The organism is Colwellia polaris (genome assembly GCF_002104515.1).
Classification (GTDB): Bacteria; Pseudomonadota; Gammaproteobacteria; order Enterobacterales; family Alteromonadaceae; genus Cognaticolwellia; species Cognaticolwellia polaris.
Map to the genome: position 1 here is coordinate 1 of NZ_NBOE01000005.1, position 57,671 is coordinate 57,671.

47 protein-coding genes and 2 tRNA genes are annotated in these 57,671 nt (G+C 37.7%); 35 read left to right on the top strand and 14 right to left on the bottom strand.

Going from position 1 to position 57,671, the window contains the following annotated elements:
• Window positions 1–659 precede the first annotated feature (659 nt).
• The 4 genes from B6A32_RS09675 to B6A32_RS09690 all read left to right on the top strand — a co-directional run bounded on the left by B6A32_RS09675 (window position 660) and on the right by B6A32_RS09690 (window position 3,431).
• Complete coding sequence (locus B6A32_RS09675; RefSeq protein ID WP_085303420.1) at window positions 660–905, top strand: hypothetical protein; 246 nt, start codon at window positions 660–662, stop codon at window positions 903–905.
• Between the two features lie 3 nt (window positions 906–908).
• Window positions 909–1,250, top strand: coding sequence for a hypothetical protein (locus tag B6A32_RS09680; protein WP_143327898.1), 342 nt, complete (start codon window positions 909–911; stop codon window positions 1,248–1,250).
• 523 nt (window positions 1,251–1,773) lie between these two features.
• Window positions 1,774–2,187, top strand: a complete 414-nt coding sequence (locus B6A32_RS09685; RefSeq protein ID WP_085303424.1) for a LexA family protein — start codon at window positions 1,774–1,776, stop codon at window positions 2,185–2,187.
• Window positions 2,175–3,431: a Y-family DNA polymerase gene (locus B6A32_RS09690; RefSeq protein WP_085303426.1), complete on the top strand. Its 1,257-nt coding sequence runs from the start codon at window positions 2,175–2,177 to the stop codon at window positions 3,429–3,431. The genes B6A32_RS09685 and B6A32_RS09690 overlap by 13 nt, the downstream gene beginning before the upstream one ends.
• 175 nt (window positions 3,432–3,606) lie before the next feature.
• Here the strand turns inward: B6A32_RS09690 and B6A32_RS09695 are convergent.
• From B6A32_RS09695 to B6A32_RS09705, 3 genes are all read right to left on the bottom strand, one after another.
• A tRNA-Pro gene (locus B6A32_RS09695) sits at window positions 3,607–3,683 on the bottom strand.
• Window positions 3,684–3,783: 100 nt separating this feature from the next.
• Complete coding sequence (locus tag B6A32_RS09700) at window positions 3,784–5,493, bottom strand: DUF3413 domain-containing protein (protein ID WP_085303428.1); 1,710 nt, start codon at window positions 5,491–5,493, stop codon at window positions 3,784–3,786.
• 56 nt (window positions 5,494–5,549) lie between these two features.
• Complete coding sequence (locus tag B6A32_RS09705; RefSeq protein WP_085303430.1) at window positions 5,550–5,771, bottom strand: YejL family protein; 222 nt, start codon at window positions 5,769–5,771, stop codon at window positions 5,550–5,552.
• A 78-nt stretch (window positions 5,772–5,849) separates the two neighbouring features.
• On the opposite strand from B6A32_RS09705, the gene yejK reads away from it, so the two are divergent.
• The 6 genes from yejK (at window position 5,850) to B6A32_RS09735 (ending at window position 11,005) form a co-directional block, all read left to right on the top strand.
• Entirely contained in the window at window positions 5,850–6,968 is a 1,119-nt protein-coding gene (yejK, locus tag B6A32_RS09710; protein WP_085303433.1) for a nucleoid-associated protein YejK, read from the top strand.
• Window positions 6,969–7,052: 84 nt separating this feature from the next.
• Window positions 7,053–8,081: a dihydroorotase gene (gene pyrC / locus B6A32_RS09715; RefSeq protein WP_085303435.1), complete on the top strand. Its 1,029-nt coding sequence runs from the start codon at window positions 7,053–7,055 to the stop codon at window positions 8,079–8,081.
• Between the two features lie 16 nt (window positions 8,082–8,097).
• Window positions 8,098–8,979 (top strand): 6-carboxytetrahydropterin synthase, encoded by an 882-nt coding sequence (locus B6A32_RS09720; protein WP_085303437.1) that lies wholly within the window; start codon window positions 8,098–8,100, stop codon window positions 8,977–8,979.
• Window positions 8,972–9,808, top strand: coding sequence for a M23 family metallopeptidase (locus tag B6A32_RS09725; RefSeq protein WP_101685943.1), 837 nt, complete (start codon window positions 8,972–8,974; stop codon window positions 9,806–9,808). Before B6A32_RS09720 ends, B6A32_RS09725 begins: the two co-directional genes overlap by 8 nt.
• 44 nt (window positions 9,809–9,852) lie before the next feature.
• On the top strand, window positions 9,853–10,608 hold the full coding sequence (locus B6A32_RS09730) for a substrate-binding periplasmic protein (protein ID WP_085303439.1): 756 nt from the start codon (window positions 9,853–9,855) through the stop codon (window positions 10,606–10,608).
• An 82-nt stretch (window positions 10,609–10,690) separates the two neighbouring features.
• A complete protein-coding gene (locus B6A32_RS09735) occupies window positions 10,691–11,005 on the top strand; it encodes a cupin domain-containing protein (RefSeq protein ID WP_085303441.1) in 315 nt (104 codons plus the stop codon).
• Between the two features lie 73 nt (window positions 11,006–11,078).
• Here the strand turns inward: B6A32_RS09735 and B6A32_RS09740 are convergent, their stop codons facing one another.
• Window positions 11,079–11,978, bottom strand: coding sequence for a LysR family transcriptional regulator (locus B6A32_RS09740; protein ID WP_085303443.1), 900 nt, complete (start codon window positions 11,976–11,978; stop codon window positions 11,079–11,081).
• Between the two features lie 308 nt (window positions 11,979–12,286).
• Between B6A32_RS09740 and B6A32_RS09745 the strand changes: the two genes are divergently transcribed.
• The 18 genes from B6A32_RS09745 to B6A32_RS09830 all read left to right on the top strand — a co-directional run bounded on the left by B6A32_RS09745 (window position 12,287) and on the right by B6A32_RS09830 (window position 35,406).
• Window positions 12,287–14,740 carry a TonB-dependent receptor gene (locus B6A32_RS09745; RefSeq protein WP_085303445.1) on the top strand — a complete coding sequence of 818 codons (2,454 nt, stop codon included), beginning with the start codon at window positions 12,287–12,289 and terminating at the stop codon, window positions 14,738–14,740.
• A gap of 664 nt (window positions 14,741–15,404) precedes the next feature.
• Window positions 15,405–16,127 (top strand): histidine phosphatase family protein, encoded by a 723-nt coding sequence (locus B6A32_RS09750; RefSeq protein ID WP_085303447.1) that lies wholly within the window; start codon window positions 15,405–15,407, stop codon window positions 16,125–16,127.
• 63 nt (window positions 16,128–16,190) lie between these two features.
• On the top strand, window positions 16,191–16,958 hold the full coding sequence (locus B6A32_RS09755; RefSeq protein WP_085303449.1) for an SDR family oxidoreductase: 768 nt from the start codon (window positions 16,191–16,193) through the stop codon (window positions 16,956–16,958).
• Between the two features lie 78 nt (window positions 16,959–17,036).
• On the top strand, window positions 17,037–18,152 hold the full coding sequence (locus tag B6A32_RS09760; protein WP_085303451.1) for an NADH:flavin oxidoreductase: 1,116 nt from the start codon (window positions 17,037–17,039) through the stop codon (window positions 18,150–18,152).
• Between the two features lie 67 nt (window positions 18,153–18,219).
• Complete coding sequence (locus B6A32_RS09765) at window positions 18,220–19,431, top strand: acyl-CoA dehydrogenase family protein (RefSeq protein WP_085303453.1); 1,212 nt, start codon at window positions 18,220–18,222, stop codon at window positions 19,429–19,431.
• Between the two features lie 49 nt (window positions 19,432–19,480).
• Window positions 19,481–20,533, top strand: coding sequence for a phosphotransferase family protein (locus tag B6A32_RS09770; protein ID WP_408607669.1), 1,053 nt, complete (start codon window positions 19,481–19,483; stop codon window positions 20,531–20,533).
• 132 nt (window positions 20,534–20,665) lie between these two features.
• Window positions 20,666–21,427 (top strand): SDR family NAD(P)-dependent oxidoreductase, encoded by a 762-nt coding sequence (locus tag B6A32_RS09775; protein WP_085303457.1) that lies wholly within the window; start codon window positions 20,666–20,668, stop codon window positions 21,425–21,427.
• A 124-nt stretch (window positions 21,428–21,551) separates the two neighbouring features.
• Complete coding sequence (locus tag B6A32_RS09780) at window positions 21,552–23,357, top strand: acyl-CoA dehydrogenase (protein WP_085303459.1); 1,806 nt, start codon at window positions 21,552–21,554, stop codon at window positions 23,355–23,357.
• A gap of 138 nt (window positions 23,358–23,495) precedes the next feature.
• Window positions 23,496–23,957, top strand: a complete 462-nt coding sequence (locus B6A32_RS09785) for a MaoC family dehydratase (RefSeq protein WP_085303461.1) — start codon at window positions 23,496–23,498, stop codon at window positions 23,955–23,957.
• Between the two features lie 77 nt (window positions 23,958–24,034).
• The gene (locus B6A32_RS09790) at window positions 24,035–24,955 is read left to right on the top strand and encodes an SDR family NAD(P)-dependent oxidoreductase (protein WP_085303463.1); all 921 of its coding nucleotides are present in this window, start codon (window positions 24,035–24,037) and stop codon (window positions 24,953–24,955) included.
• 75 nt (window positions 24,956–25,030) lie between these two features.
• Window positions 25,031–26,212, top strand: coding sequence for an acetyl-CoA C-acyltransferase (locus tag B6A32_RS09795; protein WP_085303464.1), 1,182 nt, complete (start codon window positions 25,031–25,033; stop codon window positions 26,210–26,212).
• Window positions 26,213–26,284: 72 nt separating this feature from the next.
• Window positions 26,285–27,943: an AMP-binding protein gene (locus B6A32_RS09800; RefSeq protein ID WP_085303465.1), complete on the top strand. Its 1,659-nt coding sequence runs from the start codon at window positions 26,285–26,287 to the stop codon at window positions 27,941–27,943.
• A gap of 117 nt (window positions 27,944–28,060) precedes the next feature.
• Entirely contained in the window at window positions 28,061–29,059 is a 999-nt protein-coding gene (locus tag B6A32_RS09805; RefSeq protein ID WP_085303466.1) for an NADP-dependent oxidoreductase, read from the top strand.
• A gap of 216 nt (window positions 29,060–29,275) precedes the next feature.
• Window positions 29,276–31,402, top strand: a complete 2,127-nt coding sequence (locus tag B6A32_RS09810) for a molybdopterin oxidoreductase family protein (protein ID WP_085303467.1) — start codon at window positions 29,276–29,278, stop codon at window positions 31,400–31,402.
• 35 nt (window positions 31,403–31,437) lie between these two features.
• On the top strand, window positions 31,438–32,352 hold the full coding sequence (locus tag B6A32_RS09815) for a DUF1295 domain-containing protein (RefSeq protein WP_085303468.1): 915 nt from the start codon (window positions 31,438–31,440) through the stop codon (window positions 32,350–32,352).
• A 61-nt stretch (window positions 32,353–32,413) separates the two neighbouring features.
• Window positions 32,414–33,247, top strand: a complete 834-nt coding sequence (locus B6A32_RS09820; RefSeq protein ID WP_085303469.1) for an AAA family ATPase — start codon at window positions 32,414–32,416, stop codon at window positions 33,245–33,247.
• A gap of 5 nt (window positions 33,248–33,252) precedes the next feature.
• Window positions 33,253–34,425, top strand: a complete 1,173-nt coding sequence (locus B6A32_RS09825) for a vWA domain-containing protein (protein ID WP_085303470.1) — start codon at window positions 33,253–33,255, stop codon at window positions 34,423–34,425.
• A 69-nt stretch (window positions 34,426–34,494) separates the two neighbouring features.
• Window positions 34,495–35,406, top strand: a complete 912-nt coding sequence (locus B6A32_RS09830; protein WP_085303471.1) for a haloalkane dehalogenase — start codon at window positions 34,495–34,497, stop codon at window positions 35,404–35,406.
• Between the two features lie 174 nt (window positions 35,407–35,580).
• Here the strand turns inward: B6A32_RS09830 and B6A32_RS09835 are convergent, their stop codons facing one another.
• The gene (locus B6A32_RS09835; RefSeq protein ID WP_085303473.1) at window positions 35,581–36,273 is read right to left on the bottom strand and encodes a crotonase/enoyl-CoA hydratase family protein; all 693 of its coding nucleotides are present in this window, start codon (window positions 36,271–36,273) and stop codon (window positions 35,581–35,583) included.
• 554 nt (window positions 36,274–36,827) lie between these two features.
• Between B6A32_RS09835 and B6A32_RS09840 the strand changes: the two genes are divergently transcribed.
• On the top strand, window positions 36,828–38,417 hold the full coding sequence (locus tag B6A32_RS09840) for a hemerythrin domain-containing protein (protein ID WP_085303474.1): 1,590 nt from the start codon (window positions 36,828–36,830) through the stop codon (window positions 38,415–38,417).
• A 276-nt stretch (window positions 38,418–38,693) separates the two neighbouring features.
• On the opposite strand, the gene B6A32_RS09845 is transcribed toward B6A32_RS09840, so the two are convergent.
• The 3 genes from B6A32_RS09845 to B6A32_RS09855 form a co-directional block, all read right to left on the bottom strand.
• Complete coding sequence (locus tag B6A32_RS09845) at window positions 38,694–39,599, bottom strand: bile acid:sodium symporter family protein (RefSeq protein WP_085303475.1); 906 nt, start codon at window positions 39,597–39,599, stop codon at window positions 38,694–38,696.
• 346 nt (window positions 39,600–39,945) lie between these two features.
• A complete protein-coding gene (locus tag B6A32_RS09850; RefSeq protein WP_332888766.1) occupies window positions 39,946–40,878 on the bottom strand; it encodes an alpha/beta fold hydrolase in 933 nt (310 codons plus the stop codon).
• Window positions 40,879–40,883: 5 nt separating this feature from the next.
• Entirely contained in the window at window positions 40,884–41,546 is a 663-nt protein-coding gene (locus B6A32_RS09855; RefSeq protein ID WP_085303476.1) for a nitroreductase family protein, read from the bottom strand.
• Between the two features lie 415 nt (window positions 41,547–41,961).
• Here B6A32_RS09855 and B6A32_RS09860 point away from each other — a divergent pair, with 415 nt between their 5' ends.
• Complete coding sequence (locus B6A32_RS09860; protein ID WP_085303477.1) at window positions 41,962–43,758, top strand: acyl-CoA dehydrogenase C-terminal domain-containing protein; 1,797 nt, start codon at window positions 41,962–41,964, stop codon at window positions 43,756–43,758.
• 238 nt (window positions 43,759–43,996) lie between these two features.
• On the opposite strand, the gene B6A32_RS09865 is transcribed toward B6A32_RS09860, so the two are convergent.
• From B6A32_RS09865 to B6A32_RS09875, 3 genes are all read right to left on the bottom strand, one after another.
• On the bottom strand, window positions 43,997–44,680 hold the full coding sequence (locus tag B6A32_RS09865; protein WP_233131373.1) for an RES family NAD+ phosphorylase: 684 nt from the start codon (window positions 44,678–44,680) through the stop codon (window positions 43,997–43,999).
• Window position 44,681: 1 nt separating this feature from the next.
• A complete protein-coding gene (locus tag B6A32_RS09870; protein WP_085303479.1) occupies window positions 44,682–45,077 on the bottom strand; it encodes an antitoxin Xre-like helix-turn-helix domain-containing protein in 396 nt (131 codons plus the stop codon).
• 83 nt (window positions 45,078–45,160) lie between these two features.
• Entirely contained in the window at window positions 45,161–45,904 is a 744-nt protein-coding gene (locus tag B6A32_RS09875) for an ABC transporter permease (RefSeq protein ID WP_085303480.1), read from the bottom strand.
• Between the two features lie 118 nt (window positions 45,905–46,022).
• On the opposite strand from B6A32_RS09875, the gene B6A32_RS09880 reads away from it, so the two are divergent.
• The 3 genes from B6A32_RS09880 (at window position 46,023) to B6A32_RS09890 (ending at window position 49,262) form a co-directional block, all read left to right on the top strand.
• Window positions 46,023–46,718, top strand: a complete 696-nt coding sequence (locus B6A32_RS09880; RefSeq protein WP_233131374.1) for a HupE/UreJ family protein — start codon at window positions 46,023–46,025, stop codon at window positions 46,716–46,718.
• Between the two features lie 75 nt (window positions 46,719–46,793).
• The gene (locus B6A32_RS09885; RefSeq protein WP_085303481.1) at window positions 46,794–47,333 is read left to right on the top strand and encodes a hypothetical protein; all 540 of its coding nucleotides are present in this window, start codon (window positions 46,794–46,796) and stop codon (window positions 47,331–47,333) included.
• Window positions 47,334–47,549: 216 nt separating this feature from the next.
• On the top strand, window positions 47,550–49,262 hold the full coding sequence (locus tag B6A32_RS09890) for a SulP family inorganic anion transporter (RefSeq protein WP_198946901.1): 1,713 nt from the start codon (window positions 47,550–47,552) through the stop codon (window positions 49,260–49,262).
• Between the two features lie 139 nt (window positions 49,263–49,401).
• Here the strand turns inward: B6A32_RS09890 and B6A32_RS09895 are convergent, their stop codons facing one another.
• Entirely contained in the window at window positions 49,402–50,862 is a 1,461-nt protein-coding gene (locus B6A32_RS09895; RefSeq protein WP_085303482.1) for an MATE family efflux transporter, read from the bottom strand.
• A gap of 287 nt (window positions 50,863–51,149) precedes the next feature.
• Between B6A32_RS09895 and B6A32_RS09900 the strand changes: the two genes are divergently transcribed.
• A tRNA-Ser gene (locus tag B6A32_RS09900) sits at window positions 51,150–51,240 on the top strand.
• A 260-nt stretch (window positions 51,241–51,500) separates the two neighbouring features.
• Here B6A32_RS09900 and B6A32_RS09905 read toward each other — a convergent pair.
• A complete protein-coding gene (locus B6A32_RS09905) occupies window positions 51,501–52,484 on the bottom strand; it encodes a sel1 repeat family protein (protein WP_085303483.1) in 984 nt (327 codons plus the stop codon).
• Between the two features lie 980 nt (window positions 52,485–53,464).
• On the opposite strand from B6A32_RS09905, the gene B6A32_RS09910 reads away from it, so the two are divergent.
• Complete coding sequence (locus B6A32_RS09910; protein WP_085303485.1) at window positions 53,465–55,330, top strand: choice-of-anchor I family protein; 1,866 nt, start codon at window positions 53,465–53,467, stop codon at window positions 55,328–55,330.
• Between the two features lie 199 nt (window positions 55,331–55,529).
• On the opposite strand, the gene B6A32_RS09915 is transcribed toward B6A32_RS09910, so the two are convergent.
• Window positions 55,530–57,482 (bottom strand): DEAD/DEAH box helicase, encoded by a 1,953-nt coding sequence (locus B6A32_RS09915; RefSeq protein ID WP_085303487.1) that lies wholly within the window; start codon window positions 57,480–57,482, stop codon window positions 55,530–55,532.
• Window positions 57,483–57,671 lie beyond the last annotated feature (189 nt).

Consider the following 57,671-nt stretch of genomic DNA (forward strand, 5'->3'; position numbering starts at 1 on the left):
TCTCAGCTGAAAACTGGCTAATCATCACCACTGAATTTAAAACACAGTTTCATGGTGCAATAGGGCGCGAAGATGTACTCAGTGATTACTGCGAACATCAACAGCTCAAACGACGACAAAACTTAAGTCACTGCAAAAAACTCTTTGCCTAAGTTCACGATTTACCGATTTTAAACACCATAAAGTCAACAAGTCAGTACTTGAGGTTGATACTTGCCAGAAAATTGATGAATTAGTATAGCTTTGAGCTAAAGCGGTAGTTTCGTTTCTATTCTTTGTCAAAAACTGTCATTTGGTCATGACAAAGAGCAAGATATTATCATATCGCTGCTATGTGATTAGGGTTTATTTGGAATGAGTGTCATTATTAATTTTTCAGAAACTGTCATTTGGTCATGACAAAGAGCAAGATATTATAATAATCGATGTTATGTGATGATGCTTTATTTAGAATGAGTGTCATTATTAATTCTTTATTTAGAATGAGTGTCATTATTAATTGAAGCAGGTAAAGCTGATTACTCTAAAATATGGAAAAATATGAAACGCACTTGGAGTGATTATTGGGTTGGGGTTTCAGAAAGTGACCCCGCATCAGAGCTAGCTATAACTATTGCTTCCAATCCATTGCAATTGCCAGTGGGTATGGTGGACTAGCTATGGGATCTGTGCGACTAGGTCAAATGGCAGTACGTTTTAGCTTTTTTTCATGGACATTAAACCCTAGTGCTGATGGGGCTGGGTGGTTAGCTTTAGATATAGCTACAATGCGTATAGGATCATTATTTGATGGTACTTTACTACATGGAATAGACCATGTTGTAAATAGTTATAGCTTGTTACAACAAACAGCCAATACAACTCAAATCGCCAAACAAACGTGTCAAATTCCTATGAGGTGTTAATAAGTGAAGAAAATTAGTTCAAGAGAGTTTATGTATATTAGTGCTATGACAGTTTTACCTGTCGCGATGTTGTTTAAGGGAATGTATCTGTATTTCATGGGTGCACTAGCTCTATCTGTTTTACTAATTTACTTTGATCCGTTATTTAAACAATTTAGAAGGCAAGTAGCTGGTGCAAATCAATTCATTTTTTTTACTTTATTAAGCGGTGGAATAATAGGTTTAGCTATTTATTTCTTACCGAATGTAGCTAATGCTCTAATATCAATCTGGTTTATCGTAGATATCGTATATGGGCTTAAAATAGCAAAGAAAATTGAACTAATTAATGAAAACCTTAATTAGAGTAAATAAAAGACACCTACTCAAATTGGTTATTAAAGGATCCTCATGTGGTATTTTGTTGATGAAAAAAAGCCAAACAATAGAGCATGAATGAAGTCCTTGAGCGTTGGCAGCGCTTACACACAGAGATTTAACTAGACATATATGGACGCTTCCTTGATGTGAAGCCGAGTGAATACGAAAACATAACAAAACGGGCTTATGTTTTTGATTACTGAGCATTACTCTTTTCATACTTTTGTTCATGATGACAGGCGCTTTCGCTTACTTAAAGCAAACTGTACTGACATATATTCGAGCTATGGTTTGTTATCCATGCTCCAGATAGGTTGCGAACTAGAAATACCTTAAAAACATTGTTCACCCAAACGTGATAGATACACTTGTCCTCTCACAGGCTTTGTTCTAGTTGGCTCGTTTAGCTGTTGTTATGTTATTCATCACCACATGAATATAACAAAAAAGCTTCCTCAATTTTATATCTTCGCCTATACTGTTTAAATATACAGTATAGGCGCGTTTTATGAAAGTTATTCCTATTTTTATTGAAGCTGGTATCTCTGGTTTTGAATCTCCTGCGGCTGAATACAAAGAGCTTGGTCTATCACTTGATCAGCTCCTAGTATCAAATCCTGATGCAACATTTATTGGTTTAGCGCAAGGGCCTTCAATGCAGGAGGTTGGTATTTTTGATGGTGATTTATTGTTAGTTGATCGCAGTGAGCCAGTAAAAGATGGCGATGTTATCGTTGCAAATTACAACGGTTGTTTTACTTGCAAGTTTATTGATAAAAAGAATGCTAGATTGTTATCTGCATCGTGTAAACACCAGCCAGTAAATATTACCCCAGAAGATGAGTTTCAAATAGAAGGGGTAGTTACACGCTCAATTCGTTTACATCGACAGGTTAAGGAGCTTAGTACATGTATGCGTTAGTTGATGCGGTGTCTTTCTACGCATCTTGTGAGAAGGTTTTTGATCCATCAATTAGAAATAGGCCTGTCGTAGTGCTCACCAATAATGACGGTTGCATATGCGCAGTTTGCCCAATGGGCCGACACTTAGGTATTCCTAAATTTAAGCCTTATTTTCAAATCAAACCGTTCTTGGCAAAGCATAATGTGGTGATTCGATCGTCTAATTATGAGTTATATGCGGATTTGAGCGAGAAAATGATGAATGTTATTGGCCGCTTTTGCGATAACCAATATGTATATTCGATTGATGAGTCATTTTTACAATTCAAAAAATATAATCACATTATTAACGATTGGCAGCAATACGGCCATGATATACGCCGTGCTGTTTGGCAAGAAACACGTTTACCGGTTGGTGTTGGTTTTGGCACAACACCAACATTAGCTAAAGCCGCTAATCATGCCGCTAAAAAATTACCGGGATATAATGGTGTAGCCGTTGTTAATAATGCCGCATCACGCAAAGAAGTATTGTCAAAAATGACCGTGACTGACGTATGGGGTATTGGCAGCCGATTAGGAAAGCGTTTAAACGTGTTAGGTATAACTAGCGCCTGGGATCTCGCAAATCAATCACCTAAAGCGATGCGTAGTCAGTTTAGTGTATTGGTTGAACGAACAGTTAACGAACTCAACGGTATTGTTTGTATAAATTGGGATGAAGTTAAACAGCCTAAACAAGAAATATTTTCAACCAGAAGCTTTGGGCAACGTATTAACGAAACTCATCAATTAAAAACAGCGCTAGTAAGCCATGGTGCAATTGTCGGTCGAAAATTAAGAAAGCAGCATTCACGGGTAAAGCGACTAGCTGTATTTGCCGCTAGCTCCCCTCATGATGATAATTACTATAACAAATCAATAATTTATGAGTTTGCTATTGCAACAGACAATACTCTTCATATTGCCAATGCAATATCAGCGGTTTTTAATCGCGTGTATGCAAGTGGTGTTAACTTTTACCGTTGTGGTGTTGGCGCTATTGAACTGGAGAATAGCCAGTTTCAACAACAGGATTTATTTTGGCCAAATAATGATGACCCGACATTAATGTACTGCTACGACGGCATAAATAATCGCTACGGCAATGAAACATTACAACTAGCAGCACAGGGTCGCATTGAAAAGTGGCATATGCGACGCGAGTTTCTTTCACCTAGCTTTACCAGTAAATGGCGCGATATACCTAAAATTAGTTGTTAATGTGAGCAGAATAGGGCATCAACAACCGCTTAGCTGAAGTGTAAATATTTAAGAAAAGCGTTTCGATATAAATAAAATTTTATGCCAGTGTTAGACATACGTTAGACAGAGACAAAAAAGCCACTTGAACAGTTCATCGAACTATTGCTAAGTGGCTAATTTATATTACTTAATTTGGTCGGAGTAGCAAGATTCGAACTTGCGACCTCACGTCCCCCAGACGCACGCGCTACCAAGCTGCGCTATACCCCGAATGATAAGCTTAATGGGGATAAAAGCTTATGCGAGCTATATTAAAGATTTATCGGTCGAATGCAATTAAAAAACATCATTATACAAGCTAAGCGACTAATTATTGTACGCTTTGTGCTTGCTTGCTGAATTGTTTAATAAAGTTAACTCCATCAATCATTAATGGGAAATCAGGTTTTGCCGTAATAGGTGCTGCAAGTTGAATAGAATAACTTTGGAAGTTACCATTTTGATCAACAAACATAGACTTATCTTTATTAAAAACGACTATGCCGTTATCCATAGTATTGGCAATAATTCGGTCATGATCTAATGCTTTAATATCCGTGCCATTACTGTAACTTTTCTCATTAATATCACAGTTTAACCAACGCTTAATTAATGTAGGTTGTACATCCATATGGCTTGTTAAATTGTTAATAAGCTTATTCTTACTTTCAGGCAAAATAAGTAATGCTGGTTTAATCGATAAACTGGTATCTACAGTGTTATTTCCTATTGAGCTAACCCAAAGAATATCGTTGCGCTTGTTATCGTTTTGTTGCTTATTTTGTGCAGACATTAAGGCATCTAAAAATAGTTCAAATTGATAACTATTGTCACCTTTAAAATAAAATACATGTAGTCCAGCTGAATAACTATTAAGTTTATCAGCAAAAATTAAACTAGAAATATCGTTGAGTTTAGTTGTAGTTGCGAATAGTTCATTAGTAATACTTAATAAGCCATTTGAATTCGTAACAGATGATTCACTGGTATCTTCACCAATAATAGTAAAGGATTTCGCAAGATTTTTTTGCTCAATAATTTGGAATAATAAAGGTTGAGCATGCTGTTCAATTAATGACTTTTTATAAATACTTGGCAGGCTATAAAAAAGATTAAACCAAGCATCTTTTGGTAACGCGTTATCAATGTGGTTTTCAAGCGAAAGCTTGCCACGCTTGACTCTTTGCTTAATTTTATCTAATTGTTGAGTTTGTAATGTTTTGTCTGTAATTACCATGAAAACTGATTGTTTTAAGGCTAACTCATTTGGGCATTGACCTTCATATTGAGGGTATGCTGGCACGGTATCGGTAAAGGCCAGTGGGCTTGTACGACGAGCAATATAATCAACTCGGTCGAACATGCCATATTTAGTTAATAAGGTTTTTGCGGTAGACGGATAGGTCAGTGGCAAAGTGGTGTCTTGGCGCAATACGTCGTACTCAAGATTAGCATCTGCCCAAATATGTATAATGTGACTAAAAAAGAAAAAACACACCAAAGGGATAACGACAAAGCGTGCAAATATTGTTTTTTGAAGTGATTTTAAATGTTTCCAAGCATAGTTAGAGGTTATAAGTTCAAACGACAATATAACCATAGTTAATACTAAACTAACAAACCAAAAAACGCGGCTATTTTGCTGAATTTCATTGGTAATAAGTTCGAGTATTGGTGCACTTGAAGAAATATTTAAATGATAACCTAAACGATTATAAATAAAGGCATCTAATAAAAGCAGTAATAATTCAATGGTAAAAATAATTGACGCGGCAACACGTATAAATCGAGTACGAGGGAATAACAGCATTATCGGAAACAAAATGAGTACAAAACTCATAAACGTTAAGAAAGCCATATGACTTAGCCAAGTCGTTACTAAATACGTTTGGCCAAGTAACGTTTCGGGCATTGATTCACTAAAAACATAAATTGACGATAATAAAATCGCCGCAATAATATTAAAAAAAGTGAACCAGTGGCTCCAACTAACTAACTGTAATAGGCGCTTACTATAGGGTTTAGATTCAAATGAAGCCATTGCGTCGTTTAATACTCTTATTTTTGTTGATGAATGTCGCTTTGTATTTATACTTTTTATTTAGAATTTTGTATAGATTGTTTTAAAGCCTTGGTAAAATTGTCTATTAATGGCCCTTGTTCTTCTTTCGGGACATTATTTACAATAATTTCTGTTAAGGTATTTCCTAGGCACATTAGCGCTAGATCAGGGGTTGCAGACTCGTTGACGAGAACATCAAGCAAATCTTTAATAATTTTTTCTACACGTTCGTTGGAATACTTGGATACAATAGGCATCTTAAACACTTAATGGTAATTTAATAAACAGACTTAAGTTTATCAAATGCCTGAACAATATAATACTGACCTTTAACTATGAGCTTAATAATTTCGAATATTGCACTGCATTTTTTAACTAAAAAAGAAGAAACTGGTGAAGTTGTACTCAGGTTAGGACCTGAAAATGTTACAGCTAGCAGCAAAATAGAAAGTTTTGTTGATGCACTACATAAAATTTATAACAGCAAAGGCAGTAAGGCTTACGGGCACTTTTCATCGATGCCAGCTGAAGGCGATTCGGCCCGATTTGTTGATATAATGGAAAGCTATTTGGGCGATGCTCAAACTTTTCATCAATTTAGTAGTCAAGCCGGTAATTTACTTAAAAATGAATTAGAAAAATATGATCTAGCTGAAACAGGCTATTTAATTGTTTGCCACTACGAATATATGGGCGGTCGTTATTTATTGGCCGCAATAATTCCTATTTCTGAGCATTACACTGTTGACGGCGAATTAAATATTTCAGCAGATCAACATCTTGATACTAATAAGTTACAGTTAGCCGCTCGTATTGATTTATTTGACTACCAAAATAATGCCGAAGGTAATCGTTATATCTCTTTTATTAAAGGTCGTGCAGGTAGAAAAGTGTCAGACTTTTTCTTAGACTTTTTAAGTTGTGAAGAAGGTTTAAATTCAAAAGAACAAACACAAACCTTAGTACAAGCTGTTGAAGATTATGTGTCGGTTAACCAGTTTGACGCTAATGAAAAGCAACAAACACGCAAAGAACTACTCAGTTATTGTAAAGAGCAAAAAGAGTCAGCCCAAGACGTTTCATTACAAGAAATTGGCAACGTTATTAAAACAGAAGAAAGCGGGCAAGACTTTTATAAATTTTGCCAAGAGCAATCTTACCCAATAGAAGAATCGTTTCCGCATGACCAAGCTGTGGTTAATAAAGTTACTAAATACTCGGGTTATGGTAATGGGATTAGCTTAAGTTTTGAGCGTAGCCATTTTGGTCAAGATGTTGTTTATAGTCCGGCTAACGAAAGTATTACTATTTATAAAGTACCACCGAATTTAAAAGATCAACTCTTAGCGTTAATGGAAAGTAATGCTCAACAAACTGCTAACTCTTCTCAGCCAGCGATGAGCAGCAATGCAGATACTGGTCAAATTCAAGTAGAAGATTCAGAACACGAATAGCAGTGATATTCGGTTAGATAAGTAAAGTATATAGCAGCTATTGCTGATTTTAAGTGATAGAAGATAACAAAATTAGGAAAGAAAATGACCACATTAACAATTACTCGACCAGACGACTGGCATGTACATTTACGCGATGGCGAAGCATTGAATAATACCGTTGCTGATATTAGCCGATACTTCGGACGCGCTATTATTATGCCAAACTTAGTGCCACCGGTAACTAATGCTGAATTAGCAACGCAATATCATCAACGTATTATGGCGGCTAAGCCAAGTAAACAATTTCAACCGTTAATGGTGTTGTATTTAACCGATCAAACTACCGCTGAAGATATTAAAGCAGCGAAAGCATCAGGTATTGTTTACGCGGCTAAACTTTATCCCGCTGGTGCTACCACTAACTCTTCATCAGGTGTTACTAATGTTGATAACATTGCCTCTGTATTAGCGGCGATGGAAGCAGTGAACATGCCATTATTAGTGCATGGCGAAGTGACGGATCATGACATTGATATTTTCGACCGTGAAGCGGTTTTTATCGACACCATTTTACGTCCACTAGTGGCTAAATATCCAACATTGAAAATAGTGTTAGAACACATTACCACCAAAAATGCTGTTGATTTTGTTAAAGAAGCTAGCGAAAACGTTGCAGCAACTATTACAGTACACCACTTATTATTTAACCGTAATCACATGTTAGTTGGCGGTATTCGTCCTCATTTTTATTGTTTACCTATATTAAAACGTAATATTCATCAGCAGGCTTTAATTGAAGCAGCAACAAGTGGTAGTGACAAATTCTTTCTAGGTACCGATTCAGCGCCGCACCCACAACACGCTAAAGAAGCAGCTTGTGGTTGTGCGGGGGCTTATACTGCCCATGCTGCAATTGAGCTATACGCCGAGGCGTTCGAACAAGCAGGCGCATTAGACAAACTTGAAGGCTTTGCCAGTTTACACGGACCTAAATTTTATAATTTACCGGTAAATAGCGACAAAATAACATTAGTAAAACAAGCGTGGAATGTACCAGCGATTATGGCTTTTGGTCATGAAAAAGTAGTGCCAATTCGCGCAGATGAAACCATCGCTTGGCAAGTAAAGTAGTAAGGATAAATAGAAAATGCAGTTATTTGTAAATGACTTAACCGTTATCGACTTTTCTTATTGTTGTAGTACACGTGGCATTGTTGGTGAAAGCTGGATTGTAGATGTGTTACTTGATGGCAGCTTAAATGAAATGAGCATGGTGTTAGATTTTGCCGTGGTTAAAAAACAAATTAAAGCCATTATCGATGATGCCGTAGATCATAAATTATTGTTACCTATGCAAGATAAGGCTATTAGTGCAGAACTCTCCACGCAAAGAGCAGGTCACGAATTTGTAAACTTTGAATCAAAACAAGGTGCATATTATTTACAGTCACCGAGCTGCGCGTTTGCTAAAATTGAAACACAAGAAATTGATCTCGCGTCGGTAACAGACTATTTAACGACTATAATTCTTTCGCATTTACCTAAAAATGTGCAAGGTTTAACGTTAAAACTACGTCCTGAAGTTATTGACGGTGCTTACTATCATTATACTCACGGTTTGAAACTTCATGATGGCAACTGTCAACGAATTGCCCATGGTCATCGTTCGAAAATTCATATCTATAAAAATGGTAAACGCTCAACTGCTTTAGAAGAAGTGTGGAGTTTACGCTGGCAAGATATTTACTTAGCCACTGAAGCTGACCGAATCGCGTTAAATGATATCGAGTTATCTGACACAGCTATCGCTAATTTGACTCCCGATCACCAATTATTCTCTTACTATGCACCGCAAGGAAGATTTGATATTGCAGTACCCAGTAACATTTTAGATGTGGTTGACTGCGATTCAACTGTTGAGTTACTGGCTGACTTTATTGTTCGCCAACTTAAAAAACAATCACCGTTAGATGAGTTTAAAGTTGTAGCTTTCGAAGGTGTAGCAAAAGGCGCTATTGCTCATGGATAAAAAAACAATGTTATTAAGCAAATTGCTTTTTTCGGCTTTATTACTGATGCAAGTGTGCTTTGTGCAAGCCGAAACAGTAAGCAGTGAGCAATATTTTCAAGGGGCACTTATTGTTGGTAAAACTAAACCAGAAAATAAAGTTACCCTAAATGGCGAAGCGATTAAAGTCTCTAAAAATGGCGACTATGCACTGGGTTTTAGTCGAGATGAGAAAAACAACAGTGAGCTGTTAATTATTAGCCCAAATGGTGAAGCCGAAAAGCGCATATTAAAACCATTAAAACGAAAATATAACATTCAAAGAGTTAATGGTATTGCAAAAAAAATTATGAACCCAAACAAGAAAGCGATCAGTCGTGTTGGGGAAGATAATAAAAAAATAAGAGCTGCTCGAAAAACTGATAGCGACTTAACCGCTTTCGCGCAAGGCTTTATCTCACCTATAGATGGCATAATTACTGGCGTATATGGTAGCCAGCGTTATTATAATGGTGTACCAAAAACGCCACATTATGGTTTAGATTATGCCGGTGATAAAGGTGATCCTGTAAAAGCGCCAGCTGATGGCGTAGTATTAATGTATGTAAGTGATATGTTTTACTCTGGCGGTACTATGATTATTGATCATGGCCATGGAGTCACATCAACATTTTTACATTTGAGTGGTTCATACGTTAAAGAAGGCGATAAAGTTAGCCAAGGCCAAGTAGTTGCTGCCGTGGGTGCAAGTGGAAGGGCAACAGGACCACATTTAGATTGGCGAATAAATTGGTTTAGTATGAGATTAGATCCAGCACTGGTACTAAAACTCAAACCTTTATTACGTTAAAGGCAATTATTCGCTAAGCTGATTAATTAAATATAGGGTATAACATGAAAAATTTATTTATCATTTTTGTACTAATTATAAGTTTTAATGTCAGCGCTAAAGCATTACAGATTGGATGGGAACTTTGGTTTCCTTATCAATACCGAAATAGCCAACAAGACCTTGTTGGCTTAGACTTTGAAATTCTCAATACCATACTTGCCAAAACAGATTATAAAGTCGCTTATACTGAATTACCCTGGAAGCGACATTTACACTATATAAAAATAGGTCAACTAGATGTTGCAATGGGCGCATCGTATAATGAAGAAAGGTTACGTTATGCTATGTTCAGCCAAGCCTATAGACAAGAAACTGTAAATCTTTTTGTTAAAAAAGGAACCGTTAAAGCGATTAAACTAAATTCTTTATCAGATCTTATAAACAGCGAATATATGATAGGTATAGAAAGTGGATATTATTATGGTGAAGAATATCAAGCTTTAATGAAAAAATCAGAGTTTCGAGAACATATTAGTGAAGTTGTTGATATCGAAGAAAATGTGACGCTACTTATGCAAGGCCATATCGATGGCTTTCTTGTTGATCCTGCTACGATAAAAGCCTTCTCTAAGAAATATCAAATGAATGATGAGTTTGAACAACACACATTAAGCATTTATCAGTCGGCAATACACTTCATGTTTAGCAAAGCGTCTGTATCACCGGAAACTGTTCAAACAATAGATAACATAATTACTGATTTAAAAGCCTCAGGAGAATTAGACACTATTATTCAAAAGTGGCAAACCATGCAGTAGCTTTACCCTCTGAACTAAACAATAAAAAATTTATTACTTTTGGTTTTTTAATTTCACTGCAAATAAAGCAACGGGAAAAATAATGGCAGGTAACTATCCAAGTAAAATTAAATCGCTACCGTTATTCGATGGTAGATTTGACGCATATAAACTAGCGGCGAATGGCAGTGATGTGTTGTTTGCTTCTTACCCCGCAGGTACTAATATTCCTTTACATAAACATGATACCGATAACTACGGTGTTATCACCCGTGGGGAATTAATTTTAACAATGCAGGGCAAAACTCAACATATCAAAATTGGCCAATGGTATCATGTACCCGCTAATGTCGAACATAGTGCTAAATTTTTAGAAGTTACAGATGAAATTGAAATTTGGTTTCATCCTGAAAAATAACAATAAGTTCGACTTACGACTTGAAGTATTAAACTTGCTGTTAGTACTTCTGCATACTCATAGCTAATATAAATTAAATATTTGAAGCAGCCTGAATAATTTGATTCCTAAGCCATTTATTTGCAGGGTCAAAGTCAACATTGGTATGCCAATATAAATGTACGTCAATATCATGCAAAGTTACAGGTAATGGGAATACCACTAAATCTAGCACCTCACTGTACAATTTTGCCGTTGTTTCAATCAACGTTAATAGCATGTCGTTCTGAGCGATAACTTTACATGCAGAAAAAGCATGCTGGCACCTAAGTCCAATCTTGCGTTGCATGCCCAACCGACCTAATTCAAAGTCTTCTATACTTGGTCCTATTGTACGCGATGAAACCAATACATGATCTTGAGAAAGGTAAGTATCTAAATCAAGTGATGATTTTACAATAGGGTGATCTTTTCTAACGAGAACAACGAGTTTATTTTGATCTAATTGAGTGTGCAAAATGTTGTCGCTAACAGGTACTAAAGTATCTATTGCTAGATCTACATCACCACTAGCGAGTTTATTTTCTAATTCACTGCGGTTAACCCGTCGGCTACTTTGTAAATTTATCAGTGGGGCCTCTTTTTTAATTCGTTGCATAAGTGGCGGTAAAAATGAAGCTTCAAATCCACCATGCAGCGATATATTAAAGTTGTTTCTAGACACTAAAGGCTCAAACTGGCGAGCTTGTGCTAAGCAAACTTTTAATTGTTGTAGTGCCTCACGAACATCCGCAATAACATTATTGGCAACAGGCGTAGGTCTCATTTCGTTGCCTTGTCGGATAAACAAAGGATCTTCGAAATTATGACGAAGTTTACTTAATGAATGACTAACCGCAGGTTGTGATAAGTTTAATGCAGATGCTGCTTTCGTAATATTCCCTTCACAATAAATGGCTTCGAATACGACAAATAAATTTAAATCAACCTTCATATATTTTCACTCATTGTTGTTTATTAATAAAAAATCCAACCCAAACTATGCACAATATAGATAGTGGGTTATTAAAACTATTCATTTGTTTAATTTAATATCTCAACCTATCTTAGTCAAGTAGTACGAAAATTGTTCTACACTATTTAGTGTGACAACAAATACTATAATTAAGTCTTATTTAGCAATAAGTTAATAACAAGATTAAAAAGGCTTAAATAATAATTCATGTTCGAACAATGTATTTGAACAGAATAACTTTAATGAATACGTGTGATTTGGTATGTATAGCAACTCGGGGATTCAAGATGAAGCAAAAGTTAGCAACAAAGTTTTTTAAACGAGCAGTACTCGTTTCAGCAGTATTAACAGCAATCAATTCAACAGCCGTAAGCGCAGAGGAAGCAACTACTTCGGCACAAAATGATGATAAAGATGTAGAACGTATTATGATCACCGCCTCTAAGCGGCTAAAAGGTCTGCAGGAATCGCCGGTAGCTGTTACTGTTGTTAGCGGTCAAGCGATTGAACAAGCAAAAATACTAGATATAAACGACTTACAAACACTCGTACCTACCTTGCGTGTTACACCACTACAACGATCTGTTAATACCAATTTTGCCATACGAGGTTTCGGGAATGGTACAAACAATACCGGAATTGAGCCATCAGTTGGTGTATTTATAGATGGTGTTTATCGTTCACGTGCAGCTGCTCAAATTGGTGACTTACCACGCGTACAACAAATTGAGGTACTAAGTGGTCCGCAAAGTACTCTCTTTGGCAAAAATGCTTCAGCAGGGGTTATTAGTGTAAGAACAATGGCACCATCGCATGAATTAGAAGGGAAAATTGAGTTAGGGGCCGGTAATTTCAACCAAAAACTTGTTAAAGGCTACATCACGAACGGGGTGACTGACGAACTCGCATTAAGCTTATCAGGTGGTTATAACAAAAGAGATGGTTACACTGATAGCGTTGTTGGTTTAAATGAAATTAACAATCGCGATCGATGGAATGTTCGAGCGCAAGCATTATATGAACCAACAGAAGATGTTACCTTTAGATTAATAGCCGATTACAGCGAAATTGATGAGGCGTGTTGTACCGTAGACGATGTTATAAATGGCCCAACTACTGGCGCGGTCAGAGCACTAGGCGGTGTTGTACTCGATGTTGACCCATTTTCTTATAAATCGTCATTGAATATTGACCCTGAAAATACTGTTGAAGATGGCGGTATCTCGCTGCAAGTAGATGTAGACTATGAAGAGTTCACATTTACTTCAATTTCATCAGTGCGTCATAATGACTCAGAATTTTTAAATGATGTAGATTATACTTCACTCGATATTTTACGTGAGGGTGGTCACACTGAAATCGACACATTTACTCAAGAGTTTCGTTTAACATCAACAGGGACAAGACAATTAGAGTGGATGGTCGGAGCCTACATATTTCAAGAAGAGGTAAAAACAGGCGATACGTTGTTTTACGGCGACGACATTAGGAGTTATTTTGATGTCTTAATGGTTGCTGGTGGTGCAGCAGGTTTGTTAGACGGGGTTGAAGGTGTTTATGGCCTTGCACCAGGATCATTCTTTTCAAATCAATCAGCAGTAAATTCAGAATTTACACAAGATAATGATGCCTATTCTTTGTTTGCCAATTTTGATTATCATATTTCTGATAAGTTAACTGCTATTTTTGGTTTAAGCTTCACGAAAGATGAGAAAAAAATCACCGCTAACCAAACAAATACTGATGTATTGTCGGGTATTGATTTAGATAACGACTTAACCGTATTTGGCGCGCCTTTGCCATTTATTCCAACATTAGCTCCGGCAATTCCGACCTTAAAAGGTTTACAGTTTTTACCCCCTATGCCTGGCTTACCTAACTCAGTTGAAAAGAATAAAACGAATGATAGTAAAACAACTTGGTCAACACGTTTAGCATATGAAGTTAATGATAATATTAATGTATTTGCCTCAGCAGCTACCGGTTTTAAGGCATCTTCATGGAACTTATCACGTAATAGTAACCCATTTGCCAGCGACCAAGCGGCACTAGAAAATGCCAATTTAGCTTTAGCTAACCAAAGCTATGGTGGCCGATTTGCTTCTCCAGAAGAGGCAAAAGTATATGAGCTTGGTCTTAAAGCAAGGTTTAAACAAGGTGCCTTCAATGTCACTTTGTTTGACCAAACAATTAAAGGCTTTCAATCATCAATATTTATTGGTACTGGTTATATCTTAGCTAATGCGGGTAAACAAAGTACGAAAGGAATTGAATTTGACTCTGTTTATAATCCAACTGAAAACTGGTCTTTTACTTTAGCGGGTACTTTTCTTGACCCAATTTATGACTCATTCCAGGGGGCTACAGGGCTTGATGGTCCGGTGGATTTATCAGGAGAAAAGCCTGCAGGCATTCATGAACGTAGTATAACCGCAGGGGTTACTTACAGTTATGAACTGGACAATGGTGCTTATGGTTATGTTCGTGCTGATTACCTTTACGAAAGTGAAGTTCACCTTGTTGAAAACGTGCCGGAGTCAGAAACACGTGAGGTTGGCACCTTGAATGCGAGCGCTGGATTGAATTTCGAAAATGGCATTCATGTACAACTTTGGGTACGAAACCTTAATAATGACGAATATCATCTGTCATCATTCCCGCCACCAATTCAAGCAGGCAGCTTTAATTCATACCCTAACCAACCACGTACATTCGGTGCAACAGTTTCTTATGAATTTTAAAGTTTATAATACTGTTCGATTGATATTTTGCTAATCGGTAGTACAAGCGATTAGCAACGCAATAAATAAAATGCCTTGTAATTCATACAAGGCATTTTTTTATCTAATTTAATCGATTTGAAAGTAAATTATAAAAGACTTTATTAAGTAACCTGAACTCTGGATAAGCAGCACTTGCTCAATGTTCCCTTTTAAGCCATTTTCTGCGTTAAAACGTCGATAAATAGCGCGCTATTCATAAACGTTTTGCCTTGGAAATGGCATAAAATGAAGCATTGATGATATCTATTCGTGATGTTCACTTGGCTATAGCATTTACTTTATTACCTAAGCTTTTGGTTCACTTGATTTTCAAGCACTCATTATCCAGAGTTCAGGTTAAGTAGCAAATAACAGTTAATCCACGATCATTGTTCACATAATACGACCGCTTAATAACCAATTACCTTTATTGATTAGTCACAATTACGTACCACACGCAGTATTCGTAATAAGAATGTAAGGTTATTAGAACTATTCATTTGTTTAATTGTTTGCGGGCTATTAGGATAAGGATATTAGTGTATTTTAACACCATGAAGAGTCATTAATTCCGCTATGGAAAAACTAAGTGAATACTTAAATATGATATATAAACAATATGTTATGGTAAAGGTGTAAAACAATGGCAGCTATTTATTTGATTCGCCATGGTCAAGCATCTTTTGGTAAAGCCGACTATGATCAACTGTCTGATAAAGGTGCTCAGCAATCGCAACACTTGGGCAAATTTTGGCGTACATTAGCGAGCCCAAATAAAGTATTCACTGGCGATTTATTACGTCATGAACAAACCCTCGAAAACTTTCTTATTGGTTACCAAGGCAATAAACCTTCCACGGTATTACATTCTGGTTTTAACGAATTTAACCATGTTGATTTGTTAACGCGTTCAGATGCACGTTGGAAAAGCTTTGCGCATATGGCATCACTAATTAGTAAGTCACCTGATGGAAATAAAGCTTTTCAAAAAGAGTTTGCTCAAGCGCTTAATCGTTGGGTTGAAGGTAAACACGATGGCGATTATTTAGAGAGTTGGCCAATGTTTAAAAAACGCTGTATAGCCGCACTTTACGATGTAATTAATCACGAACTTGCTGCTAAAAAATTATCAAGTAAGGCAGAGCCTTCAAAAGATATTTGTATTTTTACTTCAGGCGGTACTATTTCAGTTCTTATTCAACATGTTCTTGATTTAACGGATCAAAACACTTTAGCCGTTAATCAACAACTGCGTAACACTAGCGTTACTAAGTTGTTGTTTTCGGAAGGTAAGATAAGCATAGATTATTTAAATAACTATGCGCATTTAGCCGATAAGCCGGCAGATTGGGTAACTTTTAGATAACTTGCTAAAGAATTTATTAGAAAATTTTTAGATTGTAAAACGACATTAAATAGGAAGATTATAATGAGCAATAATTTGTTTGATTTAACAGGAAAAGTTGCATTAGTAACCGGTGCAAGTCGTGGTATAGGTGAGCATATAGCAAAATTACTGGCCGAAAATGGTGCGCACGTTATTGTATCAAGTAGAAAAATTGACGGTTGCCAAGCGGTAGTAGAACAAATCATTGCTGCAGGCGGAAGTGCACAAGCTATTGCTTGTCATATTGGTGAAATGGACCAAATTGAAGCCATCTTTGCACAAATATCATCGGAGCACGGTAAGTTAGATATTTTAGTTAACAATGCAGCTGCAAACCCTTATTTCGGCCATGTGCTTGATACTGACTTAGCTGCTTTTCAAAAAACCGTTGATGTAAACATCAGAGGCTACTTCTTTATGTCAACCATGGGTGCAAAACTTATGAAAGCTAATGAAGGCGGTGCCATTGTCAACGTTGCTTCAATAAACGGTGTTATTCCTGGCGACTACCAAGGTATTTATTCAATTACCAAAGCTGCTGTTATTTCGATGACCAAAACATTCGCCAAAGAATGTGCACAGTTTAATATTCGAGTGAATGCACTTTTACCGGGTGGTACCGACACCAAATTTGCCTCAACGTTAGTTAATAATCCGAAAATTTTAGAACAAATGATGCATCACGTACCAATGAAACGTGTTGCTCAACCAGAGGAAATGGCTGGCACTGTGTTGTATTTAGTGTCAAACGCCTCAAGTTACACAACAGGTACAGCTATTAATGTTGATGGCGGCTATTTAATTGGCTAAGTAACCTAAAAAAGATAATGGCTATTTTATTATCTTTATCAAGTTTTAAACAAAAATTCAGAATATTTAGGAAGTTATATGAGTAACAGTAATTCAGCAAAACTTTTTCAGTCATTTTCAACTGGTGGTTTAACATTAAAAAACCGTACCGTAATGGCACCGATGACACGTACATTTTCACCTAATAATGTTCCCTCAAATGATGTAGCTCAATACTACCGTCGTAGAGCAGAAGGTAATGTGGGTTTAATTATTACCGAAGGTACTTTTATCTCACATAAAGCGGCGAATGGTTATGAAAATGTTCCGGCTATTTTTGGTGAAGAAGCATTAGCAGGATGGAAACATGTAGTCGACGAAGTACATGCAGCAGGTGGCAAAATTGCACCACAGCTATGGCATGTAGGTTCGGTTCGTAAAGAAGGCGTAGGGCCAGATAAATCAGTGCCGGGTTATAGCCCGTCTGGTTTATATAAGCCAGGTGCACCAAACGGTGTTGCTATGAGCCAAAGTGACATTGATGAAGTTGTTGCTTCATTTGCCCAAGCCGCTGCTGACTCTAAAGCCATTGGCTTTGACGCCATTGAAATTCATGGCGCGCACGGTTACCTTGTTGATCAATTTTTATGGGAAGGCACCAACCAACGTACTGATGAATATGGTGGTTCTTTAGAAAATCGCGCTCGATTTGCTGTGGAAATTATTGCCGCTATTCGCGCTGCCGTTGGTGAAGACTTCCCCATTATTTTCAGGTTCTCACAATGGAAACAACAAGATTATAACGCCAAACTTTGCCAAACACCGGCTGAATTAGAGCGTTTATTGACGTTACTTAGTGATGCAGGCGTTGACGTATTTCATGCCAGCACTCGTCGTTTTTGGTTGCCTGAATTTGAAGGTTCAGATCTTAATCTTGCGGGTTGGACTAAAAAAATCACCAATAAGCCTGTTATTACTGTTGGCAGTGTAGGGCTTGATAGTGACTTTACAGGTGAAGGCAGTGTTGACCTTGGTGGTACATCAAACCCAACAGGTATTGAAGGTTTACTTACTCGATTAAATAATGATGAATTTGATCTTGTGGCTATTGGTCGAGCGTTATTAGTTGATCCTCAATGGGTTAATAAAATTGAGCAAAACAAAGAAGATGAAATAGCGCCATTTAATAAAGCAGCATTAATGAAATTAAGCTAACCAAACATCAAAGGAGCCAATAATGTTATTGGCTCTTCATTGAAAATAACAACAATAAGGACTTCTCATGGATTTTGAATACAGTGACAAGGTTAAAGATTTAATTCAACGTGTAACAGCATTTATGGACGAGCATGTATACCCTGTTGAACAAAAAATGCATGAGCAAGTCGCCGAAAACCAATGGACTACACCGCCATTAATGGAAGAGTTAAAAGCCAAGGCAAAAGCCCAAGGCTTATGGAATTTATTTTTGCCCGTAAGTTACGGTAAATACAGTGCAGGCTTAACCAACCTAGAATACGCACCACTGGCTGAAATCATGGGTAAAGTTATGTGGGCACCTGAAGTGTTTAACTGTGCGGCACCAGATACCGGAAACATGGAAGTATTAGCTAAATACGGTAACGAAGCACAAAAGAAACAATGGTTAGAGCCGTTACTTGAGGGGAAAATTCGTTCGGCTTTTGCGATGACCGAGCCAGAAGTTGCTTCAAGTGATGCAACCAACATTGAATTACGTATTGAACGTGATGGCGATGAGTATGTTATCAACGGTCGTAAATTCTATATTAGTGGTGCTTGTCGCCAGCAATGCGAAATTATGATCGTCATGGGGAAAACAGATCCCGACAATAGCAATCGCTACATTCAGCAATCTCAAGTTCTTGTTCCAATGAATACACCAGGTGTAACAAAAGTGCGTCCGATGCAAGTGTTTGGTTATAACGATGCACCAGAAGGGCATGCAGAAATCACCTTTGAAAATGTACGTGTACCCGTTGAAAATATTATTGTTGGTGAAGGTAAAGGTTTTGAAATTGCCCAAGGTCGTTTAGGGCCAGGCCGTATTCATCATTGCATGCGTTCAATTGGCGTTGCTCAACGTGCACTTGATCTTATGTGTAGGCGAGTAAACGAGCGTGTGGTATTTGGTCGTCCTATGATCAAGCAACAATCTATTCGTGAAGATATTGCTATCTCTGCTTGTCAAATTGAACAAGCACGACTAATGACTTTAAAAGCCGCTCACAAGATGGACACAGAAGGCAATAAAGCCGCAAAAGATATCATTGCGATGATAAAAATTGTTGCTCCTAATATGTCACTCGATGTGCTCGATCGCGCCATTCAATGTCATGGCGCCGTTGGTGTTAGCCAAGATACTTTCTTAGCGCATGCTTATGCTGGCCAACGTACGTTACGTTTAGCTGATGGTCCAGATCAAGTTCACATGATGCAATTAGGCCGTGACTTAGTTAAAAAAACGGTCGGCTAGCTTTGTCTAGTTTAACAATTAAGTGAGAGCGTAGTTACAAATGGAAGAAATGGATAAAACAACGAAAACAGCAGCTAATGTTCCTTTTGACATGGAAACGTTAGCGCAATACCTAACATTGCATGTAAAGGGTTTTGCTGGGCCACTTACAGTGGAGAAATTCCCTGGTGGCCAATCAAACCCAACGTATAAGTTAACTGCTGCATCAGGTGTTTATGTATTACGCAGTCAACCAGCAGGTAAATTATTAAAGTCTGCGCATGCCGTTGACCGGGAGTATCAAGTACTTGATGCTTTGAAAAATACGGATGTACCTGTGGCACAAGTTTATCATCTGTGCCGCGACACCAGTATTATCGGCACAATGTTTTATCTGATGGAGTTTTGTGATGGCACTGTTTATTGGAGTGCCTCGTTAGCTGAAGTTTCATCAAATAATGAAAGAACACAAATATACGATCAAATGAATAAAGCACTAGTTGCGCTGCATAGTGTTGATATTAACACCACAGGCTTGTCTGAATACGGCAAAGCCGGTAATTATTTTCAACGCCAGTTTACTCGATGGCACTCACAATATCGCGCGACACAATTAACAGAAATTCCTGCAATGGAATCGTTAATGTCATGGCTTGAAAGCCATTTACCTGAAGACGACGGACGTGTTTGCCTTGTTCATGGCGACTTTCGTTTGGACAATATTATGTTCGAACATAACAGTAGCAAAGTGATCGCGGTTTTAGATTGGGAGCTATCTACGCTTGGTCATCCGTTTTCTGATCTCGCTTATCAATGTATGCAACTACGTATGCCCCAAGGCATGGGCACCATAGACGGACTAAAAGGTGTTGACCGTACAAGCATAGGTATTCCGAGTGAAGAAGAATATGTTGCTGCGTATTGTCAACGCATGGGTATTGATCGAATAGAAAACTGGAGCTTTTATCTCGCGTTTAGTTTTTTCAGGCTAGCAGCCATTGTACAAGGCGTGGCAAAACGCGCATCACAAGGCAATGCTTCTAATGAACAAGCGAATAAAGTGGGTGCTTTTGTAGAACCACTAGCACAAATGGCTTTAAGTATTATTGAAGAAGCGGATTAACATGAAAATTTAAGCGATATTTCAGCTGTATTTTAGCTAATTAATCAAATAAGTAATCAAACTATCGAGAAATAAAGGTAGTTACTATAACAACAATAACTGTTCAGACATCATGTGCTGTAAGGAAATAAAATGGATCCATTATTAGATTTTACAGGAAAAGTAGCGGTAATCACGGGCGCTGCACAAGGTTTTGGTAAATTACTGGCAGAAGAGCTAGCCAAACGCGGTGCTAAGTTAGTCATTAGTGATATTAAAGATGACGCGGTACAAGCAGTCGCAAAAGCTATTTCTGCAACAGGCGCAGAAGTCATTGCCTTAGCAAGTGACGTATCTAAAAATGATGACTGTAAAGCTATGGTTGAAACCGCAGTCAAAAATTTTGGTCGTGTTGATATTGGTGTTAATAATGCCGGTGTCGCACATGAGTTTATGCCACTGCACGATATTGATGAATCTATTATGGACAGCCAATTTGCCATTAATGTTAAAGGTGTGCAATTTGGCATGCGCCATCAAATACAACAAATGTTAACACAAGGCGAAGGCGCAATTCTAAATGTGAGTTCTATGGCAGGACTAAATGGAGCAGCTAGAGGCAGTGCTTATGCTATGGCAAAGCACGCTGTAATTGGTTTAACTAAAACCGGTGCGGTTGAGTATGGTCGTAACAACATTCGTATCAATGCTATTTGCCCGTTTTTTACCTTAACACCTATGGTGACTAACTTTGCTGACGAAGTGCAACAACAAAAAATGAGCCGTGGTGCCCCTATGCACCGCTTAGGCGAGCCAAAAGAAATTGTTGCCATGATGCTCATGATGTTATCACCAGCGAATACCTATATGACAGGCCAATGTATCGCGATAGATGGCGGCGTTTCGGCTCAATAGTACTGAATAGTGAGTAATCAATATTTTTATGTAAGATGTTGATTTTAAGTAAGTATGTTAACCATGGTGTGTTATCAATTATGGTTGATATGACTGATAAGTTAAAAGATAAGAAGAGAAAAGTATGACAGCTACATTAATGAATGAACGAGATCTTGAATTTATGCTCTATGAGCTTTTTGATAGTGAGTCATTGATCGAAAGATCCCGTTATCAAGACCATGATCGTCAGACTTTTAATGAAGTCATTAATACTGCTAAGGCGATAGCTGAAAAGCATTTTTTACCTATTCGTCAAAAACTCGATACTCATCAGCCGACCTTTGATGGTAAAAAAGTCACACTTATTCCTGAGCTTAAACCCGCTATTGAAGCCGTTATAGCCTCAGGCATTTCTTCAGCAACCGCAGACTACGAATTAAATGGTATGCAATTGCCTCCTATTGTTGCCAGTGTTGCAAGTACGTATTTAACAGCAGCTGGTGGTGTTGGTTTAGGCTATAACATGCTCACGAATGCCAATGCTAATTTACTAGAAGCCCATGGCAGTGAAGCCCTGATTGAAAAATGGGTCAAGCCAATGCGCTCAGGTCGCTTCATGGGTACTATGGCGATGACAGAGCCAGGTAGTGGCTCAGGCTTGGGTGATTTAATTACAAAAGCCGTGAAAGCTGAAGATGGAACTTACCGTATAAGCGGCAATAAAATTTATATATCGGGTGGCGATCATAATTTAAGTGAAAATATCGTTCATTTAGTTTTGGCGCGAGTTCAAGGTGCACCTAAAGGTGTCAAAGGTATATCACTGTTTGTGGTACCTAAAATTTTAGTCAACGATGACGGTACGTTAGGTGCTGATAATGAAGTAGCACTCGCGGGGTTATTTCATAAAATGGGTGGCCGTGCACAAACGTCAACGGCGTTAAGTTTTGGTGAAAAAGACGGTGCCATAGGTTACTTAGTGGGTGAAGAAAACCAAGGTCTTAAGTACATGTTTCATATGATGAATGAAGCACGCATTATGGTAGGTACAAGTGGGGCGACCTTGGCGGTTGCGGGCTATCAATATGCTGTTGACTACGCAAAAAACCGACCACAAGGGCGGTTACCTTCATGTAAAGATCCTTTATCTCCTATGGTTAATATTATTGAACATGCTGATGTGCGCCGTATGTTACTGGCACAAAAAGCATATGCAGAAGGTGCACTTGCACTTGTCTTGTATGGCACACAATTAAGTGATGACGAAAAAACGGCTCCAAGCCAAGAAGCACGCGAGTATGCGCATACGTTATTAGACTTTCTAACGCCTATCATCAAAACATGGCCATCAGAGTACGGCACAAAAGCTAATGATTTCGCCATTCAAGTACTTGGTGGACATGGCTATATTAATGAACATCCTGTCGAACTGTTTTATCGTGACAACCGCTTAAACGCCATTCATGAAGGAACAACTGGTATTCAATCACTGGATTTACTGACCCGAAAAGTGCCGATGAATAAAATGGCGGGTTACGCTGCCACCTTAAATGAAATTTACAAAACCATCGAGCAAGCCAAACAACACAGTAATTTAACGGAATTTTCAGCACAGCTTGCTGATGCAGTTGAAACCCTGAAAAAAACCACAGATGTTGTATTAACCGCTATGCAAACCAGCCATATCGATTTAGCACTGGCAAATTCAGTTAAATATTTAGAGCTGTTTGGTCACGTTATTGTGGGTTGGTTATGGTTAAAGCAGGGCATAGTAGCCAGTAAAGCGTTAAGCCAGCAGCCACACCAAGCTGACGAAGACTTTTATCACGGGAAACTACAAGCATTACAATATTTCTATCGTTTTGAACTACCAGAAATAGCGCTGTGGTCGAGTATTCTAAGAAAAAGTGATAGCACAACCTATGACATGAAAGTCGCTTGGTTCTAAAGGATCATGACGCACTCTAATGTTCTTTAAGGCTTTAGCTGTTGCAAGTATCAGGCTTTAAGGATTTAAGGGTATTAATTAACATAATTAGTTTTACTAACTGATTTAAAAACAATTTTAGCTAAATAGGGATTTACTATGCCAACAATAATAAAAAAAGACCAAATAGCCGATTACATAGGCTTTCAAGCCGAGCCAACCCCTTGGCACGAAATCACTCAATCACAAATTAATCAATTTGCTGATTGTACGCTCGATCATCAATTTATTCATGTTGATGAAGAAAAGGCTAAAGCTACACCGTTTGGTTCGACCATCGCACACGGGTTTTTGTCGTTGTCTATGTTGTCGCATTTTGCTGAAGACTTCAGCATTATTATCGAAGGCTTTTATATGGGCTTAAATGCTGGCTTCGATAAAGTTAGATTTTTACAACCGGTTAAAGTTAATAGCCGTGTTCGTGCACACGCAAAAACACTGGTTATCGAAGAGAAAAAGCCGGGTCAGTATCGTTTATGTACTGAAGTTACCGTGGAAATAGAAGGTTGTGATACACCAGCGCTTGTTGCCGAGTGGGTATCAGTACAAATGGTTAAATAATTTTAGTTAGCTAGTTTTCATTAGTTAGATTTCATTAGATAGTTTCGATTAGAAAAAGAACATTTTAAGGAAGTATTATGTCAATCAGTTTTGAAGGTAAAGTTGCCATTGTTACTGGCGCTGGTAATGGTTTAGGGCGGTCTCACGCATTAGCGCTTGCTGCGCGTGGTGCAAAAGTTGTCGTTAATGATTTAGGCGGTGCTCGTGATGGTAGTGGCGCTTCGTCAGAAGCTTCTCAAGAAGTGGTACGTTTAATTGAAGAAAACGGCGGTGAAGCAATCAGCCATGGCGCTAATGTCGCCAACTTTGATGAAGTACAAGACATGGTAAACCAAACCATGGAAAAGTGGGGCCGTGTTGATATCCTTATCAATAATGCGGGTATTTTACGCGATAAATCGTTCTCAAAAATGACACTTGATGACTTTAAATTAGTCATGGATGTGCATGTTATGGGCTCTGTAAACTGTACGAAAGCTGTATGGGAAATTATGCGTGAGCAAAATTATGGTCGTATTGTCATGACTACCTCGTCGAGTGGTATGTACGGAAACTTTGGTCAATCGAATTACGGTGCAGCCAAAATGGCCGTATTAGGTTTGATGAATACCTTAGTACTCGAAGGCGCAAAAAATAACATTCGTATTAACGCTCTCGCACCCACTGCTGGTACACGAATGACCGAAGATTTAATGCCACCAGAGATTGTTCGCGCCTTTGCACCAGAGGCTGTTACTGCTGGTATGTTAACACTATGTGATGACGATGCCCCCAATCGTTTTATTTTATGTGCCGGTGCCGGTGGTTATTCTAGTGCGAGTATTTTTGAAACAGAAGGGTGCTTTATTCCACAACATCAGCAAAGCCCTGAAGCTGTTCGAGAGCACTGGGAAGCGCTAACAGATATCTCACAGCACGCAGAATTACCTTCAGGTGCAAAACAAGGTGAAAAGTTTGTTTTAAAGGCAATGGCGTTTATGAAATCACAACAAAAGTAGTTACGCGTTACCAAGTTGTTTTTATTAAACTAATTATTTATCAATAGATTATAAAAAAATCAATAGGAAATCATCATGAGAGAAGCAGTAATTGTATCCGTCGCTCGAACACCCATTGGTAAAGCATATCGTGGGGCATTTAATGATTTATCGGCACCAACTTTGGCGGCAGTTGCAGTAAAAGCCGCTGTTGAACGCGCAGGGATAGACGCCAATGAAATTGAAGATTGTATTTTCGGCGCTGCCTTAACACAAGGCAATCAAGGGATGAACTTTGGACGTCAAGTTGCCATGGCAGCACAGTTACCCGTGTCAGTTGCTGGTATGACAATCGACCGACAATGTTCTTCTGGTTTAATGTCAATCGCTACAGCAGCCAACCATATTGTTTGTGATGGCGCACAAGTAATGGTAGCCGGTGGTTGTGATTCAATCAGTTTAGTGCAGAACGATAAAATGAACATGTACCGTGCTGTTGACCCAAGTGTAAAAGCATATCGTCCAGCGACTTACATGCCAATGCTTGATACCGCAGAAGTTGTCGCAAACCGCTATAACATTTCAAGAGCAGAACAAGACGCCTATGCACTAAAGTCTCAACAACGCACAGCAGCAGCGCAAGCAGCAAATAAGTTTGATGACGAAATTGTACCAGTAACCGCAACGAAACTGGTTATGGATAAAGCTACTGGTGATATAAGTAAAGAAGACGTTACTTTAACGAAAGACGAAGGTAACCGTCCTTCAACAAACCTCGAGGGCTTATCTGCACTTAAAGCCGTAAAAGAAAACGGTTCAATTACTGGCGGTAACGCTTCGCAGTTGTCTGATGGCGCAGCCGCAGTGGTCATGATGGAAGCTGAACTTGCCAAAGAACGTGGTCTTAAACCTTTAGGTGCATACCGAGGTATGGTTGTTGCTGGTTGTGAACCTGATGAAATGGGCATCGGGCCAATCTTCGCCATTCCCAAGTTACTTGAGCGTAATAACCTCACCATGGACGATATTGGTTTATGGGAAATAAACGAAGCCTTTGCAGTACAAGTTTTATACTGTGCAGAAAAACTAGGTATTCCTGAAGATCGCCTTAACGTCAATGGTGGGGCAATATCTATTGGTCATCCTTATGGTATGAGCGGCACGCGTATGGTTATGCATGCCTTAATTGAAGGAAAACGCCGTGGTGTTAAATATGTTGTCATCAGTATGTGTATTGGTGGTGGACAAGGTGCTGCAGGATTATTTGAAGTACTGTAATGATTAGCGCAATATAGAACGGCAAAAAAATAATAACATTGTCGTAATAACAAGTAGTTGGGGGATAAATAAATGGATAAAATTTGGCTTGAAAAGAGTTACCCGTCGGGTGTTGAGTTTGAAATAAACCCAGATAAATATAGTTCAATAGCAGATTTATTTTTTAAATATACGAAACAATATAGTAGTAACACTGCATTCATCAACATGGGTTCAAGTATTACTTACCAAGAGTTATTAGAGCAAGCAACAGCTTTTGCTGCCTATTTACAAAAAGACTTAGGCTTAGTAAAAGGCGATAAGTTTGCCATTATGATCCCAAATCTTTTGCAATATCCAATTGCATTATTTGGTGCGTTAATTTCAGGGTTAACCGTTGTTAATGTTAACCCTTTGTACACTCCGCGAGAATTGCAGCATCAATTAAAAGATTCAGGTGCAAAATCTATTTTGATCTTAGAAAATTTCGCTAATGTACTTGAAACCGTTATAGCTAAAACAGATGTACAGCAAGTTATTATTACCCGTGTTGGCGACCGCTTAAGTGCTGTTAAAGGTGCTATCGTTAATAGCGTCATTAAATATGTAAAAAAACAAGTCCCTTCTTACCATTTGCCTGGCGCGATTAAGTTTAATCAAGCTATGGCTAAAGGCGCAGCATTAAACTTTACACCTGTTAATGTTGTTGGCGAAGATTTAGCTTTTTTACAGTATACCGGTGGTACTACAGGACCTTCGAAAGGTGCAATGTTAACGCACCGAAATTTAATTGCTAACGTTGAGCAATCAAACGCCTCAACAAAAAATGTTTACGAAGTGGGTAATGAAATGATGGTTACCGCATTGCCGCTTTATCATATTTTTGCACTTACCTCGAACTGCCTTTGTTTTATTCCTTTTGGTGGCGCTAATTTATTGATCACCAATCCAAGAGATATGCCTGGTTTTGTTAAAGAATTAGGTAAATATCCTTTTACCGCTATTACCGGTGTAAATACCTTATTCAATGGTTTATTACATACACCTGGCTTCGATAAACTCGATTTTAGTACCTTAAAACTTGGTTTTGGTGGTGGCATGGCCGTGCAACGTCCTGTTGCTGAACTTTGGGAGAAAGTTACCGGTACACGTTTACTCGAAGGTTACGGCTTAACGGAATGTTCTCCATTAGTTACCATGAGCCCGTATACCCAAGAAAGTTACAATGGATCAATTGGTGTGCCTGCTCCATCTACTGATGTTCGTTTAATTGGTGATGACGGTGAAGAAGTCGCAATAGGGCAACCAGGCGAAATGTGGGTAAAAGGGCCACAAGTCATGAAAGGCTACTACAATCGCCAAGATGCCACTGATGAAGTGTTAAAAGATGGTTGGTTAGCTACAGGTGATATTGCTACGGTTGACGAGGAAGGGTTCTTTAGAATTGTTGATCGTAAAAAAGACATGATAATCGTTTCGGGATTTAACGTTTTCCCAAATGAAATCGAAGAAGTGCTTGTTATGCATGCAGGTATACTTGAGGCCGCGGCTATTGGCGTTAAAAACGATGCAACTGGCGAAGCTGTTAAAGTATTTATCGTGAAAAAGGATCCTGACTTAACTGAACAAGATGTATTTGATCACTGCAACGAAATGCTAACAAACTATAAACGACCTAAGTTTGTTGAGTTTATGGTTGAGTTACCTAAAACCAATGTGGGTAAAGTATTGCGCAAAGAGCTTAGAAAGTAGCGCAATAGATTATCGTTAAGTTAATGTTAAGTTAACGATAACTTAACACAACCTTACAGCCACCTTCTTAGCGCTTACTTAGGCTAAGAAGAAACTGAAATATCAAAGAGAAATATAATGACAACTTATACCGCAATTAACTTAATCGCCCGTCCTAGCGGCGGTCCTATTGGTCCTGATCTATTTGAAGTAGTAGAAAAAGAATTACCGCATGTTGGCGAAGGACAATTTTTAGTTAAACAAAATCACATGTCACTCGACCCTGCAATGTTTGGCTGGATGAGCCCTGACACTGAAAGTTATATTCCACCTGTAGCCTTAGGCGATGTTATGCGCAGCTCCGGTATTGGTGAAGTTGTAGAAAGTAATCATCCAGGCTTTCAGGTTGGCGATCGCGTTATGGGTATGATGGGCTGGACTCAATATCATCTTAGTGACGGTACAGGACTAAATAAAGTTGCTGCACCTTTGCCTGACGAAGCTATTTTATCTGTGTTTGCACTACCTGGACTAACTGCAACGCAAGGGCTGTACAGTATAGGTAAACCACAAAAGGGCGAAACGCTTGTTGTTTCAGGTGCTGCGGGCTCAGTAGGTTCAATTGTTGGGCAATTAGCCAAAGCAGATGGTTTAACCGTTATTGGAGTTGTGGGTAGCGAAGAAAAAGCACAGTGGATAGTTGATGAGCTTGGTTTTGACGGCGCAGTTAATTATAAATCTGACAACGTAGCAGAACAATTAGCCGCGCTAACACCAAAAGGTATTGACGTATATTTTGAAAATACAGGCGGACCTATTCAGCATCATGTATTTGATCGTATGAATGCTCATGGTCGTGTCGCCGTTTGTGGTTTAATTGCTGACTATGCTAAACAAACACCTGATTTAGCACCTAACTGGATCCCAATCATCAAAAAGCGTTTAACCATTCAAGGTTTTACTATGCCTGATCATTTTGGTGAAATTCCTGCATTACTCGAAAAACTTACGCCTTATGTAATGCAAGGTAAAATAAAGCATCGTGCTCATGTATTAAACGGCTTGGAATCAGCGATGACAGGCTTAAATTTGTTCTTTACAGGACAAAACAAAGGCAAGTTAATTGTAAAACTTTAACCTGTTATCAAAGCCGTCGGACGTTAAACATTCCGGCGGTAAATTACGCATAAAGTATCTTTGTATCTTGGTAAATTTTGCAACACGTTTTGCAGATTTTAGGTTCAACGATAGCCTTTTTTTCAGTGTTTAGTTATTAGCGACTTTATCGTAATTAAATTGCTTTTTTATAAAATACAGTCATCGGGTTTTCATTTATTTAGTTGGGTAATATTTATGAGCGAAGTAAAAACGCATTATCGAAATTGTAATATCTGTGAAGCCATGTGTGGCTTAGAAATCAAATACCAAGATAAACAAATACTTTCCATTAAAGGGGATAAAGAAGACCCTTTTAGTAAAGGTTACAATTGCCCTAAAGCCACAGCACTGCAAGATTTTTACGAAGACGGCGAACGTTTAAAAACACCAATTAAACGAACCGAAAATGGTTGGCAAGCAATTAGCTGGGAAGACGCTTTTAATGAAATTACTGAAAAATTTAAAGCTATTCAAGGCGAGCACGGCAAGCATGCTTTAGCAGTATACTTAGGTAATCCTAATGCCCATAATTTAGGTAATTCTTTATTTTTAAAGCCGTTTATGAAGTCTCTAGGTACCATAAACCGCTTTAGCTCGGCTTCAACTGATCAAATGCCTCATCATGTTGCCTCAAATTTTATGTTTGGTGCCGGTATGCTTATTCCTGTTCCTGATATCGATCGTACCGATTTTATGTTAATTATTGGCGGAAACCCTGTAGTGTCAAATGGCAGTATGATGACCGCACCCAATGTAATTGGTCGCTTAAAATCCATACAAAAGCGTGGTGGTAAAGTGGTTGTAGTAGACCCTCGTCGCACGCATACCGCTAAAGTTGCCGATCAGCATTTATTTATTCGACCGGAAAAAGATGCATTGTTATTGCTGGCGATGATCCATCGTGTTTTTCAGCAAAAGGCGGTAAATTTAGGCAATTTAAAAGCTAAAGTGCATGATGTAGATACACTTGAAAGCCTAGTGTCAGCTTATTCTCCTAGAGCAGTAGCCGAGTTTATTGGTATTTCTGCAGACGAAATATCAGCATTGGCTGATGAATTTTGTCATGCAAAATCAGCAGTATGTTATAGCCGTATGGGCGCTTCAACGCAAACCTTTGGTGGCTTATGTCAATGGCTTACCAATGCGTTGAATATTATAACCGGTAATTTTGATAGCGAAGGCGGAGCGATGTTCCCACAACCTGCTTTTGATTTATTGAGAAACCATAAACGCGGCCATCAATCTTCGTTTGGCCAACACCATACTCGGGTAAGAAAACTGCCATTTTTTAATGGTGAGTTTCCAGTGGCCACTCTAGCAGAAGAAATTCAAACGCCTGGCGAAGGACAAATAAAAAGCCTAATTACTGTTGCTGGCAATCCGGTGCTTTCTAGTCCCAGTGGCCATAAACTGGCTGAAGCATTTACTGGTCTTGAGTATATGGTGAGTGTTGATATTTATTTAAACGAAACTACCAAATATGCCAATATTATTTTGCCTGGTACTACTGGGGTAGAAAACCCACAATACGATATTTTCTTTAACTCTTTTTCAGTACGTAATACGGTAAAATATTCTCCACCGTTATTTGAGAAAACTGCTGAGCAACGCAGTGACGCTGAAATTTTACAAACCATTTCAGCTCGCATGAGTGACACGCCAATTCCCGCACATTTACAAAACATTGCGCCTGAAGTCATTTTAGATATGGAACTTAAAAAAGGGCCATACGGTGAACAGGGCTTAAGTTTACAAAAGTTGCTTGATAATCCTCATGGCATCGACATTGGGCCATTAATGCCATGCCTTGATGAACGCATAAAAACCGCTGATGGTAAAATTGATTTGGTACCAAAACTCTATAGTGATGATTTACCTCGTCTTGACGCTGTTATGTCAAAGCCTGCTCGAGACAATGACTATCCTTTTGATCTTATCGGCCGTCGTTTAGTTAAAAGCCATAATACTTGGACACAAAATTCAGCCCGTTTAGTTAAAGGCAAAAACCCTTGTACCTTAGAAGTGCATCCTGAAGATGCTCAACAGCTTGGTATTACTAATGGCGCATTACTTAAGATCAGTTCGGTGTCAGGTTCAATAGAGATCACGGCTGTGGTTACTGACGATATTCAAAAAGGTGTTGTCAGCATGCCACAAGGGTGGGGGCATAATCAAAAAGGCACCAAAATGTCGGTTGCTGCCACTCAACCTGGGGTAAGTATTAACGATTTAACGGATACCAACCGTGTTGATACGTTAACAGGTAACGCAGCGCTAAATGGTACGCCTGTTTCACTTCATGTGATTGAAAATAATAATTAAAATAAATTTCATGCAGAAATAAGGTAGGTCCTTAAATGAAGTACTTTTCGCCCTTGTTTTTATTCATTGCTGGCTGGGCTTTATTATTATTATCAGCTAGCTTTGGTGTTATTAGTTTAATCAATGGCTTATTGCAGCTGTTACTCTTTGCTTTAGTTGTGTGTTTACCAACCTGGCGCACCGGACGAATGTCTTATGTCGACATTGGCTGGCCATGGGGGTTAACCCTCATTGGTGTTATTACTTGGCTTTACAGCGATGGAGATTCAGTTCGTGTAGCGCTAGTGAGCATCGCTTACATATTTGCCGGTAGTCGAATGGGTTTAGGCGCATTAAAAATGTGGCGAATTGGCCATTTAAAAACAGAATTTCCGCGATACGAGTATCAAAAGCGTCGTTGGCAACGTGACGGAAAAACTAATACTGCGCTAGCCATGCAAGTTGAGGCCGTTTTACAAGGTTTCGCTAACGCTTCGTTTCTTGCAATGCCAGCGTTGATTATTGCTAGTAACCCAAGTTCAACTATTTCCGTATTCGAAATTATCGGTATAATTGTTTGGTTAGGCGCGTTTGTAATGGAAAGTATTGCCGACAGCCAAAAGTTACGTTTTTTAAGAAAGATGAAAACTTTAGGTGAAAAAAACACCGTGTGTAATGTTGGCTTATGGCGATACTCTCGTCATCCGAATTACTTTGCTGAATGGATGGTTTGGAATGGGCTGGTAATCGCCGCTATTCCTTCATGGTTAGCGTTATACCAGCAAGAATCAACGATTATTTGGTTATTACTTGGCGTAGGTGTATTACTCGCTTCAAGAATGATGTACACCACGTTAGTTTTTTACACCGGCGCGGTGCCTGCCGAGTTTTACTCGGTGCAGAAACGTCCGCAATATAAAGAGTACCAGCGAACAACCAATATATTTTTCCCAGGGCCTAACAAACGCTAATTAACTGATTAATTTTCTATGATGCTTGTAATATATAAGTATCATCTATATAGGTAAAAAAATGTTTAATTCTACAGATAACTACATCGCATCCGACGAACTTCGTTTAGCCGTAAATGCCGCAATAGCACTCGAAAAACCTTTACTTATAAAAGGTGAGCCGGGAACAGGTAAAACACAATTGGCTGAAGAGTTAGCAAAATCGCTTAACTGTAAATTGTATCAATGGCATATAAAATCAACCACCAAAGCGCAACAAGGCTTATACGAATATGATGCGGTATCGCGCTTACGTGATAGCCAATTAGGCGATGAGCGTGTGCACGATATTTCAAATTACATTGTTAAAGGTAAACTTTGGCAAGCGTTTGAAGAAGAACAACGTCCTATTCTATTGATTGATGAAATTGACAAAGCTGATATAGAGTTCCCTAATGATTTATTACAAGAACTCGATAAAATGGAATTCTTTGTTTATGAAACTCAACAAGTTATTAAAGCAAAGCAACGCCCTATCATTATTATTACTTCAAACAACGAAAAAGAATTACCTGACGCATTTTTAAGACGTTGTTTTTTCCATTATATAAAATTTCCAAATAAAGCCGAAATGGAACAAATTATTGCTGTGCATCATCCAAAGGTTAAGCAAGATTTATTAGCACAAACACTCGAAGTATTTTTCGATCTGCGTGAACTGCCTGGCATTAAGAAAAAACCATCTACCTCAGAGCTAATCGACTGGTTGAAGTTACTGGTTGCTGATGATGTTGCACAAGATGTACTGGTGAACAAAAAATCAGACATTATTCCGCTATTTGGTGCCTTGCTTAAAAATGAGCAAGATGTATCTCTACTTGAAAAACTGGCTTTTCTTAATCGTAGAAACAGGTAAGCACTGTGTTTATAGATTTATTTTTAACCCTAAAAAAGCACAAAGTGCCGTGTAGCTTACGTGAACTACTCGATTTAATTGCCGTGTTAAAAAAGGGTGTTGTTTTTGCCAACGTTGAAGACTTTTATCATTTAGCGAAAGTCGTTATGGTCAAAGATGAAATTCATTACGACAAATACGATAGTGCTTTTGCTGAATACTTTGACGGTGTTCAAAAAATCGATATTTTCGATAATCTTGTGCCTGATGAATGGCTTAGAAAAGAGTTTGAAAGCCAATTAAGCCAAGAAGAAAAAGACAAATTAAAAGCACTCGGCGGTTTAGAAGCGTTAATGAAAACCTTAAAGGAACGCCTAGCAGAGCAAGAAAAACGCCATGCTGGCGGTAACAAATGGGTAGGTACTGGTGGCAAATCACCGTTTGGTGCTTATGGCTATAACCCTGAAGGTATACGAGTAGGTCAAGACGGTAATCGCAATAATCGTGCAGTAAAAGTATGGGATAAGCGTGAGTTTAAAAACTTCGATCAAGACCGAGAACTCGGCACACGAAATATTAAACTTGCACTCAAAAAATTACGAAAATTTGCTCGTACCGGTGCCAGTGAAAAGCTTGATATTAACACGACTATTCGCTCGACCGCTCAAAATGGTGGTTTGCTTGATGTGCATATGGAGCCAGAACGCCATAATGCTGTAAAAGTGCTGATGTTTTTCGATATTGGTGGCTCAATGGATGAATATATTCATACTTGTGAAGAATTGTTTTCTGCAGCGCATACCGAATTCAAGCACTTAGAGTTTTATTATTTTCATAATTGTGTTTACGAGAGTTTATGGAAAGATAACACGCGACGTAGAACTAATACCGTTGATTTAGCAGAAGTTATTCGAACTTTCGGCAGTGATTACAAAGTACTGTTTGTTGGCGATGCAACCATGGGGCCTTATGAAATTACCGCCCCTGGTGGTAGTGTTGAACATTGGAATAAAAAGCCTGGTGTTGAATACATGCAGTGTATTACCAATCACTTTAATAAAGTGGCTTGGCTAAACCCACAACCAGAAATCCATTGGGAATATCATCATTCAATTTCAATAATGAAACGTTTAGTTGATGATCGCATGTTTCCATTAACCGTAGATGGCATTGGGCGAGCAATTAAGGAGCTTAGCTAACGTTTAGTATAAATAACCCACAAGTTGGCAACGCATAGTAAACATAACAATAATAAGTAAAGGGCATGTATGGAATATTTAAGAACTGATGATAGCTGTTTTTCAGCACTAGAAGATTACGATTTTTCAGCTAATTATTTAACTGTTGATGACACTGAAGGTGGTCAACTCAGAGTGCATTATGTAGATGAAGGCCCTAAAACGGCAACACCTATATTACTTATGCACGGAGAGCCTACGTGGAGTTATCTGTATCGTAAAATGATCCCTTTGCTTGTTGCCGCAGGTTACCGTGTTATCGCTCCCGATCTTATAGGTTTTGGTCGCTCAGACAAACCCACTAAGCGTTCTGATTACACTTATCAGCGCCATGTAGACTGGATGCGCAGTTTGCTAGAACAACTAGAACTCACAGACATTACACTGTTTTGTCAAGATTGGGGTGGTTTAATCGGTTTGCGCTTAGTCGCTGAAGAAGGACAACGTTTTGCACGTGTGGTTGCAGGAAATACTATGTTACCTACGGGTGAACATGCGCCAGGCGAAGCATTTGTTCAGTGGCAAAAGTATTCCCAAGAGGTGGCTGAATTCCCCACTGGCGCTATAATCAATGGCGGTGCAGTAATGCCATTGTCAGAAAGTACTATTGCCGCCTATAACGCTCCTTATCCAAGCGAAGCATATAAAGAGGGCGCTCGACAGTTTCCGTTATTAGTGCCAACTCGACCGACTGATCCCGCATCGAAAAGTAATAAAGCGGCGTGGCAAATGTTAGCTAAATGGCAAAAACCTTTTTTAACAGCGTTTAGTGATAGCGATCCTATCACCAAAGGCGGTGATAAAATAATGCAAAAACTTATTCCAGGTACGAAAGGGCAAGCACATATCACGATAGAAGCTGCTGGACATTTTTTACAGGAAGATCAACCTGAGCAGCTTGCGCAAGTTATTCAAGCGTTTATAGAATCGACCAGCGCATAATACCAATTGATATAAACAATCGATCATTCTAAAGCGGTTTAAAATTGATCGATTCATTAAATCAATTGGTATAAGAGATACTTTTTATAAATAGTATATAGATACTATATAAATTTCTGATAAAAAAAGAGCACATGTAGTGCTCTTTTTTCTCTACGCTAAATAAAAAACTGACTATAAAGACAAAATCATATTTGCATCAAGTGCAATTGCTTCATCAAGTGCGGCTAAAATATCTTTACGCTCTTTTAATTTAGTACCGTGATGCGCTTTCATATTTAAAGTTTGCATTTGTAGTGCTGCATTTTTGGCTGTTTCTAATAGCAACTCAGGCTCAACAGCAGCATCTAAAAATCCTGCAACAATGGCCGCTTCTGGTGAAAACAACTCAGCATTTATTACCGAACGCGTTAAGTAATTAATGGGTAGGCGATTGCGTGCTATTTCAATGCCGGCTTGGTGCATGGTCATGCCAATAGCCACTTCATTTAAACCTATTTTGAATTTTCCTAAGCTACCAATACGGTAATCACAACTAAGTAATAAAAATGCGCCTTTAGCAATAGCATGGCCTGTACAGGCACCAATAATAGGCATAGGGAACGACAACATACGGCGCGATAACGTTGAACCAGCCGTTACAAGAGCAACAGCAGATTCAGAGCTTTCTTTCATGGTTTTTAAATCAAAGCCACCCGAGAAAATCCCTGGCTGCCCGGTTAAAATAACCACAGCGCTAGCTGCTTCAGCTTGATCTAAAGCGTCGTTAATTTCAGCAATTACCTGATGCGAGATAGCATTAACTTTGCCATTTTTAAGCGTTATTGTTGCAATATTTTCATTAATATCAAAATCGATTAATTCCACAGTTCTTCCTATTTTCAGTGTTTTTATGACGGTATTAAATTAGAAATCACACTTCAACCTACAATAAAGCTAATTGAGTGATCTTTGTGTATTAATAACCTAGTTGTTGTATTTTTCGCTAAGAATACAAAATTTAAAAATAACCACACCATAGTAACAAAGGTAGTGAAACAATCATCAAAAATTAAGACAATTCATAAATTATTTTTCTATTTCGCGACAGTTAGACCACTTTTTGCATTATATCTCTGCAATATAGTAATAATTAGCCGATTTTATCAACAATTAAGTTATATAAGTTGCCATTACAAATTAAGTTTTTTAACAAAAATTAAACTTTTTACTAAAAAATAATATGGATCGCTTTTTTTTTTGAAAACACTAACTACTATTACTTATGTAAGTGTCTGCATTATCGATATATTTATTAAAAAATCATCAGTTGTTTAATTTTAATATCATTAATAAATTTCACAGCAAAGTTATATAAGCTAACAAGAAAAAATTTACTTTACTGGATAAGTTTATATTTTATGAATAGAGAGAAGTAACTAATGAAGCCTGCGAAAATCACCAATCAACCCGATATTGTTATGATTTATCAAGAGCGAGAGACTGTTGAGGCTGCTATTGAACAAATAACAGAGTTGGGTTTAGATTTTAAAACTTACAAGTTTAACCCCAGTAAGTTACATAGCCTAACGGCATTAAAGCCTAAAGTTTTATTACTTTCTTCTAATAACATTAAAAACACAATTGAATTCTATATCAATTATTTAGAAGAGTATGAGCAAAATATTGCTGCTCATAGTGCTATTTTGTTGATTAACAATCGTGAAACCTACCGAGCATATTTAGCTTGTGAAAATGGTTTATTTGATGACTATGCGATTATTAACCCATTAAATGAACCCTATCGCTTAAAGTTAGTGCTACTAAAAGAGCTAAAGCTGATAGAAGAAAATACAAAAGATGGATTAGACCAACTTGTTAATAACGGTGAAGACGAACTTGCATCTTGTATTGAACATGGCATAGCACTTAAAAAAACATTTATTGCAGGTGTTAGCCAATGCGAAAATACTATTCTTAATGCGACTAATACGGCTGTTGAAAATCAAAAAGCTAAGGCTATTTTACAAAATTTAGTGGGCTTATCTTTAGAGCAAATGAACGATAAAGTTTCAACTCAAATAGAGGGGATTTTAGATCAGCTTCTGGCATTAAAAGACAATAATGAAGCCGTTAAAGAAAAACTGATACAAAGTGCAACTCAAGATAAAATAGGCGTTAATACTGCGCTGTTAAATGTTGATGAACAAGATATAGAGCACTTGCAAACTACATGTTACAAGATTCTTGTTGCTGAACCTTCGGATATGTTTACTCGGGTAATAGATAAAATATTTTCAGACACCTTTTTTAAACATGTATTGGTTAATGACGGTAAAGTAGCCCTTGATACAATACATAGCTTTCAACCCGACGTTGTACTATTAGCCTATGATTTACCGACATTAAATGGCATTGAAATTACAAAAATTATTCGTGATAAAGGAAACCAAGTCCCGATTATTGCTTACACACAACATCGTGATAGAGAAGCGATAAAACGTTGGTTTCCACTCGGCTTAAGTGGTTACTTAATTAAACCTTCTAAGAAAAGTGCTATTTTAAAAAGTATTCTTAAGGCCATAAAGTTACCCAATGAAGTACTTGAATATCATGAAAAAGATAAAACCAAACTCTTTAAATGGTCGCCTAAATATCTATTAGGTAATAAAGATATTGATGAAAAACATGAGATTATTTTTACCATGTTAAATGACTTTTATCATAAAGAAAACAAACAGTCTGCCATTATGCTTGCGCAACATTTATCTTCATACATAGATTTACAATTGTCATCAGAAGAGAGTTTACTTAGGCAAATAAACTATCCCGATACAGAAAATCATGTAAAAGAACACCAAGAATTTAGAGAAAACTTTAAATCGTTAATCAAGAAGCTAGAACATTATAACGTTGATTTACAACATAAAATAGCTATGTATATTTTCAACTGGCTCAGTAATCATATATTAAAGTCAGATATATCTATTAAAGACTATGCATTGTCTATTGAAGATGAGAGCTTTAGTTGATTTACAACAAATGAAGTAACGTAGACTACTAACGGGTGTAAATGTTGGTTATTTTTTTATAGGCCATACTTTGGCTAACTTTGACTAACTCTGATTAATTATCGCTATGATCTCTAGTCATAATAATTCTAAGTGTTCAGGCACTTAATTAAGCATAATTGTTAGAATGTGTTTTATAACTTTTATTTATAATTTTATTTATGACTAAATGATAGGTTCGACATTATTACCTAACTAATGTTGAACCTATCAGTATTTTTATGACATTTTAGCTCGTTAGACTTTAGCTTGTGTAGTTTGAGTTGCCAGCAAGTTAACTCTTGCACGCAAAAACCTCACCAATACACCTGCGGTAAACAACATTACCAAAGTATATATAGCAGGTGTAAATGACATTTTATAATTCGCTAATAATGTTAACGCCATAAACATTGATAAGGTACTGTTTTGTAAGCCTACTTCAATAGTAACCGAGGTGGTTTGTGCGGCATTTAAGCCAAACCAGCGGCTTGAATAATAGCCTAGCGCCATTGTTGAAATATTTAAAATCAGAGACACAGGACCTGTAGCGATAAAAGCGGATACAACAATATCTTGTTGGACATAAGTTAAAAATATTATCAATAAAGTTAAAAACAAAATACCAAACCTAGAAACCAACACTTGGCTGCTGTCAGCAAATCGAGGAGCAAAAGCCTTAATAAGCATACCTATAGCAATAGGAATAATAGTTAAGCTCATTAAGCTGATAATTGTCGGTATTAGCGGTAATTGAAATGCATTACCTTCGCCCATAAAATGCACAAGTGATAAATTTAACACGATAGGAATAGTAAATACGGTAATTAAGCTTGCCACCGCCGTCATGGTAACTGAAAGGGCAACATCGCCTTTTGCGATATGTGAAAACATGTTTGACGTTGTACCGCCAGGGCAAAGCACTAACAACATAACACCAACCGCATATTCCGGCTCTAACGGCATAACATTAGCAAGCGTAAAGCCAATAATAGGCAGTAATATTAGTTGATTGAGCAAACCAATCGACACAGCTTTAGGGTATTTTACGATACGTTTAAAATCATTCGGTACCAGCGATAACCCCATACCCATCATAATCAAAAATATACATACTGGAACCACTTGTGTATTTACAAATGTAACTAATTCTGTGCCTTGCATATTCATCTCCATTAGAGGCTATTGAACGTTCTTGTTTAAATTTATTTTAATAACTGCGTTAAACTAATCTTGGTTTAACGTTAACTGGCTTAACTCGCTAAACGAATAACGACACAGTTACTTGGTATAAATTGCTTTGGCTTGCATTCTTCTCGCTATACTTACTTTCCTATAAATTCAAAATAACGTACTTTTTACTATTTTTTGGTTCAACACCCATACCGCGACGGTGTTTGAGCATGTCTCTAGCTATATTTATTAAGCTTTCATTTACCTTTATCTTAATTTTTTTTAGCTTTACGCCGTTATCTAAGTAAATTTCTAACAGCAATTATTAAGAGACAACTTAAGTGTTTATAAAGTTTTCAATCGCAATATTTATCTGGGCAGACTTTTCATGCATTAACCAGTGACTCGCATCTTTGAAGCGTTCAATCGTGCAGTTGGGCACATATTGCTCAAGGTTATTTAAATTCTCCACAACAAAGGCTTCGTCTTGTTCTCCCCATAATATTAAGGTTGGAACATTGACTCGAATATTAGGTATTTTCATTTCACTAACGTGCTTTACTTGCTGGTTTGCCTTCTCATCGCTTTTAGCAGCAAGTTGCGGCATCGCACGATAGTACTGAAGCATGCCATTAATAACCCCCGTTTGCTGCCAAGCAGCAATATAGTTAGCTTTAGTGTCAGCATTCAATACGGCAGAACCGTCAGCAAAAAGCATTTTCTCACATAAGTATTGGTAATTATTTGCTTGCAATAAATCTTCCGCATTAAGGTCAATTAATTGGTGAATGTAGTCACTTTTATTACGTTGTAATGGGTTGTTGATCATTTCACGAGTGAAAGTACTTGGGTGCGCTGCATTTAAAATAACTAGCTTATCAATATACTGGGAATAAAATGCTGCTAATGGCCATGCAATAGCGCCACCCCAATCATGCGCCACTAATAATACTTTTTGGTTTTGACTTACCGCAGCGATAAATTTACTGAAAAAGTTAATTAAATTTGGCACCTGATAAAAACTAATATCATCGGGCTTGTCGCTTAAATTATAACCGGGTAGATCGGGGGCAATGACACGATAATTATCTGAGAAATAGCTCAGTTGATGTTGCCAGGCCTGCCAGTACTCAGGAAAACCATGAAGAAAAACCAATGTGGGCTTGTTGTTGGAATTGTTTTTTTTATTTAAATCTGGTTCGGCGCTAACATAATGTATGTTAACACCTTCAATATCTATATAGTGGCTAGTAAGCGACATAGCTGGCATCAATATTAGCTAAAAAATTTAACGGCATTTGATACAGCTTCTCGTTCGGTACGAGTGGTGTTAACTGCAGCACTTTCGTCAGCGTAACCAAACGACATACCAAATAAAATTCCACGCTGTTCAGGTAGGTTCAGCGCTGCTTTAACGGGATCTGGAAATTGCCCTAAAGCACCTTGCATACAACATGAAAGACCATGTTCAGCTAATATTAGTGCTAACGACTGCGCGTAAATCCCTAAATCAACGGCACCCATAATATCTAGGTATTTGTCCATAGTAAAAAATACGACATGCGGTGCATCAAAAAATTGCCAGTTGCGTATCATCGCCATTTGTCGGCCGCGTTTATCCTCTCGAGCGACACCGATTGCGCTATATAAGGCATTTGCAGAGCCAAATTGACGATCGCGATGAATACCTTCGTATTTGGGTAGCCAGTTAAAGTCTGGGTTTGGCGCTTCGCCTTTCATTACCGTGGCAACAAGATCTTGCTTCAGCTGGTCTTTCATTGCCCCTGAAACAACACAGGTTTGCCAAGGCTGCACATTACAGTTAGATGGTGATTGTTGTGCTTGTTCAAAAATAGTATCGAGCAATGCTTGAGAAACAGGTTTATCTAAATAAGCACGAGCTGAGTAACGTTTTTCTAATAAAGCAATAACAGACATAACAGAGATCCTTTTTAAAATCGTAAGGTAATTTTATATAGTTAACTTTAACAACGAGTTATCACAAACTCGGGGTAAGTTTATCTTGTCATGCTAAAGCTGATATTTTTATAACGCCAATGAATAATTATAATGGCGCTGTATTCAAATAACATATACTAGTGGAATAATTGTCACATTTTTATTCGTTATCTTGACAATTGTCAAATATCATAAAATCAATCTTGACAGCAGTAAAATTATCGATATATTTGTTTGGCTTGCTGTATACGAATAGTTAATAGTGAGTGATTAAAAATATTCATTTGTTTTATAACTGCCTTGTGATTAGCATAGAATTTATAAAATCTTACTAGAAATGATTAAGCGTAAAACAACATAAAGTTTGTTAAAAAATAATTTGGAGAATGACATAATGCCTGAGTATAAAGCACCGATCCGTGATATTAAGTTTGTTATGAAAGAGTTGTTAAACTGTGATGAGCACTATCAACAACTTGGTTATAGCGATGCAAGCGACGATATGATCGACGCTATTCTTGGCGAAGCAGCAAAATTTACTGAACAAGTTATAGCGCCGCTTAATCAAATTGGTGACCAACAGGGCTGTACTTGGACCGATGGCGTGGTAACAACACCTGACGGTTTTAAAGAAGCATACAAGCAATATGTTGAAGGCGGATGGCCAACATTATCACAATCTGTAGAATTTGGCGGTCAAGGCTTACCACATTCACTCAATGGTGCCATTAGCGAAATGATGTCGGCGGCGAATCACAGTTTTGCCATGTATCCTGGCTTAAGCCACGGCGCATTAGCAACCATTGAAGCGCATGGTACTGACATGCAAAAACAACAATTTATGCCTAAGTTGGTTGAAGGTAGCTGGACAGGCACTATGTGCTTAACTGAACCTCACTGTGGTACTGATTTAGGCATGTTACGTACTAAAGCAGAACTAAATAACGATGGTAGCTACTCGTTAACAGGTACAAAAATATTCATTTCTGCTGGTGAACATGATTTATCTGACAACATTGTCCATATTGTTATTGCCCGTATTCCAGGTTCTCCTGAAGGTAGTAAAGGTATTTCGCTTTTCATCGTACCTAAATTTAACGTTAACGACGACGGAACTATTGCTGATAGAAACGGCGTAACTTGTGGAACAATTGAACACAAAATGGGCATTAATGCCAACGCGACATGTGTGATCAATTTTGACAGTGCAAAAGGTTATTTAATAGGTGAAGTTAACCGTGGCTTAAACTGCATGTTTACTTTTATGAATGCTGCTCGTTTAGGTGTGGCTTTAGAAGGTACTGCGGCAACTGAGGCTTCTTTTCAAGGTGCATTAGCGTATGCAAAAGATCGCTTACAAATGCGTTCTATTAGTGGTGTAAAAAATCCTAATGGTCCTGCAGATCCAATTATTGTTCATCCCGATGTACGTCGTATGCTATTAACGCAAAAGTCGATTGCTGAAGGTGGTCGCGCATTGGTTGCTTATTTATCGCAATTAGTTGATATAACACATGCTGAAAAAGACGCTGACAAAGTTGCACAAGCAGATACCAAACTTGCGTTACTTACGCCGATTGCCAAAGCTTTGCTGAGTGAACTTGGTTTTGAGTGTACTAGTCACGGTGTACAAATTTTTGGTGGTCATGGTTTTATCAAAGAGTGGGGCATGGAACAACTGATGCGCGATACTAAAATCAGTTGTCTTTATGAAGGCACTACAGGTATTCAAGCATTAGATTTATTGGCGCGCAAAATTTTAGGGAGTAAAGGGGCTATTTTAAAGCCATTTATGACCGATGTTGGTGCTTTTTGCCAAGCAAACGCAAGCAACCCAGCTTTAGCAGAGCATGTTAAAACACTAGCGAGTTATTGTGAACAATGGCAGAGCATTACTGGCGATGTTGGTAAAAAAGCCATGAGTAACCCAGATGAAATTGGTGGTGCCTCAGTTGATTACTTAATGTTTGCTGGTTACGTTACTTTGGCCTACTTTTGGGCGCAAATGGCGTCAGTTGCACAAAGTAAGTTAGCCAGTGGTGCAGATGATGAAGCGTTTTATCAAGCTAAACTTCAAACCTGTGAGTTTTACTTTAAGCGCATATTACCACGCGCACAAGGACACGCAGCCTGTATTGAAGGCGGTGTAGACTCTATGATGTCTTTAGATAGCGAAGACTTTGCATTTTAAATAACGCTTAAATGGTTATTTAATAATAGAGTTGGCTTTATCATATCAGCAGGATATTAAAGTAGGATAGAGGTAGTAAACATACCGTAATATCCTACTGATTTAACGTTTGATGATGCGATAACGCTAATATATAAAAATGGCGATGATTTACTCTTATAGTAAATTATCGCCATTCTTGTTTTGTATCATGTTTTGTACCTGATTCAGTGCTGGTATTTTTTATTAAAAAGTCACTTCAGCGTATCCCGCTAACTAACTCTCTAACTTTTGCTATTGATTTACCGTCAAAAATAAATTCAAAATGCTTAGTTTGAATTGCACTATTAACATAAAGAGGGGAAAACAAACCCCAGCAAGTAGCATTGTTATTTCTAACTGAATGATAATGAATACCCTGAGCATTATTTTTTTTAAGTTGTGCACCTAATTCTCTGGGCTTTATATAATCGTCAGACTCATAAATACCTGCAACATCAGTACAATCTATAACCTCAGCACTAAATATGACTTTTAAGCAGCGCATATCTATGGTGTCGTAATGCAAGCCGCTAACATTCTTAAAATACTTTTCTTGATGATACAGCGTTTCTTTAATTGCGGTTTCAATGGTATCGGCAAGGTAAAGTATGCCAAAAGTACCGTCACTAAAGCGAGAGCCATCTACATTTATGTGCGTAAAAGGGGCAGTAACGTAATTTACACCATCAATGCCAAACGGAATTTCATTACTCGGCAGCAGCGATAAATCACCCAGTTCATTTAATATTCTCGGGTTTGTTAATGCTTGAATAGCGTAAACGGCATCAAAATCTTCATGACTTATTACATCATCAAAAAGTGTGATCGGTGGGAACTTTGAATTGACCAAGCGGTACGACACTTTATCGACTAATTTAATGATGTCATTGGGAAGTTTCACGTTACCATTGACCATTGCGCATAGCATCTATGCGTTTAAATACTTCGTATAAAGTGCCAAACTTTCCCGTTGAAATAAGTGCTAGTGGTGAATTACCATTAAAATATGGGTTATTGTTTTTCATCGCCATAAAACCATAAATGTTGTCTGGGTTTGAAAAAATCATTTTTAACGCTTGATGAATATTAGCGATATAACTAATACGCTCTAGTTGATCGCTTGATAGCGTTGCACTTTCGTTATTTTGAAAACGATAATAGCTACTTTTGGTTAAACCGAGTATTGCTTGCTTGTCGCTCGCGCTACATTGCCATTTTTCTAGAATATTACTACCAAGCTTAAATGCCACCGAACTATTGATTTTCGGTGGGGTATTTTGATGTTTTGAAACCGTCATTAAATTGTCCTAGTCGCTTTTGAAAACATAATGTAATTGTAGTCCCAAAATAAACTATTTTCAATTGTTCGTGCTAAATGAAACTAATCGTTTGCCGGTTTTGAATTATTACTTGCCATTAACGTTATGGTTTTCTCTGATAAAATTAAAAATATTACCGCTGATATAATGGCAGAGGCAAATATCATACACATAACAATTATTTGATATCTAGCCGCAATTAACGGTGAAACACCAGAGAGAATTTGGCCTGTCATCATGCCAGGTATAGACACTAAGCCAACAGCAAATAAAGTATTAATAACCGGTATAGTGGCTGCATTGAGCGCACTTTTTCTGGCTTGTTGATACGGTATTTTATTACTCATTTCAGCATATAGCCGCTCTGCGCACAAACTAATGCTGTTCATCGCGGTGGCAAATATCATTCCACCTAGCGGGATAATTACTTGTGCTTGATACCAAGGACTTATCGATAATGCTCCTTGGGTAATTAAACATAATGTAAAACCACCACCACAAAAAATGGCAATAAAGCCATGTTTAAATAACAGTAATCGATAACTGGCAAGGGTGCGTAACGCTATCCAACAAGAAATGCCAACCATAGCGAATAATATTGCCGTTATTAACCAAGCATTATCCGAAAAAAATATATAACTCAATGCATAGCCAATGAGTAATAACTGTATTAACATTCGAGAAATTGCATAACTCGCTTGTTTAGCATTTAAAGACCATAAATAGAGAAAAAATAAAGCGACACCTACTGGAATAAAAGCAATAGCAAGGTCGATTAAGCTGATTAATTGCGGTGAATTGTTCATGAGTATGAATAATATTTTTAATGATAAAGCTATTATTTATTATATTTCCAAGAGATACAATTATAGAATTACTCAGGCCAAACTCCTGTTTAAAAGCATTAATAACAAGGAACATACATTGAAGAGTGCCAGTCAGAAACTGATTCAGACGTTATTGGTTGTAATAACCATTTTTACTTCATTTTCACTTTTAGCGCATGGCGTAGACGAAGCAACAAAACAATTTTTAGAGAGCAACCAAGGAGCAGCAATATTTCCCTTTATCTATATTGGCGCCAAGCACATGCTAACGGGTTACGATCATTTATTGTTTCTGATTGGCGTGGTGTTCTTTTTATTTCGCAGCAAAGATGTTCTGCTATATGTTAGCTTATTTACCTTAGGGCATAGCTTAACTTTACTTTATGGCGTGTTTAGTCATATTGCGATAAATCCTTATATAATTGATGCCATTATTGGTTTATCAGTCGTTTACAAAGGTTTTGATAACTTAGGGGGCTTTCAACGGTTATTTAATTGCCAACCTAATACAAAAATTGCGGTGATCATATTTGGTCTCTTCCATGGTTTTGGCTTAGCAACAAAATTACAAGAGTTTAAATTACCGGAGGAAGGATTAATCACCAACATAATTTCATTTAATATTGGCGTTGAAATAGGTCAATTCTTAGCCCTAACAATAGTATTAATCGTTTTGAATATATGGCGAAAATATCCAAGTTATCTGAGTTTTTCAGTTGCTACTAATACTGCATTAATCAGTGCTGGTTTCATGCTTATAGGCATGCAACTTACTGGTTATTTTGTCAATTAATAATACTTAATAGCGCGCAAAGTAATGTGTTGCAAATAAACGCTTAAAGACCAATTTAAACTAATAGGATCGCCCGTGAACGAATTTAGTATTCCAGTACAGAGCAATAAAACATTAATTAAAGCAGGAGTTATAGCATCTGTGGTGGCTATAATTTTACTTATCACTTGTATTTTACCTGCAGAATATAATATTGACCCAACAGGGGTAGGAAATAAACTAGGCCTTACGGCGATAGCTAATGTAGATCAAACACCAACAGAAAAGGTTGTCATCGAACGTGGAGCACAAAGTGATGTATTACGGAGCGACACTATAACCATTACTATTCCTGCAGGCAAAGGACTAGAGTATAAACTGAATATGGCTAAGCATGCGCATGTAGAGTATGAATGGCAAACTGATGGCACAGCGCTTTATTTTGACTTTCATGGAGAGCCCGCAGGTGACACCACTGGCTATTACGAAAGTTTTTCTATTACAACATCAAACAATATGAAGGGCTCGCTAACTACACCATTTAACGGCTCACACGGCTGGTATTGGAAAAACAATAGTTCGAATGATGTAGATGTATCATTAACAACTAAAGGCTACTACACCATAAAAGGCTAATGTAGTGCTTCACAAAGCTCACGTTTACTTAGGTTTTATCAGCGAAAATTCATTTAAATGAATAACCATAAAAATATGGGGGAAATGATACATGTCAGCTTCAAGTTTGGCCTTAACCAAAACATTAAATTCATACAATTTGTACATTTACTCACTATATTTTATTACTTTCTAGCCTTATTATTAGGGTATTAGCAGCTTACTAAGGAAATAGCTTTGTTGTCCCGTTTATATAATTTCATGCCTGGTTTACAAGTGCTATTTAACTATGAACGTACTTGGTTTGCTGATGACGTAAAAGCTGCATTGTCAGTAGCAGCTGTGGCGTTACCTGTTGCAATAGCGTACGCACAACTTACCGGCGTTAATGCTGCTGTTGGCTTATATTCTTGTATTTTGCCTATGGTGATATATGCGCTATTTGGCACTTCTAAACAATTAATTGTTGGTCCTGATGCAGCAACCTGCGCAGTAATTGCTGCCGTTGTAACACCTTTGGCAGCAGGTGATATTGTTAAGCATTGGCAATTAGTTATTACCATGACAATCATGACCGGTTTTTGGTGTATTATAGCCAGTCGCTTTAAACTCGGTGTATTGGCAGATTTTTTATCAAAACCTATTTTAATGGGGTTATTAAATGGTGTTGCTATTACCATTATTGTTGGTCAATTCTCTAAAATATTTGGCTTTACCTTTGACGAAAAGTATTTATTAGAGCGATTAGGCGGTGTACCTCAGTATCTTTCACAAGCCCACGTACCAACGTTATTAATGGCCTTGCTTACCGTTAGCATTTATTTTTTCCTTAAGCGTATGAAACCTACTTGGCCTGCTTCTATGTTCGCCATTACTATTGCCTCGGCGTTAGTGTGGCTTTTTAACCTAGAACAATTCCAAATTAAAACCATTGGGATTGTAGACGGGGGATTACCATTATTTAAAGCGCCCGAGTTTAATGTCGGTATTATTCGAGAATTAGTCATGCCAGCACTTAACTTAGCTATTGTCAGCTTTGTTAGTTTAATGCTTACCGCTCGTAGTTTTGCCGCCAAAAATGGTTACGAAATTGATGCAGATAAAGAATTTATGGCCTTAGGGCTAGCTAACTTTGCTTCAGCACTTTCTCAAGGTTTTGCCGTTAGTGGCGCAGCCTCTCGTACTGCAGTAAACGATGTTAACGGCGGTAAAACTCAGTTAGTTTCTATTATTGCTGCAATTATTATTGGCGTTATTGCTGTTTATATCACAGCGCCACTTGAATATATTCCAAGTGCCGCCTTGGGTATTGTGTTAATTATTGCTTCTGCGCATCTGTTAGATTTAAAGTCTGTTTGGCAACTAAGATTAAAAGATAAACAAGCCTTTTACTTAACCTTAACAACTTTATTTGCTGTACTTTTTATTGGTGTTATTCCTGGTATTACGCTGGCTGTATTATTAGGTTTATTTCAATTTATTAGAACAGTCATGAGACCTACAGATCACATACTTGGTGTTGATATAAAAGGCGTTGTAAGAAGTTTAGATACTACCGATAAAGCCAAGCCAATAGATGGTATTTTTATCTATCGCTTTAATTCACCGCTTACGTACTTCAATTCAAGCTTTTTCAAGCGCAGGTTATTAGAGCAATACGCAAGACAAAAAGATGATATTGAATGCGTAATTATCGATGCAGTACCGTGTTTTACTCATTTAGATTTAAGTGTCATGGCAATGTTAGCCGATTTAGACACCATTTTTAGAAAACGTGGCGTACGCCTAGAAATTGCAGGAAGGAAAAGACAACTGTTAGCGTGGTTTAAAACTACAGACATAAAATCAGGCAATGAAGGAATATACGTTCACTCAGATTTGTACTTAGCATTAAGGATTAATCAAGCTAAACAAATTACTGCCAGAGAAGAGCAAGTTGAGGTAATCTAACAGTGTTCTGTTCACACTATTTATCCACGTTGATTAGCTAGCGTTTCGTTTACTAGCATGTTGTACACTCGTTAATAGCAACAACATGCTTTTCTATTTAGATAAACTTAAACAGAAGCAATAACATAAAACATCAAAGCTAATCAGGTTTAGATGTTTTCGGGTCGGGTTCATCTGAATTTAAAACATCAAAACAGTCATTTGCTTCTTGGCAATCTACACTTTCATTAATGCTCGGCTCATTTAACAATACATCATCAGCATATATCCCTTTAGTTCGCCATACACCGCTTTGCCAGCGTTTAAAGCCAATAACACCACGAATACATTCGTCTAAGCTTGTTGCAAACCAAATACCGATTAAACCAAAGGCAAAATGAAGCCCTAAAAGCCAAGATAAAGGTAGGGCGATAAACCACATTAAGACAAAACCGATAGTTGACACATACCGAGCATCGCCAGAAGCCCTTAAAGACGCGCCAACAATAAGATTAATGCTGCGACCAAACTCTCCCATAATGGCCACCCAAAGTATTAATCGACCTAAGGCCCATATGTCGGTATTTGAGGTAAAGATACTAAAAAGGTGTTCAGAAAAGGTTAATAACGTAAATACAAAGAACATCGCACCAGCAAGGCCTATCTTAAGACCTAACATTAATTGTTCATGTGCTTCATTGTATCGTTTCGCACCTATAAAGTGAGCTACTTTAATTTGTACCCCAGCACTGATCGCAAAACCATAAAGAATCGCTGTAAATAACAAGTTAAAGGTATAAATGCGAGTAGCCAATGCTAATTCGCCCATAGTAACGATCATCACCGTCATCACTATTTGCGTAAGCTGCCACGACATAGGCTCTAACACAGAAGGAAGTGCTATTTTTAATATCGGCGTACTGTCTTTTTTAAACAGCAGCCAATTACTGGGCAAAGTTATTTTAATATGTAAATGCTTAATAATAATTAAGGTAAAACATAAGCTTACAACCCATGCTATTACAGAAGCATAAGCCACGCCTTGCACACCAAGCGCAGGAAAACCGAACTTTCCATCAACTAATAAATAATTAAAAAGTATGTTAACTATGGTCATGATAAAAGTAGACCACATGTTCCAGTGCGTTTTACCTTGCGAAGTTAAAACGGCAGCGGCAGCAAAACGAATTGCCAGCACCCAAGTGCCCATACCAATAGTACTTAAATAAATACTTGCCATGGCTGACATATCGTCTTGCAAACCCATCCACTGAGCAAAAGTAGGGGCAAAACTCATCATCATAACGGTTAGAAAAACACCACCGAAAAGCAAGACCGCAAAAAGAGCGCCATAAGTAGAAGCTAACTTACTATAATCTCCAGCACCAATTCTTTGTGAGGCAACACTGCTACCGCCTTGATGCAGTGTACTATATAGTGCAAATGCTATACCCAAAATCGGCATAACAGCGCCAATAGATGCCGCTGCAGTATCAGATATACGACTTAAAAACCAAGCATCGGTAACATTAATCATAAAAATGAAAAACAGATCAATAAAAATTGGCCAAGTTAAACGAAGTAAACTTCGATCAGCAACCGACGGGCTTGATTTTTGCACGCTATCTCCTTAAAAATTGCAATAAAACAGTATAACAGTTGAGCACATAAATACTGTTGCATACGTTTGTTACAAATCGTAATAAATAATTTATTAGATAAAAATTGAAAACATAAACAACTGCAAGCGTGAGTAGGGCAGTAAAAAAAGCTATATTTGATGGTTTATTCAGCACTCGGTAATAAAAATTAAATAAAATGGCTATTATTAGCAATTAGCACTTTACAAAGGCGTTAACAGTATTTATTATTCGCCCCGTTCTGAAGCAGCAATGCTTTTGAACTTCAGGTGAGATGGCTGAGTGGTCGAAAGCACCGGTCTTGAAAACCGGCAAGGGTTTGTAGCCCTTCTAGAGTTCAAATCTCTATCTCACCGCCACATTAAGAAGAGCCCGTTAATCGAAAGATTAGCGGGCTTTTTGCATTTCAGGAATGAATAAAAAGGGTTTGTAGCGCTAATCCTTCGAGTAGAGTTCAAATCTCTATCTCTAGGTTTTTATTACATCACTGTAAAACCGCATAACTTCATCCTTGAAGTTAAGAGAAACATTAAGAGAATCAGAAACCGGTTAACCGAAAGGTCGATTGAATTTATTATGAGTGTCATCTTAAACTTTTCTAAAACGGTGCGGATCCTTTTTACTCATCACCTTCTAAGTACAAAGTCCCGTTTGCTTTAATCACTGCTAACCACTTTTCAGACATTACAAATGCATGCTCAATTTCTTCTGGTGTTAGCTGTAGATAAAGTTTTTCTTGAAGCCATGCATAACGGTTATATATTTCGTTATTTGGAGTCAGTTCTAGAATTAATTGATTAAATGCTGCAGATTTAACATTATTATTTTTGCCAAACTTCTGTGTATTACCAATATGAGACAACCTCGTTAATGCTTTGATACTGCCATTTTGTGCAGCTTGTTGTAAAAACTTTATTTGTTGTGCAAGAAAATTATCGCGCGTTGTTATAAAGTCTTCTCGTTCAAGGCTTTGATAGCCTTGAGACGTCATAAAAAACTCAGGTGTAATAGTGCCAATATATTCTTGTGCGGCTACATATCCATTGTTTGCAGCGACTTTCGAGTAATTGTAAAACTCGTCACGCTGATTTTGTTCAATGCCAATACAATACTCATATTTCTCTGATATTCTACTTATTGTAAGGGCGCTATCGCTATAATCGAGGGCTTGCGTTAGTTTTATATCAAGTGCGGTTTTATCTATGGGACTGTTAAAACAATAGTTAAGGTTCCTCGCAAGAATATACCTTGCTTTATTATCTCCATTTTCAGCAGCGTTTGTAAGTTCTTCAAACTTACTCAATAAATTGTTGGAAAATTTCCATTCAGGCCTCTGCATAACAACCATTTCAGCACTTTTTCTACTTGTAGTATGTAATGAGTGAGGAGCGTTAATACTTTTTACATCGACTATAGGTTTTGTGGACTTGGCATTTTTGCCTAGAGTGTCAATTACTTGGTTATTTTCGGTGTTAAATACATTTGTAGTTACGCTTTCCGTTTCCGTATCATCGATAAAGTTGAAGATAAATAAGGCTAAGCCAATATTCAACAATATTAATAGTAAGACTGACGTCGTGAAATTTTTTCTACGTTGAAACATGAGTTTATTGTGTCCTTACATCAATATCGAGTGTTAGGTATATATTTTTCTAATTGGCTTCTTAACAGATTATTAATTATTTCCGATGAAGCAGGTTAAATTAAATGGTATCCGCATACAATAGCTTGTTATTTAAAGATAAAAAATTAGCAAAACACTCAACCTAAATTAAGAAGTATACTTATCGGGCAATAGTATTTGGTGTGAATTGAGATACTACTAGTAATCTTCCAATGCTAATAATCAATCGCGTAATTTGTTAATGGCAACAACAGTACACTGTTAAAATTTTTATGCTATGTATCTGATTGTATTTATTTTGGTGTATTTAAATTGATTGTATTTAAAATGAGTGTCATGATTAAATTTTATATAAGCATTTAAGGTATACCATGGAAGGAATATTAAACGTTGTAGTCCCATCAATTGTAATCGTTTTAATTATACATTTATTGAGATGGAGGTCGTTATTTCGATTTGTACTATTAATTTGTTTAGCTATTTCATCCACGTTCTTTGTCGCCTTTTTCTATTGTGAAATCCTTAAGTCTAGTTGTTCATCAGATCCATTAGTCGGCTTAGGCTATATAATCCATTCAATTTTAGTGATAGTTATGTCATTTACGCTTGAAATAATTCGGACGAATTTGATAATTAACCTTAAAAATAAATCCAACTGACAATTGAATATGGTCTTAAAATGTAATTTTATAATTTATTTTAATAGCTCAATAATCACCACTTCTCACTATCAAACTTAGGTAGAATGGTAGAATTAAAAGAACGCTGATCTTAAATTGAAATATCTAAACGCTACGCTAAATTAAAATATCCCAACTGCTTCATCTTAGGTAAGTTAAAAAGCTAAAAGCACATTCAATGTAATTATTATTTTTGTAATTTTTCTGTCACCTTAAAGTCATTTTTTTGCCACATAAACTCCCTAGTCTTATTTCATTTTTAAATAACGAGACTAAAAGATGTTAAAAATTAATAAGTATAAAGTAGGGTTACTTACTGTTGCATTATCGATGGCGTTAAGCGGATGTAACCTAGACGGCGATAATGGCGAGCAAGGTGTTGAAGGCGAACAAGGCATTCCAGGTGTTGTTGGAACTGACGGCAGCGACGGTAAAAGTTTACCTCGTGAATTAAATGTTGAAGTGGTTGGCCGTTTTGCTACCGGTATTTATGGCAAAAGCGCGGCAGAAATTGTTCAATTTCATAAAAATTCAAACTCTGCTTTTGCTATTAATGGCGCTGCTAATCAAATAGAGGTTATTAACTTAACTGATCTTTCAACAACAGAAGTAGGTAACCCTGTCGCAGATGAAAGCTTAAGCTCAAGTGCTTTTACTTTTCCCTTAAGCGTTTCAGTAAAGAACAGCTCTGGCGTTGAAAATACCATTTTGTTAGGTGCGGTTAATTCAATTGCCATTAAAGATGACTTGTTAGCCATTGCTGTTGAAGGTGAGGTTAAACAAACATCCGGCGCTATTTTATTTTATAGCTTAAATGCGCTGGGCGAAGGTACGTTTATTAAAGCAGTGGAGGCGGGTGCTTTGCCAGATATGGTTACTTTTACGCCCGATGGTAAAAAGCTATTAGTAGCAAATGAAGGTGAACCCAATGCTGATTACTCAAATGATCCTGAGGGATCAATATCAGTTATTGATGTTACTGAAATGATGCCAGCTGATGTTGCAGTTACAATTAATTTGAGTTCAGACATAGTCTTTAGTGATGATAATTTATCTCCTGAAGATTACGATACCGATGAAAAACGTCTCGCTATTTTAACAAAAGCAGGAGTTAAGTTTGCTGGACCGATAGGTAATACAGTCGCGAAAGATTTAGAACCTGAATATATTACCACTGCCAGTAACAGCGAAATAGCGTATGTGTCTCTGCAAGAAAATAATGCAATCGGCATAATAAACCTGAAAGATTTAACCATTGAAGTGAAAGCGCTGGGTTATAAAGATTGGGGTAAATATCAATTAGACTTTACTAATAAAGACGAAGTTCCTCAGTTTAAAAGCATACAAGGGTTGTATGGCATGTATCAACCCGATACTATTGCTTCATATTCGTGGAATGGTTCGACATTTATTGTTTCTGCTAATGAAGGTGATGCCAGAGATTACGACGGATATTCTGAAGAGGTACGCGTTAAAGATATTATTGATCCCGATGAGCTCAATCAAACACTGTCAACCGCGTTACAAAGTCAGTATGACGAAACGGGCGGTAGTGACTATTTAGGACGTTTAAAAGTTACCACAGCTTTAGGTGATAAAGACCAAGATGGTGAGTATGAAGAGTTATTTGCTTATGGCGCGCGCTCATTCTCTATTTGGGATCAAAACGTTAATTTAGTTTTTGATTCAGGCGATGATTTCGGCAAAATTTCATCGGCCATTCTTGGTAACAACTTTAATGCCGCACATACCGAAAATAAAGGTGATAACCGCTCTGATGATAAGGGTGGTGAGCCTGAAGCGATTGATGTTGGAGAAATAGCAGGAAGAACTTACGCTTTTATTTCTCAAGAACGAGCAGGGGATTTATTTGTCTACGACATTACAAACCCTTTTAATACTGCTTTTGTTACCCATTACAATAACCGTGACTTTAGTGTTGATTACGAAATGGATGATGATTTAGCTAACCCTTGTGATAGCAATGAAGGCATGGATTGCACTGAAGTGAATATGGCCGGTGACTTAGGTCCTGAAAGTATTAAGTTTATATCAGCAGCAGACAGCCCAACAAATACGCCATTATTAGTGATTGGTAATGAAGTATCTGGAACCGTTACGGTTTACCAAGTTACTGAGCAATAATAAAGAAAATTGCTAACGGGGACACATTTTATTGTAACCCCGTTATGCGATATAAAGCGTAATGTTAAGTGTAATGAAAAGATAGCTACTCTATATTTTAAATATCAATTAGCCGGTATTTATACTCAAGGTTTACCGTAAATCGATTAGCTTACCTATGAACTTAACTATGAATTTAACTTTGAGCTTTCTTAGAACGCTATTTAAGCTCGTTAGCTTTTCGATACTTACCTTGATAGTCAAAAATTCGGTCTTTAATTCGCCAGTAATATTTTTGTTTTCTGGCAATAACAAAGTCAGGGCACGGCAGTATGTTAGCTAGCTTTAATGCTTGTTCAAGGGTAGTGACTTCATACGACTCAGTAGCGCCTAGTTGTAGACTTATTTTAGCGCTAAGGCGTTTAGAAAAAATATCATTGAAGGCTTTTACTTGATTCAACTGAGTAAAATCAAACGATTCAGTAAGCTCAGTACCTTCCTCATCATGGTAAGTGATTTTTAACTTATCAGATCCCTTATCACTAGCTTTGCCATTATTTCTGCCATTACCTCTGCCATTACTTCTGCTTAAATTAAGGCCTGCACAACGTATAACTTTTGAATCTTTAAGTTTTAGTGCCTTTTTTAACATATCATCAGGGTCAACCAAAACCTCAAGGCATTGTATACAGTTACGAGCTGCTATGTCATTTTCACCACCGCAGTGCGGACATTCTTTAAATACAAAGCGATAGTCACATTGGCGCTGGCTTTCTACTAGATATGCTTGCTCGTCAGTGGGATCATCAACAAGACCTTTGCATCGTCGACCGTAGTGCTCAACTAAATAACCGTCGTCATCACAAATGCCCCAAAATACATTGGGAAATTCACAGCTGGGGCAAACAACTTGCACAGGCTGGCTTTTACTATTGGGTTTTTTCTCGCCAACTTCGGGGTGATAAAGGTCAAAATCATTACCGGTATAATCAATCACCAAACAATCTTTTTTGTTCTCACTTAAACGCAAACCGCGACCGATAATTTGTTGATAAAGACTAACCGATTGTGTTGGGCGTAATATGGCGATCATATCAACATGCGGAGCGTCAAAGCCGGTGGTTAATACCGAAACATTCACTAGGTATTTAATCTCTTTGTGCTTGAATGCTTTAATTAACTTGTCGCGTTCGGCGTTGTCGGTAGCGCCGGTAATTAATGCACTTAACTGTGAAGGTAAATAACTAAAAACCTCCTTTGCATGTTCAACGGTGGCGGCAAATATCATAACACCTTGACGTTGTTCACTTAACTCAACAACCTGCTCAATAATACTTTGAGTCACTCGAGGGTTTTTGTTCAACAGATGATTCATATCCGCAGGACTATAATCGCCATAGGCGTTTGCACGCAAGCTACTAAAATCGTAATGCTCTATGGTAGCATCAACGAGTTTAGGCTCGGTTAAATACTCGCGTTTAATTAAGTAACGAATGGGGAGTTCATAAATGCAGTGCTCAAAAGGTCGCTTTTCTTCGCTGCGCATAAAACCACGGTAATGCTTTTTATAAATCCAGCCCATGCCTAAGCGATAAGGTGTCGCGGTTAACCCTAATAGCTTTACATCGGGATTAACTTGCATCAACTTTTCAATAATTTGTTGATATTGATTACTATTAGTCTGCTTGTTTGTTGTTTCTGGTGATTTTTCTTCGTGCTGTGTTTTATCTTGGAGTGGTTTATTCGGTTTTGTGTTCAACACAGCATTCGATTGTTCACCAGACAAGTCAGGGTTAGGCAAATTAACTCGATGACATTCGTCAATAATAATTAAAGAGTAGGGCTCATTAAAGTCGTCCAGATTCCGCGCTGCTGATTGTATGCTAGCAAATGTGACTTGGTGTTGAGTTTCTTTAAGTTTTAAGCCCGCAGAATAAATACCAGCGGCAACACCGTAGCTTTCAAATTTTTGATGGTTTTGCTCAACTAATTCTTTTACATGGGTTAGCACGAGTATTTTACGTTTGGCTAAACGTGCAAGTTCAGCAATGACCAAACTTTTACCTGAGCCAGTTGGTAACACAATCACCGCAGATTCGTTGGTTTTTCGAAAGTGTTTTAGCACTGAAGAAACAGCGTCTTGTTGATAATCTCTAAGTTGAAAAACTGCCACGCAGTACTGCTACCTTATCGGAAAAATTAAAGTAGCCATAATAGCAAAATAATGGCTAAGTCTTAAACTTTACATTTTAGTATTTAACCTTTTATATCTAACATTTAGCCAACAGCGACTGATAGCGACTATTTCTAAATTTAAACGTCAACAAATGGTATCGCGTTACCGATATTTTGTAAGTATTTT

Coding starts and splice junctions, on each gene's coding strand:
- B6A32_RS09690 (WP_085303426.1), top strand. CDS start 2,175: ATGTATGCGTTAGTTGATGCGGTGTCTTTCTACGCATCTTGTGAGAAG.
- B6A32_RS09795 (WP_085303464.1), top strand. CDS start 25,031: ATGAGAGAAGCAGTAATTGTATCCGTCGCTCGAACACCCATTGGTAAA.
- B6A32_RS09775 (WP_085303457.1), top strand. CDS start 20,666: ATGGATCCATTATTAGATTTTACAGGAAAAGTAGCGGTAATCACGGGC.
- B6A32_RS09875 (WP_085303480.1), bottom strand. CDS start 45,904: ATGAACAATTCACCGCAATTAATCAGCTTAATCGACCTTGCTATTGCT.
- B6A32_RS09910 (WP_085303485.1), top strand. CDS start 53,465: ATGTTAAAAATTAATAAGTATAAAGTAGGGTTACTTACTGTTGCATTA.
- B6A32_RS09905 (WP_085303483.1), bottom strand. CDS start 52,484: ATGTTTCAACGTAGAAAAAATTTCACGACGTCAGTCTTACTATTAATA.
- B6A32_RS09845 (WP_085303475.1), bottom strand. CDS start 39,599: ATGCAAGGCACAGAATTAGTTACATTTGTAAATACACAAGTGGTTCCA.
- B6A32_RS09870 (WP_085303479.1), bottom strand. CDS start 45,077: ATGACGGTTTCAAAACATCAAAATACCCCACCGAAAATCAATAGTTCG.
- B6A32_RS09745 (WP_085303445.1), top strand. CDS start 12,287: ATGAAGCAAAAGTTAGCAACAAAGTTTTTTAAACGAGCAGTACTCGTT.
- B6A32_RS09700 (WP_085303428.1), bottom strand. CDS start 5,493: ATGGCTTCATTTGAATCTAAACCCTATAGTAAGCGCCTATTACAGTTA.
- B6A32_RS09685 (WP_085303424.1), top strand. CDS start 1,774: ATGAAAGTTATTCCTATTTTTATTGAAGCTGGTATCTCTGGTTTTGAA.
- B6A32_RS09855 (WP_085303476.1), bottom strand. CDS start 41,546: ATGTCTGTTATTGCTTTATTAGAAAAACGTTACTCAGCTCGTGCTTAT.
- B6A32_RS09730 (WP_085303439.1), top strand. CDS start 9,853: ATGAAAAATTTATTTATCATTTTTGTACTAATTATAAGTTTTAATGTC.
- B6A32_RS09750 (WP_085303447.1), top strand. CDS start 15,405: ATGGCAGCTATTTATTTGATTCGCCATGGTCAAGCATCTTTTGGTAAA.
- B6A32_RS09740 (WP_085303443.1), bottom strand. CDS start 11,978: ATGAAGGTTGATTTAAATTTATTTGTCGTATTCGAAGCCATTTATTGT.
- B6A32_RS09805 (WP_085303466.1), top strand. CDS start 28,061: ATGACAACTTATACCGCAATTAACTTAATCGCCCGTCCTAGCGGCGGT.
- B6A32_RS09735 (WP_085303441.1), top strand. CDS start 10,691: ATGGCAGGTAACTATCCAAGTAAAATTAAATCGCTACCGTTATTCGAT.
- B6A32_RS09810 (WP_085303467.1), top strand. CDS start 29,276: ATGAGCGAAGTAAAAACGCATTATCGAAATTGTAATATCTGTGAAGCC.
- B6A32_RS09675 (WP_085303420.1), top strand. CDS start 660: ATGGGATCTGTGCGACTAGGTCAAATGGCAGTACGTTTTAGCTTTTTT.
- B6A32_RS09860 (WP_085303477.1), top strand. CDS start 41,962: ATGCCTGAGTATAAAGCACCGATCCGTGATATTAAGTTTGTTATGAAA.
- B6A32_RS09725 (WP_101685943.1), top strand. CDS start 8,972: ATGGATAAAAAAACAATGTTATTAAGCAAATTGCTTTTTTCGGCTTTA.
- B6A32_RS09820 (WP_085303469.1), top strand. CDS start 32,414: ATGTTTAATTCTACAGATAACTACATCGCATCCGACGAACTTCGTTTA.
- B6A32_RS09705 (WP_085303430.1), bottom strand. CDS start 5,771: ATGCCTATTGTATCCAAGTATTCCAACGAACGTGTAGAAAAAATTATT.
- pyrC (WP_085303435.1), top strand. CDS start 7,053: ATGACCACATTAACAATTACTCGACCAGACGACTGGCATGTACATTTA.
- B6A32_RS09770 (WP_408607669.1), top strand. CDS start 19,481: ATGGATAAAACAACGAAAACAGCAGCTAATGTTCCTTTTGACATGGAA.
- B6A32_RS09815 (WP_085303468.1), top strand. CDS start 31,438: ATGAAGTACTTTTCGCCCTTGTTTTTATTCATTGCTGGCTGGGCTTTA.
- B6A32_RS09840 (WP_085303474.1), top strand. CDS start 36,828: ATGAAGCCTGCGAAAATCACCAATCAACCCGATATTGTTATGATTTAT.
- B6A32_RS09755 (WP_085303449.1), top strand. CDS start 16,191: ATGAGCAATAATTTGTTTGATTTAACAGGAAAAGTTGCATTAGTAACC.
- B6A32_RS09760 (WP_085303451.1), top strand. CDS start 17,037: ATGAGTAACAGTAATTCAGCAAAACTTTTTCAGTCATTTTCAACTGGT.
- B6A32_RS09790 (WP_085303463.1), top strand. CDS start 24,035: ATGTCAATCAGTTTTGAAGGTAAAGTTGCCATTGTTACTGGCGCTGGT.
- B6A32_RS09720 (WP_085303437.1), top strand. CDS start 8,098: ATGCAGTTATTTGTAAATGACTTAACCGTTATCGACTTTTCTTATTGT.
- B6A32_RS09785 (WP_085303461.1), top strand. CDS start 23,496: ATGCCAACAATAATAAAAAAAGACCAAATAGCCGATTACATAGGCTTT.
- yejK (WP_085303433.1), top strand. CDS start 5,850: ATGAGCTTAATAATTTCGAATATTGCACTGCATTTTTTAACTAAAAAA.
- B6A32_RS09850 (WP_332888766.1), bottom strand. CDS start 40,878: ATGCCAGCTATGTCGCTTACTAGCCACTATATAGATATTGAAGGTGTT.
- B6A32_RS09780 (WP_085303459.1), top strand. CDS start 21,552: ATGACAGCTACATTAATGAATGAACGAGATCTTGAATTTATGCTCTAT.
- B6A32_RS09830 (WP_085303471.1), top strand. CDS start 34,495: ATGGAATATTTAAGAACTGATGATAGCTGTTTTTCAGCACTAGAAGAT.
- B6A32_RS09765 (WP_085303453.1), top strand. CDS start 18,220: ATGGATTTTGAATACAGTGACAAGGTTAAAGATTTAATTCAACGTGTA.
- B6A32_RS09800 (WP_085303465.1), top strand. CDS start 26,285: ATGGATAAAATTTGGCTTGAAAAGAGTTACCCGTCGGGTGTTGAGTTT.